General features: G+C 70.6%; 49 protein-coding genes, 2 tRNA genes and 1 pseudogene (1 of these 52 only partly in view). 15 read left to right on the top strand and 37 right to left on the bottom strand.

What is annotated here, in order from left to right; translation table 11 throughout:
• From ABJI51_RS05170 to ABJI51_RS05155, 4 genes are all read left to right on the top strand, one after another.
• On the top strand, positions 1-262 hold the 3' portion of the coding sequence (locus tag ABJI51_RS05170) for a VOC family protein (RefSeq protein ID WP_348947806.1). It extends 119 nt beyond the left edge of the window; the window shows 262 of its 381 coding nt (coding positions 120-381); the start codon falls outside the window, past its left edge; its stop codon occupies positions 260-262.
• Positions 263-294: 32 nt separating this feature from the next.
• Entirely contained in the window at positions 295-1059 is a 765-nt protein-coding gene (locus ABJI51_RS05165; RefSeq protein WP_348947804.1) for an MBL fold metallo-hydrolase, read from the top strand.
• Between the two features lie 85 nt (positions 1060-1144).
• On the top strand, positions 1145-1594 hold the full coding sequence (locus ABJI51_RS05160) for a MarR family winged helix-turn-helix transcriptional regulator (RefSeq protein WP_348947802.1): 450 nt from the start codon (positions 1145-1147) through the stop codon (positions 1592-1594).
• A 51-nt stretch (positions 1595-1645) separates the two neighbouring features.
• Positions 1646-2062: a PPOX class F420-dependent oxidoreductase gene (locus tag ABJI51_RS05155; RefSeq protein WP_348947801.1), complete on the top strand. Its 417-nt coding sequence runs from the start codon at positions 1646-1648 to the stop codon at positions 2060-2062.
• Between the two features lie 256 nt (positions 2063-2318).
• Here ABJI51_RS05155 and ABJI51_RS05150 read toward each other — a convergent pair whose 3' ends face one another.
• A complete protein-coding gene (locus ABJI51_RS05150) occupies positions 2319-3164 on the bottom strand; it encodes an NmrA family NAD(P)-binding protein (protein ID WP_348947799.1) in 846 nt (281 codons plus the stop codon).
• A gap of 63 nt (positions 3165-3227) precedes the next feature.
• Between ABJI51_RS05150 and ABJI51_RS05145 the strand changes: the two genes are divergently transcribed.
• Positions 3228-3569 (top strand): winged helix-turn-helix transcriptional regulator, encoded by a 342-nt coding sequence (locus ABJI51_RS05145; protein ID WP_348947798.1) that lies wholly within the window; start codon positions 3228-3230, stop codon positions 3567-3569.
• Here ABJI51_RS05145 and ABJI51_RS05140 read toward each other — a convergent pair.
• Entirely contained in the window at positions 3563-4354 is a 792-nt protein-coding gene (locus tag ABJI51_RS05140; RefSeq protein WP_348947796.1) for a carbonic anhydrase, read from the bottom strand. The genes ABJI51_RS05145 and ABJI51_RS05140 overlap by 7 nt on opposite strands.
• 628 nt (positions 4355-4982) lie before the next feature.
• Here ABJI51_RS05140 and ABJI51_RS05135 point away from each other — a divergent pair.
• Positions 4983-5288, top strand: a complete 306-nt coding sequence (locus ABJI51_RS05135; RefSeq protein ID WP_348947794.1) for a hypothetical protein — start codon at positions 4983-4985, stop codon at positions 5286-5288.
• An 86-nt stretch (positions 5289-5374) separates the two neighbouring features.
• On the opposite strand, the gene ABJI51_RS05130 is transcribed toward ABJI51_RS05135, so the two are convergent.
• The 11 genes from ABJI51_RS05130 to ABJI51_RS05070 all read right to left on the bottom strand — a co-directional run bounded on the left by ABJI51_RS05130 (position 5375) and on the right by ABJI51_RS05070 (position 22166).
• A complete protein-coding gene (locus ABJI51_RS05130) occupies positions 5375-5599 on the bottom strand; it encodes a hypothetical protein (RefSeq protein ID WP_348947792.1) in 225 nt (74 codons plus the stop codon).
• Positions 5600-5693: 94 nt separating this feature from the next.
• Complete coding sequence (locus tag ABJI51_RS05125; RefSeq protein ID WP_348947790.1) at positions 5694-6098, bottom strand: nuclear transport factor 2 family protein; 405 nt, start codon at positions 6096-6098, stop codon at positions 5694-5696.
• Between the two features lie 193 nt (positions 6099-6291).
• On the bottom strand, positions 6292-13314 hold the full coding sequence (locus tag ABJI51_RS05120; RefSeq protein ID WP_348947789.1) for an SDR family NAD(P)-dependent oxidoreductase: 7023 nt from the start codon (positions 13312-13314) through the stop codon (positions 6292-6294).
• Positions 13315-13361: 47 nt separating this feature from the next.
• Entirely contained in the window at positions 13362-13670 is a 309-nt protein-coding gene (locus tag ABJI51_RS05115) for a hypothetical protein (protein ID WP_348947787.1), read from the bottom strand.
• A gap of 1238 nt (positions 13671-14908) precedes the next feature.
• Positions 14909-15433 carry a hypothetical protein gene (locus tag ABJI51_RS05100; RefSeq protein WP_348947785.1) on the bottom strand — a complete coding sequence of 175 codons (525 nt, stop codon included), beginning with the start codon at positions 15431-15433 and terminating at the stop codon, positions 14909-14911.
• Between the two features lie 347 nt (positions 15434-15780).
• Complete coding sequence (locus tag ABJI51_RS05095; RefSeq protein ID WP_348947783.1) at positions 15781-18312, bottom strand: ATP-binding protein; 2532 nt, start codon at positions 18310-18312, stop codon at positions 15781-15783.
• Entirely contained in the window at positions 18312-18776 is a 465-nt protein-coding gene (locus ABJI51_RS05090; RefSeq protein WP_348947781.1) for a hypothetical protein, read from the bottom strand. The genes ABJI51_RS05095 and ABJI51_RS05090 overlap by 1 nt, the downstream gene beginning before the upstream one ends.
• A complete protein-coding gene (locus tag ABJI51_RS05085) occupies positions 18773-19012 on the bottom strand; it encodes a hypothetical protein (protein WP_348947779.1) in 240 nt (79 codons plus the stop codon). The genes ABJI51_RS05090 and ABJI51_RS05085 overlap by 4 nt, the downstream gene beginning before the upstream one ends.
• A gap of 16 nt (positions 19013-19028) precedes the next feature.
• Positions 19029-19964: a conjugal transfer protein gene (locus ABJI51_RS05080; protein ID WP_348947778.1), complete on the bottom strand. Its 936-nt coding sequence runs from the start codon at positions 19962-19964 to the stop codon at positions 19029-19031.
• A 50-nt stretch (positions 19965-20014) separates the two neighbouring features.
• A complete protein-coding gene (locus ABJI51_RS05075; protein WP_348947776.1) occupies positions 20015-20878 on the bottom strand; it encodes a hypothetical protein in 864 nt (287 codons plus the stop codon).
• Between the two features lie 532 nt (positions 20879-21410).
• A complete protein-coding gene (locus tag ABJI51_RS05070; RefSeq protein WP_348947775.1) occupies positions 21411-22166 on the bottom strand; it encodes a hypothetical protein in 756 nt (251 codons plus the stop codon).
• 12 nt (positions 22167-22178) lie between these two features.
• Between ABJI51_RS05070 and ABJI51_RS05065 the strand changes: the two are divergent.
• Positions 22179-22427 (top strand): annotated as a pseudogene (locus tag ABJI51_RS05065) (recombinase family protein); the annotation flags it as partial.
• Positions 22428-22502: 75 nt separating this feature from the next.
• Here ABJI51_RS05065 and ABJI51_RS05060 read toward each other — a convergent pair.
• The 4 genes from ABJI51_RS05060 to ABJI51_RS05045 form a co-directional block, all read right to left on the bottom strand.
• Positions 22503-23198, bottom strand: coding sequence for a hypothetical protein (locus ABJI51_RS05060; RefSeq protein ID WP_348947773.1), 696 nt, complete (start codon positions 23196-23198; stop codon positions 22503-22505).
• A gap of 108 nt (positions 23199-23306) precedes the next feature.
• A tRNA-Glu gene (locus tag ABJI51_RS05055) sits at positions 23307-23379 on the bottom strand.
• 101 nt (positions 23380-23480) lie between these two features.
• Positions 23481-23552: transfer RNA gene (locus ABJI51_RS05050), tRNA-Gln, on the bottom strand.
• Between the two features lie 50 nt (positions 23553-23602).
• A complete protein-coding gene (locus tag ABJI51_RS05045) occupies positions 23603-24337 on the bottom strand; it encodes an HAD family hydrolase (protein ID WP_348948683.1) in 735 nt (244 codons plus the stop codon).
• 514 nt (positions 24338-24851) lie between these two features.
• Here ABJI51_RS05045 and ABJI51_RS05040 point away from each other — a divergent pair.
• Entirely contained in the window at positions 24852-26090 is a 1239-nt protein-coding gene (locus tag ABJI51_RS05040; RefSeq protein WP_348947772.1) for an FAD-dependent oxidoreductase, read from the top strand.
• Between the two features lie 52 nt (positions 26091-26142).
• Here ABJI51_RS05040 and ABJI51_RS05035 read toward each other — a convergent pair whose 3' ends face one another.
• From ABJI51_RS05035 to ABJI51_RS05010, 6 genes are all read right to left on the bottom strand, one after another.
• Complete coding sequence (locus ABJI51_RS05035) at positions 26143-26913, bottom strand: fumarylacetoacetate hydrolase family protein (protein ID WP_348947771.1); 771 nt, start codon at positions 26911-26913, stop codon at positions 26143-26145.
• Positions 26914-26945: 32 nt separating this feature from the next.
• Positions 26946-28550, bottom strand: coding sequence for a citramalate synthase (cimA, locus tag ABJI51_RS05030; protein ID WP_348947770.1), 1605 nt, complete (start codon positions 28548-28550; stop codon positions 26946-26948).
• A gap of 479 nt (positions 28551-29029) precedes the next feature.
• The gene (locus ABJI51_RS05025; RefSeq protein ID WP_348947769.1) at positions 29030-30070 is read right to left on the bottom strand and encodes a 3-isopropylmalate dehydrogenase; all 1041 of its coding nucleotides are present in this window, start codon (positions 30068-30070) and stop codon (positions 29030-29032) included.
• 228 nt (positions 30071-30298) lie between these two features.
• Entirely contained in the window at positions 30299-33649 is a 3351-nt protein-coding gene (locus ABJI51_RS05020) for a S8 family peptidase (RefSeq protein WP_348947768.1), read from the bottom strand.
• Positions 33650-33880: 231 nt separating this feature from the next.
• Positions 33881-35479, bottom strand: a complete 1599-nt coding sequence (gene serA, locus ABJI51_RS05015; protein ID WP_348947767.1) for a phosphoglycerate dehydrogenase — start codon at positions 35477-35479, stop codon at positions 33881-33883.
• 126 nt (positions 35480-35605) lie between these two features.
• Positions 35606-36169 carry a TetR/AcrR family transcriptional regulator gene (locus ABJI51_RS05010; RefSeq protein WP_348947766.1) on the bottom strand — a complete coding sequence of 188 codons (564 nt, stop codon included), beginning with the start codon at positions 36167-36169 and terminating at the stop codon, positions 35606-35608.
• Between the two features lie 88 nt (positions 36170-36257).
• Here ABJI51_RS05010 and ABJI51_RS05005 point away from each other — a divergent pair, with 88 nt between their 5' ends.
• From ABJI51_RS05005 to ABJI51_RS04995, 3 genes are all read left to right on the top strand, one after another.
• The gene (locus tag ABJI51_RS05005) at positions 36258-37157 is read left to right on the top strand and encodes a TIGR03620 family F420-dependent LLM class oxidoreductase (protein ID WP_348947765.1); all 900 of its coding nucleotides are present in this window, start codon (positions 36258-36260) and stop codon (positions 37155-37157) included.
• The gene (locus ABJI51_RS05000; protein WP_348947764.1) at positions 37154-37966 is read left to right on the top strand and encodes a TIGR03620 family F420-dependent LLM class oxidoreductase; all 813 of its coding nucleotides are present in this window, start codon (positions 37154-37156) and stop codon (positions 37964-37966) included. The genes ABJI51_RS05005 and ABJI51_RS05000 overlap by 4 nt, the downstream gene beginning before the upstream one ends.
• Before the next feature lie 71 nt (positions 37967-38037).
• On the top strand, positions 38038-38907 hold the full coding sequence (locus ABJI51_RS04995; protein ID WP_348947763.1) for a nuclear transport factor 2 family protein: 870 nt from the start codon (positions 38038-38040) through the stop codon (positions 38905-38907).
• On the opposite strand, the gene ABJI51_RS04990 is transcribed toward ABJI51_RS04995, so the two are convergent.
• The 4 genes from ABJI51_RS04990 to ABJI51_RS04975 all read right to left on the bottom strand — a co-directional run bounded on the left by ABJI51_RS04990 (position 38904) and on the right by ABJI51_RS04975 (position 42674).
• Positions 38904-39161: a DUF397 domain-containing protein gene (locus ABJI51_RS04990; RefSeq protein ID WP_348947762.1), complete on the bottom strand. Its 258-nt coding sequence runs from the start codon at positions 39159-39161 to the stop codon at positions 38904-38906. The genes ABJI51_RS04995 and ABJI51_RS04990 overlap by 4 nt on opposite strands.
• Before the next feature lie 70 nt (positions 39162-39231).
• A complete protein-coding gene (gene ilvC / locus ABJI51_RS04985; RefSeq protein WP_072481185.1) occupies positions 39232-40245 on the bottom strand; it encodes a ketol-acid reductoisomerase in 1014 nt (337 codons plus the stop codon).
• A gap of 39 nt (positions 40246-40284) precedes the next feature.
• Positions 40285-40791 (bottom strand): acetolactate synthase small subunit, encoded by a 507-nt coding sequence (gene ilvN, locus ABJI51_RS04980; RefSeq protein ID WP_348947761.1) that lies wholly within the window; start codon positions 40789-40791, stop codon positions 40285-40287.
• 2 nt (positions 40792-40793) lie between these two features.
• Positions 40794-42674, bottom strand: coding sequence for an acetolactate synthase large subunit (locus ABJI51_RS04975; protein WP_348947760.1), 1881 nt, complete (start codon positions 42672-42674; stop codon positions 40794-40796).
• A gap of 348 nt (positions 42675-43022) precedes the next feature.
• Between ABJI51_RS04975 and ABJI51_RS04970 the strand changes: the two genes are divergently transcribed.
• A complete protein-coding gene (locus ABJI51_RS04970; RefSeq protein WP_348947759.1) occupies positions 43023-43472 on the top strand; it encodes a PH domain-containing protein in 450 nt (149 codons plus the stop codon).
• 47 nt (positions 43473-43519) lie between these two features.
• Positions 43520-45364, top strand: a complete 1845-nt coding sequence (gene ilvD, locus ABJI51_RS04965; protein ID WP_348947758.1) for a dihydroxy-acid dehydratase — start codon at positions 43520-43522, stop codon at positions 45362-45364.
• 369 nt (positions 45365-45733) lie between these two features.
• Here ilvD and ABJI51_RS04960 read toward each other — a convergent pair whose 3' ends face one another.
• Positions 45734-46309, bottom strand: a complete 576-nt coding sequence (locus ABJI51_RS04960; RefSeq protein WP_348947757.1) for a DoxX family protein — start codon at positions 46307-46309, stop codon at positions 45734-45736.
• 44 nt (positions 46310-46353) lie between these two features.
• A complete protein-coding gene (locus tag ABJI51_RS04955; protein ID WP_348947756.1) occupies positions 46354-47262 on the bottom strand; it encodes a 2-hydroxyacid dehydrogenase in 909 nt (302 codons plus the stop codon).
• A 65-nt stretch (positions 47263-47327) separates the two neighbouring features.
• On the opposite strand from ABJI51_RS04955, the gene ABJI51_RS04950 reads away from it, so the two are divergent.
• Entirely contained in the window at positions 47328-48536 is a 1209-nt protein-coding gene (locus tag ABJI51_RS04950) for a PQQ-dependent sugar dehydrogenase (RefSeq protein ID WP_348947755.1), read from the top strand.
• Between the two features lie 173 nt (positions 48537-48709).
• Here ABJI51_RS04950 and ABJI51_RS04945 read toward each other — a convergent pair whose 3' ends face one another.
• From ABJI51_RS04945 to gatC, 8 genes are all read right to left on the bottom strand, one after another.
• Positions 48710-49852, bottom strand: coding sequence for a Gfo/Idh/MocA family protein (locus ABJI51_RS04945; protein WP_348947754.1), 1143 nt, complete (start codon positions 49850-49852; stop codon positions 48710-48712).
• Complete coding sequence (locus ABJI51_RS04940) at positions 49852-50565, bottom strand: cupin domain-containing protein (RefSeq protein ID WP_348947753.1); 714 nt, start codon at positions 50563-50565, stop codon at positions 49852-49854. The genes ABJI51_RS04945 and ABJI51_RS04940 overlap by 1 nt, the downstream gene beginning before the upstream one ends.
• Positions 50566-50575: 10 nt before the next feature.
• Positions 50576-51493, bottom strand: coding sequence for a DUF6807 domain-containing protein (locus ABJI51_RS04935; protein ID WP_348947752.1), 918 nt, complete (start codon positions 51491-51493; stop codon positions 50576-50578).
• Entirely contained in the window at positions 51490-52584 is a 1095-nt protein-coding gene (locus ABJI51_RS04930; RefSeq protein WP_348947751.1) for a Gfo/Idh/MocA family protein, read from the bottom strand. The genes ABJI51_RS04935 and ABJI51_RS04930 overlap by 4 nt, the downstream gene beginning before the upstream one ends.
• 259 nt (positions 52585-52843) lie before the next feature.
• Positions 52844-53380 (bottom strand): hypothetical protein, encoded by a 537-nt coding sequence (locus ABJI51_RS04925; RefSeq protein ID WP_348947750.1) that lies wholly within the window; start codon positions 53378-53380, stop codon positions 52844-52846.
• A gap of 8 nt (positions 53381-53388) precedes the next feature.
• The gene (gene gatB, locus ABJI51_RS04920) at positions 53389-54894 is read right to left on the bottom strand and encodes an Asp-tRNA(Asn)/Glu-tRNA(Gln) amidotransferase subunit GatB (RefSeq protein ID WP_348947749.1); all 1506 of its coding nucleotides are present in this window, start codon (positions 54892-54894) and stop codon (positions 53389-53391) included.
• On the bottom strand, positions 54891-56408 hold the full coding sequence (gatA, locus tag ABJI51_RS04915) for an Asp-tRNA(Asn)/Glu-tRNA(Gln) amidotransferase subunit GatA (protein WP_348947748.1): 1518 nt from the start codon (positions 56406-56408) through the stop codon (positions 54891-54893). Before gatA ends, gatB begins: the two co-directional genes overlap by 4 nt.
• Positions 56405-56704, bottom strand: a complete 300-nt coding sequence (gene gatC, locus ABJI51_RS04910) for an Asp-tRNA(Asn)/Glu-tRNA(Gln) amidotransferase subunit GatC (protein ID WP_348947747.1) — start codon at positions 56702-56704, stop codon at positions 56405-56407. Before gatC ends, gatA begins: the two co-directional genes overlap by 4 nt.
• Before the next feature lie 236 nt (positions 56705-56940).
• Between gatC and ABJI51_RS04905 the strand changes: the two genes are divergently transcribed.
• Positions 56941-57594 (top strand): ACT domain-containing protein, encoded by a 654-nt coding sequence (locus tag ABJI51_RS04905; RefSeq protein WP_348948681.1) that lies wholly within the window; start codon positions 56941-56943, stop codon positions 57592-57594.
• Positions 57595-57671 lie beyond the last annotated feature (77 nt).

Genomic DNA, 57671 nt, shown 5'->3' with positions numbered 1-57671 from the left:
ACCAGGGGTGAACTACCACGCGATCGTCACGCCGGGCGCGCCGCAGCCCACCGGCGGCGTGTGGGAGTCGGACGGGAAGTTCTCCGACTACGCCATCTTCTACGTGCTCGTCCAGGACGTGGAAGCGACCGTCGAGCGCGCCGAGGAGCTCGGCGGCAAGGTCCTCATGCCGCCCGTGACCGACGCGGCCGGGCTCACCTTCGCCAGGCTCGAAGACAGCGCAGGCCACCACTTCGGCGTGTTCTCCGCACCCACGTCGTGACCACGCTTCCGCGCAGCAGAAAGGATTTCGGCATGGTCTCCGCCGGACAGGTCCAGGTTCACCGCTACGGCGGCCCCACGACGCTGATCGAGTACGGCGGTCTGCGGTTCGCCACCGACCCGACGTTCGATCCGCCGGGCGAGTACGACACGGGGATACCGGGGTTCACCCTGGTCAAGACCACCCCCTCGCCGGTCACCGCCGCGGACCTCGGCCGGGTCGACGCGGTTCTGCTCTCCCACGACGAGCACGACGACAACCTTGACACGTCGGGCCGGGCTTTTCTCGGCGAAGTGCCTGTCGTGTTCACCACCGTCAGCGGTGCCGGCCGGCTGGGTGGCAACGCCCGCGGGCTCGCGTTCTGGGAAGCGGCACAGCTCAAGCGTCCCGACGGCGGCACTGTGACCGTGACGGGTGTGCCCGCCCGGCACGGCCCCGAGGGCTGTGAAGCGATCTCCGGTGACGTCGTCGGCTTCGTCCTCACCGCCGACGACCTTCCGTCGGTCTACGTCAGCGGCGACAATGCCGCCCTCGAGCTCGTCGAGGAGATCGCCGGAAGGTTCGCCCCGGTGGACACCGCGATCCTCTTCCTCGGTGGCGCCCGGTTCGCCCAGTTCTTCGACAACGCGCTGATCACCCTGAACAGCGCCCAGGGCGCCGAGGCCGCAAAGATCCTCGGCGCACGCCGGGTCGTTCCCGCCCACTTCGACAGCTGGGCCCACTTCACCGAAGGCCGCGCGGACATCGAACAGGCGTTCACCGCGGCAGGACTGGCCGACCGCCTTCAGCTCGGCTGACGCGCCTCGGGCCGGGGAAGCGCCGGTCACCCGGTCCGCCCGCCGCCGCATCATCCCACCGGGAGGCGTTCCGAGGAGACTTGCCGTGGTCGATCTGAAGCTGCTGTACCAGGACCTGGTCCGGTTCGAGACAGAGCTCTGGAGCGCTGTCGACGCACGGCTGCGGGCGAACTGCGCTCTGCAGCTCACGTGGTTCGAGGTGATGCGCGTACTCGGCCGGCGCGGCGGATGCCGGGTGCTGGACATCGCCGGGGAGTTCGGCATCACGGCCGGAGGCACGAGCAAGGTCGTCGACCGCCTCGAGGCCGCCGGGTACTGCCGGCGGCGCGCCAATCCGGACGACCGGCGCTCCTCGATCATCCAACTCACCCCGACGGGACACCGCGTGGTCACCAAGGCCGAGAAGGTGTTCGAAGACGAGCTGGAGACCCGGGTCGGCTCAGTCCTGCCGGAGCGATCCCTCGAGCAGCTGGCGACGTCGCTCGCGGACCTGCGCGCCGCCCACCGGCTGAGCGCGCGCCAGGAGCCGTCGTGACGAAGCCGGCGGACAGACATCATTCAAGGAAAGCTGAGAATCATGCCCAAGATGTCCAGGTACCAAGCGATCGAGTTCCTCACCACCGGAACCCGCACGGGAAAGCTCGCCACCGCGTCGGCGTCCGGAGCCCCGAACGTGGCGCCGGTGTGGTTCACTGTGGACGGTGACGACGTGGTGTTCACCACCGGACGCACCAGCAGCAAGGGCCGCCACCTTCTCGCCAACCCTCGCGCGGCGCTCAGTGTCGACAGCGAGGAGTTCCCGTATTCGTTCGTGGTCGTCCGCGGACCAGTGCACGTGGACGACGAAGCCGACGACCTACTTGCCTGGAACACCCGGCTCGCCGAGCGATACGTGCCGCCCGGCCGCGCCGAAGAGTACGGCCGGCGCAACACGGGGACGGACATCATGCTGTGCCGGCTGCGGATGGAACACGTTTCCGCCTGGTCCGACATCGCCTCCTAGTGCCGCGCTTCCAAAATTGGTCGCCGGTCAAGGCAAGCATCCCAAGGTGGCGTTCGGTGCGTTGGATCGGCACTACGGCGCGAAGCGCCTCTGTTGAGGGCGGTGACGGAGGCGTGGGTGGAACACCGAAGACCGCCTCGGGGCACTCGATCCGGACGGCAAGCGAATCGCGACGGCGACCCCAAGACCGGTGCCGGCCGGCAAGTTGTCGACCGGCACCGGTCTTCGTGGTCACCGGCTGGTGACCTGTCCCCGCTCAGCGAAGTCCCATGTCGGCCAGCCATTCGCCGGCCGTCCGAGGTGTCACGCCGAGCAGCTTCTGGGCGGAACGCTCGGGTGCGATCACGCGGCCCGGAAGCTTCGCCATCGCCCGGTAGTTCGCCGCGAGACCGGCGGCAGTTCCTTCCCCGATCATCGGCGCGAGAGCACCGAAGTACTCCTCCGGCGCGGCGGCTTGGTAGGTGACCTCCCGGCCGAGCCTGCGCCCGAACGCCTTGGCCAGTTCGGCTCCGGTGATGGCCGGGTACTGACCGACCCCGACGACACCGGAGACGTCCGGACGTTCGAACAGTGTGACCGCGACGTCGGCGATGTCCAGATGCGACGCCCAGGAGACGCTGAAGGCGGCCGGCAGCGGATACCCCAGCACACCACGCTCGCGCACACCGTCCACGACATGCGGAAGCAGCAGGTTCTCGAAGAACAGTTCGGGCGCGATCACCGCGTAGGGCACACCGCTGTCCGCCAGTCCGCCGATCAGCGTCGAGACCGCGCTCTCATCGCCGTCCTCGATGGCATAACCGCTGGTCGAGAACACCACACGGCCGGGCCGGGCCGCGTGCACGGCGGCAACGATGCTGCGCGCATAGGTTCGGCGGTCCTCCTCCGTGCCCAGGGGCAGGTGGATGAACACGCCATCGGCGCCGGCGTAGGCGTGGGTCAGTCCTTCCTCGGAGGAGTAGCCGACGGTCATCACCCGCGCGCCGGGGACGTCTGCGTCCGCGTTGCGGGTCAGGGCGATCACGGGTTTGCCCGCGGCGGCGAGAGCGGAAACGACAGGGGCACCTTGAGCGCCGGTGGCGCCGTGGATCACGTAAGTCATGCACCCATTAGTGCATGGACTGCACCGATTACATCAACTGCACTATTGGGGTAAAATCACGATGTGACGAAAGACGCGTGCCTGCCGGACTGCGGTGTCGCCCGGTTCCTCGCCCTGCTGAACGGACCGTGGGCCACACTCATCGTGCGCGAGCTCCTGCCCGGCCCTCGCCGTTTCAGCGAACTACGCGAGGCCCTGCCCGGCATCAGCCCACACACCCTGACGAGCCGGCTGCGCCAGTTCGAGACCTACGGCATCGTCACCCGCACCGCCTACCCGGAGATTCCGCCGCGGGTCGAATACCGGCTCACGTCCCTCGGCGAAGGGCTTCGCGACGTCCTCGACGCCATGGCCACCTGGGCCATGTCCATCCCGGACCCTGTTCCTGCCGCCACTGTTCAGTAGAGAGTAACCTTGGCGGTCGCCAGGTCGTAGGACGCGCCCACGACGCGGAGCTTTCCCTCGGCGATCTTCTCCTTGAGCGAGGGTGTTTCCTGCAAGCCGGCCACGACACCGCGGATGTGCGCTTCCAAAGCGGCCGCGTAGGCGTCCCCGCCGCGCGTCTGCGCCTGCCGGGCACCAGGGACGAGGGCCGATACGAGTGCACCCAGCGGCCCGGGCGGCGTCTTGGCGGGCTCCTTCATCGCGGCCACCGCGGCCTTCACCGCCCCGCAGCCCTGATGGCCCAGAACCATGACCAGCGGCGTCTTCAGCTCCAGTACTCCGTACTCGATCGTCCCGACGGTGGGGTCGGAGAGGACGTTGCCGGCCGTGCGCGTGACGAAGATGTCGCCGAAGTCCTCGTCGAACACCGCCTCGACCGGCACCCGCGAGTCGGCGCACCCGAACACCTGGGCATAGGGTGCCTGACCGGTGGCGTGCCGGCGGATGTCGTCGAGAGTTTGCGCATGCAGCACCTTGTTGGCGAGCAGTCGCTGGTTGCCGTCCAGTAACCGCTTGAGGGCCCCTTCAGGGGTTGTCGGCAGTTCTCCGGGTGGCGCGGCGGGTACCGCGGCGCCCGGGTCACCGGCGGCGAGCACCTGACTGCTTCCCGTGTTCGCGGAGCAGGAACTCAAGGCAACCGCGGCCCCGCCGAGGACGAGTCCGTTGAGTGCGGCGCGCCGATTCCACTGCTTTTCCGGACGAGACCCGGGCAGGTCGTCGCGGTCGATTTTGTGCTGGATTTTCACGTGCCTTGCCTTTTCGAGCGACTCAGTCCCACGTTTGCGGCGAGACTACCGCCGCGTCGCACTTCCGGCCCGCTTCAGTGGCTCTCACGAAGGGAATCCCTCACCAACCATGCGTGCACACAATTGGGCCCCTTGCCGTGCCCGGGAGCCAACTTCGGACGCGCGACACCAGCAGCCTCTCCTAGAGCGACGACCGGATTTCCAGCAGCTCGGCTACCGACCTGGGGCCGCCGCCTGGTTGCCGACCCGGGTCCGGAGTCGAGAAAGGCCTGCCGACCAGGTGCTCCGCAGCCCACACGACGGCATACCAGCAGGCACGGAAGTAGTCGGCGGAGTTGCAGGACAGCGGGCACGCGGCGGCCACGAACTCCAGCGGTCGAACTGAGTCCTCGGACAGCGCGCGACACGACTCGATACGGTTCATCGGGTTTGTCTTTCATATCTTCCGGAAGGAACACGGGAAGACTACCTTGGTGACACCCTGAACCCCGTCTCACACGGAGAACATTCCTCAGTGGACGGACAGGAAATCCGCCCATCGGGGAAACATCTGCGAATCCAGTCGAAAAAGATTTCCGACGGTTATTCTCAAGACGTAACGTCCCTGACTGAAAAGGACATTCCTGTCATGAGTGCTATCGAGATCGCCGCCACCCGGCAAGTTCCCGCAGACGGTGGCGTGCTGGAGCCGCTGGACACGTTCCGCAGCGTCTCGCCGACCAGCTGCGCCACCACCGTCGAAGGCGCGGAGCTGACCGCGCAGCTCGCCCGCATGGCGGGCCTGCACCAAGCGGCCGCCCACTGGGCCGAGCGTGCGGTCGACCTGGTCCGCGGCTTCGGCGGCAACGCAGTCGTCGACACTGGCGTGGCCTGCGCCCCGTCGGGCAGCGTGTCGGTCACCGAGCTGATCGCGGCGCGCTCGGCGCACTGCTGAACCGCCTGCCTGCGAGCGGCCGAGGGCTGCCCGGTGGAGTCATCCGCCGGGCAGCCCTTTCCTCGTCTGCCGCCATGCCGGACGCGTCAGCCGTTCACCCTGACGTCCACGACACCACCTAGAGCTCCGTGGTTCTTCCGGCCCGCGAACGCTCGTTGATCGGTGGTGGTGGTCGTGGCCACGGACGGAATGACCGCGGGCGTGAGCGGCACCGGACTCACCACCCCCTGCCGGACCGGCCGATCGGCATCGTCACCACAGGCGGCGGCGAGCAGAGAAAGGCCCAGCAAGGCCAGTGCTGCACGACGCATGACCCCTCCCTGGCGCGACAGCTTCCCGGAAGCGACGGCCGCCTACGAGGTCATCCCTCGGCGCAACGCCGGGTGGCCCGCGGCAGGAGCCGGCTCAGGGAGCACCCCAGAACTCGTCTTCCGACTGGGGGTCGGACGAGAACAGCCACACCTCGGCAACCCGGCCGCCATCGATCCGCAGCAGGTCGACGCCGTGCTGCGACATCGCTGCCTCCGCACGCCTCCCGCTGAAGTGCACCGGAACGGCCACCAGTGCACCGTTGGCCATCGGCGAACCCGTCACCGACAGGTCGAAGGTCCCTTCGCTGACCGTCATCATGTCGCCGAGCAGTTTGCCGACCGACGCGGCCCCCCGATGGGTCCCGGAGAACTGGTGGCCACCCGGCTGGTGCCACACGATGTCGTCGGCGAACAGGCCGGCCACCCCGGCGAAGTCCTTGGCGGCAAGCGCGGCGAAGTACTTTTCGACCACGGCCACCGGTGAAGCGGATTCAGCCATGGGGCTCCCTCCAAAGTCCTTTCGCGGATGAACATCGCACAGGAAATCGAATCATTCCGAAACCCGGCCCGATCTTGCGGCGACGCTATCGCCGCCCCTTACTTGCGGCAACGTCCTCGGGGCCGCTGCGAAGGGAATCCCTCAGCAATGAAGCAGCCTCGCGACCACGCCGGATCGGACCGCGCGCGGGGTTTCACTGTTCGGCCACGAACTCGGTGATCCGGCGCCATAGATCGGTCCAGGGCTCACCGGCGAACTCGTTGTCGTGTCCGAGCCCTGCCACGGTCACCAGTTGCGCGGGTACGCCCGCGCGCTCGGCTCGCTCGGCGAGTTCTCGCGCGTAGCCGACGGGTGCCACCGTGTCGTCGTCACCGTGGATGAGCATCAGCGGGGCGGTGACCGCGTCGACCACGTGCAGCGGTTGCTTCGCCGGGTCGTCGAAATAGGCCCGCAGATCCGCCGGGTCGATCTCGGCGCCGTGCGGCAGCGTCAGGCCGGACGCGCCGCCCTGTGCCTGTCCGAAGTAGTGGGCCGGCTGGTAGAGGCCCATGATGAGGACGGCGCGATGCCACCACTCGGGATGGCGCGCCAACGCCAGCGTGGCGGTGTAGGCGCCCCGGCTGGTTCCCACGATGCTCAGCCGTCTCGGGTCGATCTCCGGCATCCCGCAGAGGTATCGGGCCGCCGCCGCCACGTCGTCGACGTCGCCGCCACCCATCTCGGCCCGCGCGGCATGGTCCGGGCCGTGGCCGGGCGTCCCGCGGTGGTCGACCGTGAAAACGGCGAATCCGGCCGCCAGCAAGGGGGCGTGTTCACCGATCTGCGCGTACCGGCCCTGCTCGTCCAGCGCGCCGCCCGTGCCCGACGTGCACACCACCACCGCGGGGAACGGCCCGGTCCCGCCCGGAAGGCTGAGGTGGCCGTAGACGGTCGTGCCGTCCGAGGAGACGAAGTCGTGCACGGTGATTCCGGCCGGCGAAAGCCCGGCGTCGGCGGACTCCCGCTCCAGCTCGTCCCCGAGCATGGCCGTCAGCCCGGTCAGCGTCAGATTCCGTTGCAGCCGGACGGCGGGTACCGCGATGCCGAGCTCGTTCTGCAGGAGGACGCGCAGCTCGACCCCGGCCAGCGAGTCGATGTCGACCGACTGGCCCGACCGGAGCTGCTCGTCGGACAAGCCTGTCACCCGTTCGATGAGCGGGGCCACCAGCGGTGGCAGCAGTTCGGCGCGTTCGCCGGGAGAGACGCTCCGGATCAGGTGTGGCACCGACTCGGTCTCATCGCCGTCCGCTGCCATGTCGGGCACCAGGCTCTGGTACCGGGGAAGCCTGCGCAGCTGGGGGTTGGCGTGTGTCCACTTGCGCCAGTCCATGCCCGCGACGGACCCTTCGACCGCGCGAGTGCGCAGCAAGGTCTCCAGCTCGGTCACCACCTGCGCCGGCGTGACGCCGGTGTGGCCGTTGATCCGCAGCACGTTCTCGACAGCGCTCACGTTGACCGACACTCCGACCTCTTCGATCATTCCCCAGCCCACGCTGAGGGCCGGCAGTCCGAGGGCGTGCCGGTAACGCGCGAGCGCGTTGAGGAACTCGTTGGCCGTGGAGTAGGCGCCGGCCACCGCGGAGCCGAGCTGCGAGGCGATCGACGAGAACAGCACGAAGAAGTCCAGCTCGTCCTGCTGAGTCTCCTCGTGCAGGTACCAGGCCCCGTCGGCTTTCGGCCCGGTGGCCTTGACCAGCCTGGTGGCGTCCATTTCCGAGAGCAGGGCGTCGTCGAAGTCGGCGGCCGTGTGGAAAATGCCGCGGAGTGGCGGCATCGAGGCTCTGGCCTGGGCCAGGACCTCCGTGACCCGCTCGCGGTCGGCCACGTCGGCCCGCTCGACACGGACCTCGACGCCCTCGGCGCACAGTTCGTCCACCGCCGCCTTGGCCTCGTCGGTCGCCGCGCCGCGCCGGCCCATGAGCACCAGGTGGCGGGCTCCGCGATCGGCGAGCCACCGGGCGACCGTCAGGCCCAGTCCGCCCAGGCCACCGGTGATCACGTAGGTGCCGTCGGCGGTGACCAGCGGGGCGGACACCGACCGGGCCGGTACTCGCACCGTCTCGCCGGCGACCCGGACCACGACCTTGCCGATGTGCTCGCTGCGCGCCATCGCCTGGAACGCGGCAGGCAGGTGCCCGGCCACCACCTCGGTGACCGGTAGCGGGGCGAACGCGCCTTGCTCGTAGAGGGCCGCCACTTCGCGCATGTACTCGCGGGCCGTTTCCGGCCGCAGGCGCATCATCTGGTCGTAGTCGAACGCGTGGAACGAAAGCCCCCGGTGGAAGGGGGACAACCGCAGGAGCCGATCGGCGGCGATGTCCGCCTTGCCGAGTTCGACGAACCGGCCGAACGGCCGCAGCAGGTCCAGGCTCCTGCGCAGGAATTCGTCCGACAACGAGTTGATCACGACGTCGACGCCCTCACCGGAGGTCATCGCCAGGATGTCGTCGGCGAACGAGGTGGACCGGGAGTCCGCCACTCCCGCCACTCCTTCGGCAAGCAGGAACGCTCTGCGGTCTTCGCTGCCCGCCGTCGCGTACACCTCGGCGCCCAGCCAACGCGCGATGCGAACCGCTGCCAGTCCGACACCGCCGGCGCCGGCGTGCACCAGCACCCGGTCGCCGGGCCGCACGCGGGCCAGCTCGGTCACGGCCTGGTAAGCGGTGACGGCCGGGAAGAGCGACGCCGCCTGAGCCGGGGACATGCCCGCGGGAGCACGGACCACCCGGACCGCGTCGACGGTGACGTGGGAGCGGAACAGGTCGCGGCCGTGCACGAAAACCTGGTCTCCGAGCTTCAAGCCGGAGACGGCCTCGCCGATCCGCACCACGGTGCCGGAGCACTCCATGCCCAGCGCGTCCTGCGAGTGACTCCCCGACATCGCCTCGGCCGTGAGCAGCCCGGTGACCTTGAGAACGTCCTTGAAGTTGAGACCGGCATGCGAGATTTCCACCTCGACCTCGGCCGGCCCGGGAGCCTCGCGGCCGGTCGCGGTGAAGCCGAGCCCGGACACGCCCGAGCCGTCGGCGACGAGACGGACCGGAGTCCGCCCGGCGGTGACGTCGATGTGGTGCAGGCCGGACCGGGCTTCGGCGTGCTCGAGCCTGCGAACGTGCCGGACGCCGTCGCGCAGTGCCACTTCCTCCAGCTCGTCGGAGGTCAGTTCGACGACGAGTGCGTCGATGCTCGCCGTCGAATCCAGGTCGATCAGCCGGCAGCGCAGGTCCGGGTACTCCGCGTTGACCACCCGGCCGAACCCCCACAGAGCGGCCGCGAACGGGTCGGTCGTCGCGTCGTCCGCGGAGACGCTCTGGGCGCCGGAGGTGACGATGAACAGCGGCGCGGCGGTCAGGTTCTGTACCAGCCGCAGCGGCTCAGCGACGGCGGAACAGGCCGGCGCGCCCGTGGTGGCGGGGCGGCCGGACCCGGCGTCGTCGAAGTAGACCACGCCGCGGCACGCGGGGTCGGCGGCACGCTCGGCCCAGTCGCCGTCCGGTGACAACACGTGGGCGACTTCGCCGCCTGCCTTGCGCAGGCCCTGGACCAGGCCGGCCGCCGCGGGTGATGATCCGATGACGACCCACGTGCCGTCGGCCGTGCCGCTTCGGGCCGGTTCCGGCCGCCAGGCGTGTTCGTAGTAGAGCTCCTCCGGGGCCGCCGGTTTCCCCGCGTGGTCGTCGCGGAGTGCCCGCGCCCGCATCCCGATCAGCTCAGCCACCACCTCGCCGTCGTCGGTGAAGAGCGTCACGTCGCAGTCGAGGTGCCCTGCCTCGGCGTCGAGCCGGCCGCGGCCGTGCACCCACAACCGCCGGCCGGGCACGCGGTGGAAACGCAGCTCCGCGAGCTGGGACGGGATGTAGGTACCGGAGGCGTTCTCGTCGGTCGCCACGGCACCGATCAGCATGCAGTGCAGTGCGGCATCGAGCACGGCGGGGTGCAGCCGGTATCCGGTCAGGTCGGCGGTGCCGGGATCGAGTTCGGCGTAAACCTCGCCGGTGGCCGCCCGGAACCACATCCTGCGGACAGCTCGGAAAGCCGGACCGTAACTCAGTTCGGTCCGGTCCATCCGCCGGTAGATCTCGTCGTGGTCGAGCTGCGGCCACGAGCGTGTCAGCTGCTCCAACGTCGCCGTCTGCCGCCGTGGCTGCCGCGGCCGGACCACGCCGGAGTGACGCCCCTGGGCGTGCAGCGTCCATTCCGCGTCGTCCTCGTCCCGGCTGTGCAGCGTGATGAGGCGTTGAGCTGGATCGTAGCTGCTTCGCAGTGTCGCGATAGGCTGCGGGACCAGCGTGAGGGGGCGGTGGAACACGACGTCCTCCAGCACGCACGGCTCTTCCTCGGGGAACAGGGCGAGCGCCGCCTCGAGGTAGCCGGAGCCGGGGAAAACCATCGTCTGCCCGATCCGGTGGTCGGCGAGGTAGGGGAACTCGGCCATCGACAGTTCGACGTCACGGACCGGGCTGGTGGCCACGACGGTGCGGCCGCGCAGCCGGAGACCGCCGTCGCCGAGCCTCGCCTCTCGTGATGCCGCCGACTCGACCCAGTGGTGCTCGCGCTGCCACGGATAGCGTGGGAGGTCGAGGTGTTCGCGCGGGCCCGGATGCACCCGGCGCCAATCCGGCTCGACGCCGGCTGTGTAGAGGACGCCCAGTGCTTCACAGAGTTCCCGGCGTTGCGGGCGTCCGCGTCGCTGCGCGGCGACCCGGACGGCGTCGACCCGTTGTTCGACCGTTGCCTCGTCGATGGACGAGGCCAGCACGGGATGAGGCCCGATTTCCATGATCACGCCGGGTGAGAGGGCCAGCAGCCGGCGCAGCGCGTCGGCGAAGCGGACCGGCTCGCGGACGTTGCGCCACCAGTATCCGGCGTCCATCCCGGTGCCGTCGACCCGATCACCGGTCACCGTGGAGAACAGCGGAATTCCTGCCGTGCGCGGCCGGATCCCGGCCAGTGCCGTGAGCAGCGGCTCGCGGATCTCGTCCATCTGGTGGCTGTGATAAGCCACCTCGACCCGCAGCGGCCGCACCGAGGCGCCCGCTTGGCGCAGAGTGGTGGTCACGCGCTCCAGCGCGTCCGGATCGCCCGCCACCGTCGTCGCGTTGGTGCTGTTGATCGCCGCGATGCTCACGCCCTCGACCAGGTGCGCCTGCACCACAGCGGCAGGCTGGTCGACAGCGGCCATGGCACCGCGACCGGCCAGGCGCGCCTGCAGGCTTGCCCGGTGGACGCTGATCGTCAGGGCGTCTTCCAGGGAATACACGCCCGCCACGTAGGCCGCGGCCACCTCGCCCACGCTGTGGCCGACGATGACCGTGGGCTCGATTCCCCAGTCCCGCCAGATCGCGGTGAGGCCGATCTGCACGACGAAGTTGGCCACCTGCGCGTACAAGGTCTCGGTCAGCCGGGACTCTTCTTCCGGACGAAGCAGCTCCTCCGCGATGGAAAGGCCGAAGCGGGCCAGCACCTTGTCACAGCCGGCAACGACCTCCGCAAACCGCGGGTCCTCTTGGAGCAGTTCGCGTCCCATGCCCCACCACTGCGGGCCCATGCCCGTGAAGACGAAAGCCAGTCCCTCACGCGGGTCGCGTCGCGGAGCGGTCTCGGCCGACCGGAGTTTCTCCACCGCCTCGACCGGGCCGTCGGCCACGACGAACATCCGAAGAGGATGGTGTTCGCGGTGCAGCGCGGCCGCCCGGCAGACCCGGTGCAGTGCCGGGGCGCCGGGTTTCTCCAGCATGGCCGCGTACGCGTCCGCGAGCGCCCGCAGCGCTTCGGGGCTGCGCGCCGACAACGTCAACAGCCGTGGCGACCCGTCGTCGTGGCTGGTATCCGCGGCCGGGGCTCCAAACGACTGTTCCAATACGGCATGGGCGTTGGTGCCGCCGACGCCGAAGGAGTTGACGCCTGCCCGGCGTGGCCCGCCGCACTCGGGGAACGGGGTGAGCTCGGTGGGCACGCGCAGCGGCAGCGTCTCGAACGGAATGCCGGGGTTCGGTCGTTCGAAGTGCAGGTTCGGCGGAACGACGCCGTGGTCCAGGCAGAGCGCGGCCTTGATCACGCCGGCCACACCGGCGGCGGCCTCGGTGTGGCCGAAGTTCGACTTGACCGAGCCGATCAGGTGGGTGCGGTCCGAAGAGCCGAGAACCTCGCCGATCGCCGAGGCTTCGACCGGGTCGCCGACCGCGGTCCCGGTCCCGTGTGCCTCGTAGTAGAGAACCGATGCGGGATCGACCCGCCCCGCGCGGCACGCTGCCCGGATCACCGCGCGCTGGGCTTCGGCGCTGGGCATCTGGACACCCGGCGTGCGGCCGTCCTGGTTGACCGCGGTGCCACGGACCACCGCACGGACGCGATCCCCGTCCCGCAGAGCGGCCGCCAGCGGCTTGAGGAGCACCAGCCCGGCGCCTTCGCCCCGGGCGTAGCCGTCGGCACGGTGGTCGAACGACTTGCAGCGGCTGTCCGGTGACAGGAACTGCCCCTTCGACAACAGAATCGTCGTCGTCGGGTTGCTCATCACGTTGACCCCACCGGCCACCGCCAGTTCGCACTCACCGCGCGAGAGCGCGACACAGGCCTGGTGGAACGCGACCAGCGACGACGAGCATGCGGTGTCGATGGTCAGCGACGGCCCGAGCCAGTCGAAGGTGTAGGACAACCGCGCGGCCAGCATGGTCATGCTCACCCCGGTCGGCGTCGAGGGCCCGATCAACCGGCGGTTGGATTCCGCCACCTGAAGAACCGCGGCGTCGAAGGTGAAGCCCCCGATGTAGGCCCCGACCCGGGTGCCGGCCGTGTGGCTCGGCGGAATCCCCGCGTCCTCCATCGCCTCCCACGTCACCTCCAGCAGCAACCGCTGCTGTGGGTCGAGCGAGGCCGCCTCCCGTGGCGAGATACCGAAGAAGGCGGCATCGAACCGGTCGATCGGAGCGCGCAGGAACCCGCCCTGCCGGACGGACATCCGGCCCGGCGTCACGGGGTCCGGGTCGTAGAAGGACTCGGTGCGCCACCGGTCCGCCGGGATGTCGATGATCGCGTCCGTGCCGGACGCCAGCAGCTTCCAGAAGCTCTCCGGATCTTCGACGCCACCCGGGAACCGGCAGCCGATGCCGATGATCGCGATGGGCTCGAGACGGCCGGAGTCCGTGGTCGTGGCATCCGAGTCGGGAGAACTGTTCATGGGTTTTCCGTTGCTTTCTGCTTCGAGTGGCCGGCCGGAGCGGCAGTTCAGAGGATGGTGGCGAGCAAGTCGCCGACCGACATGTCGGCGGCGGACGCCGCACCCATGGCTGAAGGGGCTTCGTCCCGGGCGAAACTTCCCCACCGCCCGGCCCGCACCGCGGCCGCGACCTGGTCGGCCCAGTGCGCGACCACCCGGCCGCTGAGGCCGGCTTGGCGAGCGAGTGCGTAGGCGACTCGGGCTTCGGCAACGCTGTAGCAGCCGACCGGAAGGCGGCTGCTCACGTCGTCCAGCGGTGCCAGCACGCCGCCGTGCGCGGGGACCTGCTGGTTGGCGACACGTTCGATCATGGTCATGGGAACCTCCACGGAACTCGGAACGGAAAGGAATCGGCGCAGTGCGACTGCTCTGCCGGAATGACTGTCGCCTGATCAGACCAGCACGTCCGGCTCCGCGTGTAGAGCGCCCGAACATTTTCGCAGCGCACACTCGTCGATCTCGGGTGAATTCGCCTCATGAGGGATTCCCTTCACGACAACTGCACAGGTGCCACTGAGGGATTCCCTTCTCGGATGCCACATGACATTGCCGGACGACCGACGCTGCGGATAGCCTGGCCACGCCGGGAATCGAGGTCGCTCACCTGACCGCATTCGAAGAGGCATCCTTCTGCGGTACTCAGTAAAGGAGCAATTGATGAAGAGGAAGATCGGTAGCGTCATCGGCGGCGCCGCAGCTCTTGCTGCCGCTTTCCTGCCGGCGTCCCCGCAGACACATCCGGCCGGCGCTCCGGACTCGATTCATGCTGCCGGATGTCCCATTCCGGCGATCCGAGTCTGTGCCCTGCCTGCACCCGGCGACCCTGGCGCGTGACGGGACCGGTGCCTTGCGCGGACGATCGCGGCCGGCGCCTTTGCCAAGGGGGTTGCTGACAACCGTTGACGTTGCCTCCTTAGCGGCGCCCGTCCGCCGGTCTTTCGCGTAGGAACCGCGACGGCCACCGGCTCGCCCGCGGCCAGACCGGCCCGGACGAACGAGACGGTACCGGCGAGGTACTCGTCGGCGTCGCCGTGGAACAACGCGGACCGCACGAACGGTTCGACCGGCATGCTCATGACGCTTCCGTTCTTCGAACGCGACCATCACCGATTCGGTGGGAAAAGCACCGTCAGCATCCTGCGCAGACCATCAGCGGCCGGACGAGCGTGAGCGGCGCCGGGGCGGGCCGGCGGCGGACCGCGGTGACCAGCATGGCGGTACCCCGGGCGTCGATGAACGACAGCTGGGACAGGTCCAGCCGCCAGGGTGCGCCGCTCCGGGTCGCCGATTCCAGCGCGGACCGCCAGGTTCCGCGAGTTCACAGGTCGACCTCTTCGATCACCCACAGCCCACGTTGACCTGGCAACGGCGCCAGCTGCACCTGGCTGCGATGCGCGTCAGTCACGCACCCCAGCCGACGGCGAGCAGGAGCACCCGGCAGTCCAGCCTCGGTGCGCGACGCCGCCGGGTTGGCGGTGCTCACCTGGAGCATGGGTATGCAGACCGGATCGGTTACCGTCTCGCCACGGCCGACCACGACTGAGCATTGATGGCGTCAGGTGTTCGCCTGGCAGGCAGCCCTGGAGAGCTGTACCGGGTCATAGCCGGTAACCGGTTTCGGTTGCCGGACCGGCCGTTCTGCACTGGCGATGTCGTAGGTTGCGACCGCGGCCGTGGTCACGTCGGCGGGCAGGTTGTCGGCGATGCAAGGGATCGCCATGACGACCACCCTGGCCGGAGCGCTGGCGCCGCCGGGACGGCCGGGTCGCAGGTTCTTCAGCAGGGACCCGTGGTAGCTCCAGGCGACGCTCTTGGCGCCGTCGGGCGTGGTCATGCCGGGGTTGTCGGCCGGGGTGCGGGTGTCGTTGTAGATCTGCTGGTAGGTGTTCTCGTCCTTGAAGCCCTGTCCTGGCGGCGTCCACACGGCGAATCCCATGTTGACCGCGTGATCGGCGGTGGCGGTGAACGTCTGGGTTTCCGGTGCGAACGGCTGCAGGGTGGCTTTGCCGGGGTAGCGGTAGGACGTGGAGCAGGTCCCGGCCGGTGCGAGGCCGAGGTTCTCGTACGGCGTTGCCGGCACGACGTTGGCGTCGGAAACGAACTGCGGTTCCGGGGTTTCGCCGGAGAGGTACCGGGCCAGGAAGGCGGTGAATCCGCCGTCTTGCTTGGCCAGCTGGAGCCATCGGCTGGTGACCCAGGTCTGGTGTTCGTTGGTGCCGGAGCTGTCCTGGATCGGGTCGCCGATGCAGTAGGCGGAGAACCCCAGCGAGCAGTCCTTGGCGAAGCGTCCGTTGGCCGGGTAGGAGCGCGCCGGTCCGCGGCGGCTGTTGTTGCCCAGCTCGCCGGTGGTGATCCCGACATAGGCGACGTTGAGCGTGTGCGCCCCGGCGCAGGCGGGCTTGGCGACGCCGACCCGGTCAACGCGCTTTAATGCGCTCCGCGCAGGATCGACGGCGTCGTCAGCACTGCTTCGGGCAGCGTCCGGTACGGCTGGCTGGTCACCTTGACCTTGCCGATCCGTCCGGAGTGGTCCCGCACCAGGAACTCCCCCGCGCGGGCGCGCCCATCGGCCAGCGGTGACAGTTCCTTGGTGACGACGTCGAGGTAGCGGGCGTCGCCGGGGTCGAGGCCAAGCCAGGCGAGGCCGGTGCGGGCGAGGCCTTCGTCGCGGTGCCGGCCGAGAAACCGCACGGCGATCAAGCCGCGCAGGACGTCGTCGCCGAGGTCTTTCGGGGCGTGGGAACCGAAAGCGGCGTCGGCGGCGTGTTTGCGGCCGTCCCGGACGAACTCCAACGCGATCTGCTGGCCCTCGGGGGTGCCGGTGACGTTGTAGGCCTCGTCGCAGATGAACTCGCCCCAGCGGTCGGTGGTGAAGCAGATTTCCTTGGCGATCGCGGCGATCAGCAGATGGAAGGCGCGGCCGAACAGCTTCCGCGGCGGGATCCGCGCGGCCATGCGCTCGTTGCTCATCTCCAGGCTGCTCGGGAGCGGGATTTCGTTGGTGCAGAAGACAACCATGTCCGCCCCGTACAGGTCGACCGGGTCCAGCCCGGCGTCGAAGATGGGCCGGGTGATCGGATCGCGGCGCAGCCGTTGCAGCCGGTCGGCCAGTGCCCGCGCGGCCGGATCGTTCTCGCCGTGGTCCTGCAGCGTGTCAACGAGCAGGTTGCTGGAGGCGTCCGGGCTGCCGCTGACGGCGTCGAGGCCGCGGCCGAGCGCGTCCCGCTCGGCGGAGTTGGATTCCAGGTCCAGCCACGCGGCGAAGAACGTCTCGGCGATCCCGGTGCTGGACCTGCTCGCAGACCGGAACACCCGCAGCGGATCGCAGGAATGCCGCAGCCGCAACGGTTCGGCGTGGTCGAGGGTGGGGTCGATGATGTCGACGATCTGCGCCTTACCGGGCAGCGCCGCGGCGACGGGTTCCCATTCACGGCTGCGGGTCCGGTCGATGACGATGACGCGGCCGTCGAGCATCAGCCGGACGACGGCGGCGACGTTCTTCAGGATCACCGACTTCCCGGCGCCGAGCTCGCCGATGACCGCGATGCCGCCCGAGGAGTCATGCGTCGGGCCGTAGGTCGGGTCGAGCAGGAACGGTGCGACGGCACCGCCGTCGAAGGTGAGTCCGAACAGCGCGCCGGTGGGGTCGCCGAAGTCGGTGGCCGAGACCGGCAGCAGCATCGCCGCGTCGCTAGCGAGCAGGTTCTGGCTGCACTCGCGCACCACCATCGGGGTGACGCTGCCGGGGAGCATCGCCTGGTACAGCTGGCGCTGCCCGCCCAGCGGACGTTCCCAGCGGTATTCGCCGCCGAGGAACGCCTGCCGCAGCGCCTTCGCGCGGGCGTCGCACTCCGCGGCAGTCGGGCCCCAGACGCAGGCGATGACGCCGACCTCGAGGTCGATCTCGGTGGAGCTGGCGCCGAGCCGGGCGTTCTTGTGCTGGATCTCCTCCTGCGCCGAAACCACGTCCGCGGGAACTCCGGCGGCGTCGCCGGCATGTTCGTCGTCCTGGCCCATCAGGTCCCGGGTGCGGCGCCGGTTCGCCGCGCGGGCGTCCTCGTTCGATCGGGCGGTGACCCGCAGCGCGTAGTCGACACCGAACCCGATCTCCGCCAGCCGGGCCAGGATCTCGTGGCCGGGGAAGGTGAACGCGCGCGGCATCTCCGCCAGCAGCAGATAGGCCTGGTAGCTGACGATCGGGCCGTCGTCGGACGGGGTGACGCACTTGAGGAACCGGCGCCCCAGCATCTCCAGCGGGGCCCAGCGGCGCTGGTCGGTCCGGCCGCCTTCATCGAACACGCACGAGCGGGTCATCGCCAGCTGCGCCCGGCCACTCCCCCGCCGCAGCGTGAGCCCGCTGTTGTGCACCGCCGTTCGTTCCAGCTGCGGTTCGCCGACACCGCGGACCGGTGCCCGGCACAGCCACCACAGCAGCTCGGCCTCGGTCGCCGGACGCAGCGGCAACGCGCCACCGAGCTCCTGCTGGACGATCCGGGCCCGCTCCCGCGCCCCGGCGATCGCCGCGGCGGTGGCCGGGCAGGCCGGGACGCCGAGCTGCTCGCCCAGCGCCGTAGCCGTCGCGCGGAGGAACGCCTGCGCCGAGTCCTTCCAGCCATGCCCGGTCAGCGGCGCGGCGATCCAGTAGCTGCGGCCGAGGACGTCGAGGGCATCGAGCTGGTCCCAGGCGTTGTGGACCGTCTCCGCCCAGTGCGGATTCGCATCCAGGTCGACGCCGTGCAGGCAGCGCTGGACGATGGCGTGCGGCTGAACCTGCTCGCACAGCGACGCGATCATCACCTCGCCGCGCAGCGACTTCATCAGCGTCACCGTCCGGTCGTACAGCTCGCGCAGCTGCCGCCCGGTCGAGCGGGCGCTCTCGTGCGGCAGCACCCGCCACACCGCCCAGGTCGAACCGTCGGCGCAGAACAGCAGGTTCCCGGCCACATCCGTCACGTCCACTACGGCTCCCTCCTGCGTGCCTGGGCCAGCACCAGCTGCAGTGGCGACACCACCGGCTCGCCGGCGTCGACCTCCGGGTGCACGTACAGCCAGCCGCAGCTCCGCGTGGGCCGTGGAGCCCGGTATGGGCGGCGGCCGAACGTGCCGGTGGCCGGGGCGAGCAGGTGCATGCCCAACCCGATCAGCCAGCCGAGCGGGGTACGCGACTCGATCCGGGCACGCCGGACGAACACCGCCGACAACGGCACGAACCACCGCGCCGGACCCAGCCAGTCCAGCAGCGGCAGCTTCCACACCACCACCAGCAAGATCAGGAACAACACGCCCTGGGTCAGGGTGTACGGACCGCCCGGCAGGTAGCCGCCGTCGCGGCCGGGCATCCGCCCGAACATCCGCGGAAACCGCCGCGACCGGGTGTAGGAGCGGCCGACCAGGACGTGACCGCGGCCGCGCGACGCAGTCAATGCGTGAACCAGGCGCCGAACATCCCGGCCACCCCGTCGAGGTTGAGCAGGATGCCCAGGAAGATCGCCGCGATCACCCCATACTTGATCGCCCGGGTGAAGTTCCCGCGGGTACCGATCAGCAACCCGATCCCGCCGACGACCGCCGCCAGCAGGATCAGCCGCCGCACCGACTGATCCCCCCAGGCCAGGTTCGCATCCAGCCAGGACCGCACGTCCGCAGCCAGCACCATCATCACGTTCTCCTCGGCCTCAGCGGCCCGCCAGCAGCGGCGCCGGATCGATGCGGTTGATCTCCCACCGGCCCGCCCGCGCCACCAGCGTCAGCGCATAGTCGACCGGCGTGCTCTGCCCCGTCGCGTCCACCGCCGCGGCATGCACCAGGACGTGGACGACGGTCCCGTCTAGCGGCCGGGCGGCCTGCCCCGGCTCGAACTTCTCGTGGGTCCGCAGCTCGACCAGCTGGACGGCGGCGAACGGCGCCGGCTGCGGTGGGGCAAGGCTTGCTCCGGGGCTGACGAACCGCTCCAGCTGCCCTTGCCCCGCCAGGTAGGCGCCGAGAAAACCGATCACTGACTGCCCGATCGGCCCGGCCGGCTCGCCGGGCTCGTCATACGCCAGCGCCGCGGCCGAGCCCGTGCGCGGGCAGGCCACCGGCGACGGCAACGCCGTGGCCGAGTAGGCGCCCTCGGTGCCGGCCATAGCGACCTGCGCGCACAGCAACCTCGCCGTGCGCGTGCCGTCCGGCTGCAGCACCAGGACGTCCGCGACCACCACGACCGACCACATCCCCGGCCCGGGCGAGACCGCCGAGACCACCGCCGTGTCGATCGGGACCTGCGTCCCGGTGGCCCGCTGCGGCTTCGCTCCCCTCGGGTAGAACGTCTCGAGCCCGGCGAGATCGTCTCGCGTGGCCGAGAGCCACGAACGCACGTACATCGCGGCCCACCCCTCCGGCGCTGCCGAGGACGCGAGTGCGCCGCCGTCCCGCAGCGGCGGCGCACCCGCAGGCTGAAGAACAACGAGACCAGCGATCGTCAGCACGGGACTGGCCAGCACAGCCAGCCACGCCGCCACCCGGGCCGCGCGGCGAGCCACGCCACGCATCGCCGGTTCCACGTCCGCATCCGGCAGCAGCGTGGCCACCGGATTCCGGCCGCCTGCCGCACGGCCACGACAACGGATCATGATCACCCCTCCCGCTGCCCGGAGGCACGCGGCCAGGAACGAGGTGTGATTCAGCCCGCCCACGGCAGGTCGCGGCCCGGGAACTCCGCCGCGGCCTCGGCCAGCTGCTCGAACGCCCGCTGACGGTGCCGGGTGATCGTCGGCTGGCTCAGCCCTATCAGCGCGCCGATCTGCCGATCCGTGGCCACCCCGTCCCGCCCGACCGGACCACCGAAGTACCGGGTGGTCAGGATCGTGGCGGCGTGACCATCGAGCCGTTCCTCCTCCACCGCCCAGGACAGCAGCCCCAGCAGCTCCTCCGAGGCACCCATCTCCTCTGGGACAGCTGCCAGAGGTCGGTGCACCTCGTCGTCGTCCATGCTCACGACGTCCGCCGAGGCCTGGCCGTGATCGACACCGAAGTCTCGCTGCGCCGCGCGCTGGGTCTCGCGCATCAGATTCGCCGCCACATGATGCCGGCGCCGCAGCGGATAGCAGCGAGACTGCTCCCACAGGTGCCCGATCACCGACGCCTGGATGTCTCGGCTGTCCTCGCTGGCCGAGACACCACCGCCGGTCACCCCACGCCGAGCACCGACACCCCCGGCAGCCGCCCGGGCAGCCCGGACAACCCGGCCGACGATGCCCGGGACCACCGGCAGCATCGCGTTCACCACAATCTCCGTCGCCACCACGCCAGCAGCACCCGCCCCCACCGCACGGGCAAGAAGAGCGTGCAGCACCGCGTCGTGCCGCGCATAGTCCCGCGTCGCCAGCACCGCGACCAGATCCCGATGGCACCTGACCTCCGACAACGCCGGATCTTCGGCGGCCCAATCGAGCAATGCCTGATCGAACCTCGCGACCGCACGAGGTTCCTTGAACTGCTTCTGCAGCAGGGTCAACGGACTGTTCTCTGTGGATCGGCTGGTCATGACGCCGGCTCCTTCGCTCCGGGAACAAGATCCGCGCCAGCGTCGGAACAGCTGCTCGCCCCCTTGCTGAGCCGGATGCTTGCCCCGGGCCAAGAGCAAGCCCACCTTCACTCTTCCGTGTGATCTTCGCGCCGCGATGCCGAGGTCTGAAGACGGCACGAGACCGGTCACGAGACTGCGAAGGAGCAAGTCTCGGTCGCCACGCCGGCGTGGTCTCGAGAATCAAGCGATCAACGGCAAGGCCATGTCTCCCCGTGAAGAGGTCACAGTCTCGTTCACATGCGGAGGTGCTCTCGTGGCTCAGCCCTCCACGCCCCAACCCCACGATCCGACGGCCGCCCAGCTCGAACGGCCGCTGCTTGCCGCCGCCGTCGAGAAGCCGCTAACGTCGGCCGACGACAGCGTCTGGCGACTCGGCACCGGTTGTGGCAGAACATATTCCGGCCGAGTCGAAGACATCTCCGGCGCAGAAGGCGCACGCGTCCGTTCCCGGCTGACGGCCATCACACACGACCTCCTCGGCTGGGCGCAGTCACGCCTCTGCGAAGAGTCGAAAGAGGACAGCTGACGCATGACCACGCAAGACTGGGCACCGCCCTCGGGCTTGTCCGACTACGCCGTCTCCCCGCTGGGCATGCCCCGCGCGCTGCTGAACGACGAGGTCCGCGTCGCGTTCCTCGCCCGCACCTCGACCGAAGACCAGCAGGACCCACGCCAGTCCATCCTGCGCCAGCTCACGAACAGCAAGAACGCCTTGCCCCCGTCCTGGGTCATCACGGCCCACTTCTTCGACGTCGAATCCGGCCGGCTCGAACTCGACAAGCGCGGCCAAGGCGAAGGGTACGAGCGCTTCGACATCCCAATTCCCCGCGCGGGCGGCATCGCCGACCTCCTCGACGAGGCGTCTCGTCCCAACCGCCGCTTCGACGTGGTGATCTGCGAGAACATCGCCCGCGTCGCCCGGCGCGCCTTCGAAGGCCTCTCGGTCGAGCGAGAACTGGAACGAGCCGACGTCCCGCTCTTCGCCTCCAACGAGCCGCTGACGCTCTCCGGCAGCCGCGCCCAACGCGTCCTGCAACGGCGGATCAACCAGTCCATCGCCGAGTACGAGGTCCTCAACACCCTGGAGCAGTCCTGGGGCGGGCTGTGCACCCACGTCCGAGACGGCTGGAACATCGGCCAGCCACCCTACGGATACCGGGCGGACATCGTCCCGCATCCGAGTCCCGTCAAAGCCGAGAAGGGCAAGACCAAGTCTCGGCTCGAACCGGACGGCCTCCGCGGCCAAGCCGTCACCCAGATGGCCAACTGGCGCTACTACGAAGGCCTCGGCTGCACGGCCATCGCCCACCGCCTGAACGCCGACCCCGAGAAGTACCCGCCGCCCGAGGCGCCCTGCAAAGCCCGCACACGGGGCGCGTGGACCAGAAGCGCCGTCTACAACATCCTCGGCAACCCCAAGTACACCGGCTACCAGGTCTTCAACCGGCGCGCCACCACGTCCAAGCGCGGCCGGATCAACGAGCCCTACAAGTGGGTGTGGTCACCGCAGCCAGTCCACGAGCCCTTGATCGAGAAGTGGATGTTCGACGCCATCAACCACAACCGCAGCGTCGGCCGTGGCTCACGCAACGGAGACACCCTGAACAGCCACCCCAAGACCGAGCGCAAGTACGTCCTCCGCGGCCGCGTGGTCCACAGCTGCGGCCGACGGATGCTCGGGGACATGAAGCACAAGAAGGTCGTCTACTACCTCTGTTGGCCCGGCAAGAACAACCAGGGGAAAGCCGACCTTCACCCTGGCCTGCCGACGTCGATCCGCGTGCGCGAGGACGAACTCCTGGAAGCCATCTGCCGGTTCTACGCCGACAGGCTCTTCGGCACCGAACGGCGAGCAATCCTCGAAGCAGAGCTGGGTGGCACCGACGACGCGGCTGCCCGCGAACGGGAAGCTGAGCGGAGCCGTCAGCAGAGGCTCCTGGCCACCATCGCCAGGCAACAGGACTCGATCATGCGGCAAGCCCGCGAAGGCGACCCGGACGACCCGTTCACCCAGGGACTCCGCCAGAGCTACAACGACCTCGAAAGCCAGAAGAAGACGGCACTGGCCGCAATCGCACAACTCGACACAGCTGAGCAAGCCACCGGACCGACGCCGGCTGACCTCAGCCGTCTCGACGCACTTCCCTACCTCGCGGTGAACCTGGCGAAGGCACCACGGGAGCTGCTGCACAAGCTGTTCGAGGTGACTCAGCTCAGCGTCAACGTCCACGGGAGCGGCGATGAGGTGACGATCACAGTTAAACTGCCGGTGGATCATCTTCCGAAGACGGCGCAAGCCGCAGAAAGGATCTCCGACGCCATGTCTGCCACTCAACCAAAAAGCTCGGCTGACCTGGGTCAACCGAGCTTGGGTGGTAGCTGTTTGTACCCCCGATGGGATTCGAACCCACGCTACCGGCGTGAGAGGCCGGCGTCCTAGGCCGCTAGACGACGGGGGCTAGGATCTTTCCCTGGTTTCCCAGGGGCTTTTCTGTTTTCCTTGCTGGAGAGAACTTACCAGAGGCGATTTCTCGCTCTGCAGGGGGGTCACTCTCCGCAGCTGGGGTACCAGGACTCGAACCTAGACTAACAGAGCCAGAATCTGTCGTGCTGCCAATTACACCATACCCCAGTGAGGTACTTCTCCGGCTTGGCCAGTTCAGCACCGCACGAGAAGAAATACTAGAGCACGCCGTTCCGGACCGTGAACGCGGGGGTGTCACTTCGGCGCTGGGCCGGGACGCCGATCGTCGCGTACTCCGAAACCAGCAGCTCAGGCAGCTCCGCGAGACCCGCCAGCGTGTGGACGCCCTCCGGGGCGCGCTCGCCGATGCCGTCGCGGTCGAGCCAGATCGCTCCCAGGCCCGCGTCGCGGGCGCCGATCGCGTCGGTGTCCAGCTTGTCGCCGACGTGGACCGCCTGGGACGGGGCGCAGCCCATGCCGAGGCAGACCGTGTGGAACATCACCGGATCGGGTTTGGCCACGCCCAGTTCGCCGGCGATGGCCACGTGGTCGAAGAACGGCGCCAGGCCGAGGTCGGCGATTTTCCGCCGCTGGTGTGCCCCTGAGGCGTTCGTCACCGCCGCCAGCATCAGGCCTGCCGCGCGCAGCCACTCCAGGCACGGGACCACGTCGTCGAACAGCTGCCACGAGTGGTCCAGCAGCTCTCTTCGGCGGCGCTCGAACGAGCTCACCTGCTCGGCGTCGGCGAGGATGCCGATCTCGGCGAGGAAGCAGTCCGTGCGGCGCTGGTGCATGGTCGCGTAGTCCAGCTCGCCCGCGACGACGAGCGCGACGTGCTCCTCGGTGATCAGGTCCCACAGCGGCCACAGGTCACCCCGGCCGGTGAGGATGTGGAGGCTGCGGCGGATCGCGGCGGTGCAGTCGATCAAGGTGTCGTCGATGTCCAGGCACACCAGCCGCAGCTCGGGCGGCGCCCAGGGCTCGGACGCCACCGCGGCGGGCGGGGCGGTTCGCGAAGGGGTCCGGGGTGCCAGGGCGAAATCCACCCAGTGAGGCTAGGGCAACCGCTGCGTTCGCGACGCTGCCAAAGAGGTGATTGCCGCTCCCCTGTTCCGGCGCACCGGCTCTACTCCCAGTTGGCGAACCGACCCCGTTCGGTTACCCGGCAGACGTGTCCACTTCTCCGCTGCACACCTCAAAGGACGCAAAGTCCTTGCCACACCAGCGAAATCCGGTCCGTCCACAAGGGCAGCCAGCCGCGGCGCACGGGCACGACAGGGGAACACGGGCGGTGAACGGTCGCATTTGGACAGTCTCCCGGCCATCGGGCGGTCCTCGGAACGCGGACGGGTTCCCTCGGCGCACGTAGCCCGATCAGCGTATCCGCCGCCGGACCGCTTGACTCCGGAGCCGCGCGGGTGCATCCTCGACTTATTCAACAAGCGATGAATAGGGGAGATGGTCGAGATGGCCGAACGCACGAGCTGCGTCGTCGTCGGTGGCGGGCCCGCCGGGATGGTCACGGGCCTCCTGCTGGCCAGGGCGGGGGTCGAGGTGACGGTGCTGGAGAAGCACGCCGACTTCCTGCGAGACTTCCGCGGCGACACAGTGCACCCGTCGACCCTCACGCTGCTCGACGAGCTGGGCCTCGGCGAGAAGTTCCACGCGCTGCCGCACAGCGAGCTGCGCGCGGCCGGGTTCCCGCAGGAGAACGGCGAAATGATGAACCTCGCCGACTTCACCCGCCTGCACGTGCCGCACCCCTACATCGCGATGGTGCCGCAATGGGACTTCCTGGACCTGCTCGCCGAAAGCGCCCGCAAGGAACCGACGTTCGTCCTGCGGCTGGAGACCGAGTGCACCGGCCTGGTCCGCGAGCGCGGCCGGGTCGAGGGCATCACCTACCGCACGGCGGGCGGCGAGACCGGGGAGATCCGCGCCGACCTGGTCATCGCCGCGGACGGCCGGTGGTCGCTCGCCCGGCGCGAAGCCGGGCTGGTGCCGCGCGAGTACGACTGCCCGTTCGACGTCTGGTGGTTCCGGCTCTCGCGGCACGACAGCGAGGACGGCAGCATGCTGCTGCCGAAGATGCGGGACCGCCGGTTCGCCGTGCCGCTCCCCCGCCCCGGCTTCTTCCAGGTCGCCTACCTCAGCCCGAAGGGCGACGACCTGCGCGCCCAGGGCATCGAGGCGTTCCGCCGCAACGTCACGCAGATCCTGCCCGAGTTCGCCGACCGCGTGCACGAGCTGAAGTCGATGGACGACGTCAAGATGCTCGACGTGCGGCTCAACCTGCTGCGCCGGTGGCACGTCGACGGGCTGCTCTGCATCGGCGACGCGGCGCACGCGATGTCGCCGATCGGCGGGGTCGGCATCAACCTGGCGGTGCAGGACGCGGTCGCGGCGGCGACGCTGCTGGCCGAGCCGCTGCGGCGCGGCCGTCCGGCGGAGGCGGACCTGGCGAAGGTGCGTGCCCGCCGGTTGGCGCCGACGATGCTGGTGCAGGGCCTGCAGCGGCTGCTGCACCGGACCGTGATGCGCCCGGTGATGGCGGGCAGGCGCAACGGCCCGCCGGCCGCGATGATCAAGCTCTTCGCGCGCTTCCCGCGGCTGTCGTACCTCCCGGCCCGGCTGCTGGGCCTGGGCCTGCGGCCCGAGCACGCCCCGGCCTTCGCGCGGCGGCCGATGGAGCCGGCGGGCCGCTGAACGCCGTGAAGGCCACCTCCAGTTCCTCGAGGTGGCCTTCACGCACTTCGGCTCAGATGTCCTCGACCGGGTTGGTCAGGGTGCCGATGCCTTCGATGGTGATCGAGACGCTCTGGCCGCCCTCGATCGGGCCGACGCCCTCCGGGGTGCCGGTGAGGATGATGTCGCCGGGCAGGAGCGTCATGACGCCGGAGACGAACTCGACCAGCTCGGGGATCTTGTGGACCAGGTCGGACGTGCGGGCGTCCTGCTTGAGCTCGCCGTCGACCTCGGCGGTCAGGGCCAGGTCGGCGGGGTCGATCGACGTCTCGATCCACGGCCCGAGCGGGCAGAAGGTGTCGAAGCCCTTGGCGCGGCCCCACTGGCCGTCGGACTTCTGCAGGTCGCGGGCGCTGACGTCGTTGGCGATCGTGTAGCCGAGGATGACGCTCGCGGCACGCGCCGCGGGGACGTTCTTCACCGGCTGCCCGATGACGACGGCCAGCTCGCCCTCGAAGTCGACGCGGCCGACGCCCGACGGGCGCCGGATGGGCGCGTTCGGGCCGATGACCGTCGTGGACGGCTTGAGGAACAGCATCGGGTCGGCGGGCACCTCGTGGCCGAACTCCGCCGCGTGCTTGGCGTAGTTGCGGCCGACGGCGATCACCTTCGACGGCAGGATCGGCGCGAGCAGCCGCACGTCGGCCAGTGGCCACCGCTTGCCGGTGAAGTTCGGCTGGCCGAAGGGGTGCTCGGCGATTTCGAGGACCTGGGCGTCGTCACCGTCGCCTTCGATCGAGGCGAACGCGACACCACCGGGATGAGCAATACGGGCTAGGCGCACGCAGCCAGTCTACGTGCGCCCTCGTCCCTCGCTCAGGCCACGGTGGTGCTCTTGTGCACGAGCGCGTCACACAGCGCCAGCCAGCTGGCCTCGACGATGTTGCCGTGCACGCCGACCGTGGTCCACTCGCGTTCGCCGTCGGTGCTCTCGACCAGGACGCGCGTCACCGCGTCGGTGCCGGGGTGGCCCTGGAGGATCCGGACCTTGTAGTCGGCCAGCTCCACACTGTCCAACCAGGACAGGTGCGGCGACAGCGCCTCCCGCAGGGCGGCGTCGAGGGCGTGCACCGGGCCGATGCCCTCGGCGGTGGCGATGACGCGCTGCCCGCCGACGTGCACCTTGACCGTCGCCTCGGCGCCGACCTCGCCGTCGGAGCGGTGGTCGAGGACCACGCGGTAGGACTCCAGCGCGAACGGGGCCTCCACCGGGTCGTCGGCCTCCTGGCGCAACAGCAGTTCCAGGGAGGCGTCGGCGGCCTCGAAGGACCAGCCTTCCGCCTCGAGGCGCTTGACCTTCGTGATGGCGCTCGTGAGCGCCTCGGGCCGGCCGGCCAGGTCGACCCCGAGCTCACGTCCCTTGAGCTCGAGGCTGGCCCGGCCGGCCATCTCGGTGACCAGTACCCGCATGTCGTTGCCGACCGAAGAGGGATCGATGTGGTTGTACAGCAACGGATCCACCTTGATCGCGCTCGCGTGCAGTCCCGCCTTGTGGGCGAAGGCCGACGCCCCTACGTAGGCCTGGTGGGTGTAGGGGGCGATGTTCGCGATTTCGGCAAGGGCATGGGAGACCCGGGTGAGCTCGGCGGCGCCTCCGGTCGGGAGGACGTCGAGGCCGAGCTTGGTCACGAGGTTCCCGGTCACGGCGAACAGGTCGGCGTTGCCCGCCCGTTCCCCGTAACCGTTGGCGGTGCACTGGACGTGCGTCGCGCCGGCCTGCACCGCGGCGACGGAGTTCGCCACGGCGCAGGAAGTGTCGTCCTGGCAGTGGATGCCGAGCCGGAACCCGGTCTTTTCCTTGATGTTCCGTACGGTCTCGGCAAGACCGAGCGGAAGCTGGCCCCCGTTGGTGTCACAGAGCACGAGAACGTCGGCCCCCGCATGGGCGGCGGCGTCGAGGACCTTGAGCGAGGTTTCGGGCGAATACGCGTAGCCGTCGAAGAAGTGCTCGGCGTCGAGGAAGACGCGGCGCCCCTCCTTGACGAGGAACCCGACGGTGTCGCGAACCATGGCGCAGGCCTCGTCGACGTCGACGCGCAGGGCCCGCTCGATGTGCCGGAGGTCCGATTTCGCGACCAGGGTGACAACGGGAGCTTCACTGTCGAGCAGCGCCCGCACCTGCGGATCGGCATCGGCGGTGGTGCCGGCCTTCCGGGTCGCCCCGAAGGCGACGAGCACGGCGTGGTGCAGCTTCAGCTCGCCCTTCGCGGCCCGGGCGAAGAATTCGGTGTCCTTCGGCAGGGCCCCCGGCCAGCCACCTTCGATGAACCCGACGCCCAGCTCGTCCAGCAGCCGCGCAACGGCCAGCTTGTCCTGGACGGAGTAGGTGATGCCTTCCCGCTGCGCACCATCCCGCAGGGTGGTGTCGTAGAGGTGAAAGGCATCGCCCAGCGGCGTATCGGCGGGCTCCTGGCGGGTCACGGGCTTCTCCTAGCGTTTCGGGGCAACAAAAAAACCTCCCGCAGGGTGCGAGAGGTTGCGCGCCGGGGGCTCTTGTGGAGCTAGCGTCCGGCGCGCTCGGCGATAATGATCGCGAAGGTGGTGGTCACGGTCGCATCATGCCACAGCGCCGGCGGGTGAGTCCAGAAGCTGGGCCAAGCTCCCACTATCCGGGAATCCAGCGGGAGGACGGGCCCCGCCCGTCCCTGGGGGCTGACCCCGGTCCAGTTTATCGCCGAGGTCCGACAGAACCGGTTGGAAAGCCTTTCGGCGGCCCGGTTGTCCACATTGCGGCCGGGCTGTGGACAACTCCGGGCGCTGCGGTCCGGCGTGCGGCCGGACCCGTGCAGCCGGACCACCGGTGTGGCCGGACCCGCGCGGCCCGACCCGTGCAGCCGGCCCCGTGCGGCCGGACACGAAAAAGCCCCGCACCAAAGCGCGGGGCAATTCCGAACCGAAACTCAGCCGGCAGTACGAACGTTCGAGGAAACCAAAGCAGCCAGCCGGTCCCCAATCGCCTGCGTAGCCCCCGGCGAAGACTGATCCCGCGTAGCGAGATCGAAGGCCACCGAGGCCTCGATCCGCCGGGCTGCCTCCTTCTGCCCGAGGTGGTCCAGCAGCAGCGCCACCGACAGCACCGCGGCCGTCGGGTCGGCCAGGCCCTGGCCCGCGATGTCCGGTGCCGAACCGTGGACCGGCTCGAACATGCTCGGGTTGCGGCGGGTGATGTCCAGGTTGCCGCTGGCCGCCAGGCCGATTCCGCCCGTCACCGCCGCCGCGAGGTCGGTGATGATGTCGCCGAACAGGTTGTCCGTCACGATCACGTCGAACCGGGACGGGTCCGTCACCAGGTGGATCGTCGCCGCGTCCACGTGGGAGTACGCGACCGTCACCTCCGGGTGCTCCAGCGAAACCTCTTCGACGATCCGCGACCACAGCGAACCCGCGTATTCCAGCACGTTCGTCTTGTGCACCAGCGTCAGGTGCTTGCGCGGGCGGGCCTCGGCGCGGGCGAACGCGTCCGCGACCACGCGGCGGATGCCGAACGCCGTGTTGACGCTGACCTCCGTCGCGATCTCGTGCTCGGTGTCCTTGCGCAGCAACCCGCCCGTGCCCGCGTACGGGCCTTCGGTGCCTTCGCGCACGACGACCATGTCGACGTCGCCCGCGTCGGCCAGCGGTCCCCGGACACCCGGGTACAGCCGCGCCGGGCGCAGGTTGACGTGGTGGTCCATCTCGAACCGCAGGCGCAGCAGCAGGCCGCGCTCGAGGATGCCGCTCGGCACCGTCGGGTCGCCGACCGCGCCCAGCAGGATCGCGTCGTGCTGGCGGAGTTCGCCGAGGACCGACTCCGGGAGCAGCTCGCCGGTCGAGTGCCATCGGGCGGCGCCGAGGTCGTAGTTCGTGATCTCCGCCGTCGGTACTACCTCGCCGAGCACCTTCAGCGCCTCGGAGACCACTTCGGGCCCGATCCCGTCTCCTGGGATCACCGCGAGCCGCATCCACACACCTCCGTCGACCGGACCACCGGCCGCACCGATGGCCCACCGCAACAAAACGCCAGCAGCCGGAAGGTTACCGGCCGTAGACAAACGGCCGTAGCCGCACCACCCTTATGCCGCATCCTCCCGCAGGGTGAGACACCCGATCGGGTGAATTAGGACGGGGCGTCCCCGGCGGGAACCCGCCGGAGACGCCCCTGGTCCTGCGCAAATCGATCTTGCCGGGGACTAGCGGGAACCCGCCCCGATCGGCTGACGCCCGGAACCCGCCTGGGCGTCCACCTTGACCACGTTCGCCCGGTTGCCCGCGGCGTTGTGGTGCTCGATGGCGAGCAGCCCCATGGCGTTGTCCGCCGCGGCCGACGCCGCGTTGCGCGTCACGACCAGCGCCGTGCCCGGCTTCGCGACGTAGCCCAGCGCGGCGTCGCCGCCACCCTGGACCGTGTAGCCCGGCGCGAGCACGTCGAACGACAGCGGCGTGCCGACGTAGTCGACCAGCCCGTTCGTCGAGCCCGGCGCGACGTAGAACCCGCTGACGCCCACCGTGTACGAAATGCGGTGGCTGTCGGCGTTGGCGTCGATCCCCAGCGCCGCCACGGAAACCGGCAGCGTGATCACGTTCGTGTCGAACACGTTCGTGTCGACGTCGCCGAGCTGGCCGTTGACCGCCTGGACGTCCACGGTCGGGTAGCCCGGCTTCAGCGCGACCGTGGTGGCCAGCAGCACGTCGGTCGACGTCGCCTTGGTCACGTAGGTCTCGAAGTCCGGCTGCCCGTCCCCGGTCGTGTCGATGTCGACGAACGGCGAGGTGTTGCTGCCGATGTTCGCCCAGTCGCCCCAGGTGGTGAGCCCGAACGCGAGCAGCGCGTTCTCCGGCTCGCCCTGCGCCTTCGCCAGCGGCGCGGTGGACGCCGCGCCGATGTAGCGGAGGTCGCCGCCCTTGGCCGTCTTGTTCAGCGTGCAGTCGGTGACCACGTCCGCGTCGCACTCGGGCAGCTGCGGGGACTCCGCCTGCAGCTCGAGCACGCTGATCAGCGAGCGGTACCGCTGCGCGCCGCTGCCCTGGTCGACGCCCTTGCCGGTCAGGTTCAGCACGGCCTGGGTGGCGTCCGGGGCGAACTTCACCGACGGCGGCGTCGAAATGCTCGAAACCGGCTTCGGCGCGGCGTAGACCGAAACCCGCAGCGGCACCTTCGTCCCGCTCTTCGGCGTGAAGGCGACGCGGCCCGAGGCGTCGGCGACGAACTGCCGGGCCAGGCCGGCCTGGGTGGCCTGCATGGTCGGGTCCATGACCTTGCGCAGCGCCTTCGGGTCGGTGATCTTCAGCGTCACCTTCACCTTCGCGGTGCCGCGCGGGGTCAGCTTCACCGTGGACTTGTCCACTGTGTACTCGACGCCCGGCAGCGCGTTGACCGCCTGGTACGCCACCGAGTACTCGGCCGGCGTGACACCCTTGTTCACCAGCTTGATCGTCTTCGCCAGCGTCACCGGGCCGCCCGCCTCGACGGTGCCGAAGCTGACGGTGACCGCGCCCGGGTCGTCGGCCACGTAGGCCAGCACCTGGTTGTCCAGCGCCGCCTTCGCGTCGATCCGGCCGCTGCCGACGCGCTGCGGCGCGTAGGTGTGCCCGGCGCCGTCGGTCACGTCGTGGCCCGCGGTGTCGATGACCGCCGCCTTGACCTCCTCGACCGACCAGTCCGGGTGCGCCTGGCGGATCAGCGCGGTGATGCCCGAGGTGTGCGGGGCGGCCATCGACGTGCCGGACAGCACGGTGCGGCCGTTGCCGCTGCCGCGGAACGCCGAGGTGATCGTGTCACCGGGCGCGGCGACGTCCGGCTTGACGGCCGGGCCGCGGGTGCCGCGCGAGGTGAACGAGCTCGGGGTGTCCACGATCGTCTTGTCGTAGGTCTGGATCGACGCGCGGCCGGTGCCGAACAGCCGGACCTGCAGCGTGCCCGCGGTCAGCGCCGGGCGCAGCGACGCCGCCGCGGCCCCGGTGAACTGGAACATCGGGACGGCCGCGTTGCCCGCGATGCCGGCGCTGAAGTGCTCCAAAGTGGACGAAAGGAGCGCGCCCTTCGCCCCGGCGGCCTGCGCGTTGTTGGCGCGGGCGGCCGATCCGCAGGCACGGGTGGAGTCGTTGTCGTCCCACTCCAGCCAGACGATCTTGCCCGCGGCCTTCGCCTTGTCCTCGGCGGAGTACGGCGCGCAGCCCGCGGCGTTGGCCGCCGACAGCGCGACCACCGGCGCGGTCACGTCCAGCGTGTCGTACCCGGCGTAGTTCTGGCTGTACTGCCCGGTTTTCTTCCCCGCGACCGTGGCCGGAGCCTTGACCTCGGCGGCGTCGCGCAGGATGCCCGCGTCGCGCGTGCTGGCCACGGTGAGCGCTTCCGGGGTGTTGCCGGGGGACCCGGCGATGTCGTTGATGTCGCCGCCGTTGCCCGCCGAGATCACCGGCAGCACGTTGTTCGCGGCGAGCTTGCGCACGAACAGCGAGTCCGGGTCGTCCGGCGCGCCGAAGTCCGAGCCCAGCGACAGGTTGACGATGTCGAGGTGGTCGGTGAAGTCGCCGTCGCCGTCCGGGTCCAGCGCCCAGTCCAGCGCCTGCGAGGTGACGTTCGTCGACCCCGTGCAGCCGAACACCTTGATGGCGTAGAGCAGCGACTTCGGCGCCGTGCCCGGGCCGATCTGCATCGCGTCGACCTTCTTGGCGTCCAGCTTGGCGTAGTCGCCCTTGAAGGTCTTGCCGTCGGCGGTGACACCGAAGCCGCCGATGGTGCCGGCGACGTGCGTGCCGTGCTCGCCGCAGGCCAGCGGGTTGGGGTCGGGCTTCGGGGTGGCCTTGGCGGGGGTCGCGGCGTCGTAGTCGTCGCCGACGAGGTCGGTGCCGCCGACGACCTTGGCGCTCGGGAAGAGCGGGGTCGGCTTGGTGCGGTCGACGCCGGCGTAGGCGGCCTGCGTGCCGGGACCGCCGAAGTCGGCGTGGGTGTAGTCGATGCCGTCGTCGATGACGCCGACGCGGATGCCGTCGCCGAAGCGGCCGGTCTGCTGCCACGCGGCGAGGGTGTTGGTCAGCTGCGCGGCGCTGGCGTTGGTGCGGGTCTTCGGCACGACCGTGCGCACCGCGACGACGTCGGCCCGCTTCGCGACGTCACGCAGCTTCGCGGCGTCGGCGGTGACGACCACGCCGGGAACGGCGTTGGCGGTCTGCGTGACCACCTGCGGCTTGGCGTCGGCCGCGCGCAGCTGCCCGACGACGGAGTCCACCGCGGCGGCGGTGTCGGCCTTGGCGGCGCGGGCGGCCTGCTTCGCCCGCTCCTTGCCCTGCGGCTGGGCGGTGGCGAACGCGTCGACGGCGGGCTTCTTCGCCAGCTCGACGAACGCGGTGACGCGGCCCTGCGCGGCGCCGAGGCGCGGCGAGATCTTGCCCTGCAGCTTCGCGTCGTCGATCTTCGCGGGCGAGACGCCGTCGGCGAGCGGAGCGTCTGCCGCGTGCGCAGCCGGCGTCCCCAGCGCGGCGGCCAGTACCACGGCGAAGGCCGCCGTCGTGGCGCGCGCGGGTAAGCGGGATCTGCTCATGAGTCGGCCCCTTACTCGAGGTCTGGACCCGAACCTGCCTGCCGCTCCGGAAACCCCCGACGGTGAAGCGCGGCGCAGCGCCGTGCCCTCGACGACGCGTGGTTCGACCTCGCGGGGTGAACCTAATGCCCGAAAAGGCCTACTTCCGTAGGCAAAGGAGTCCGTTATGCGAATGTGATTGCACGCGAAGGCCCCCTCGACGGCGGTCGAGGGGGCCTTCGATGCGTTACGTCAGTTGAAATCCACCGCGCGGATCGTGTGCGCCCCGACCGAAGCGCCGATCGGCTCCAGCAGGTGCGCGTCGATGTGGCGGTCGACGCGCAGCAGCATCACCGCGTCGGAACCGTCGGTGGTCTGGCTGATCTGCGCGGCCTCGATGTTGATGCCCGCCTCGCCGAGCAGCGTGCCGACGCGGCCCATCACGCCGGGGCGGTCCGGGTACTCGACCAGCAGCACGGTGCCCTCGGCCCGCAGGTCGAAGCCGCGGCCGTTGACCTCGACCAGCTTCTCGACCTCGTCCTTGCCGGTGACGGAACCGGACACGGTCAGCACCGCGCCGTCGGCGTGCACCGCGCGCACCGTGACCAGGCTGCGGAACTTCGGGCTCTCCGGCTCGGTCTCCAGCTCGACCTGCACGCCCAGCTTCTCCGCCAGCTGCGGCGCGTTGACGAAGGTGACCTGGTCCTCGACCACGCCGGTGAACACCCCGCGCAGCGCGGCCAGCTGCAGCACCGAGGTGTCCTCGCTGGTCAGCTCGCCCTTGACCTGCACGGTGACCGACGTCGGCGACGTCGGGTTGAGCGCGGTCAGCAGCTGGCCCAGCTTCTGGGTCAGCGACAGGTACGGGCGGACGTGCTCGCCGACCGCGCCGCCGCCGGTGACGTTCACCGCGTCCGGCACGAAGTCGCCGCGCAGGGCCAGCAGCACCGACTTCGCGACGTCGGTGCCCGCGCGGTCCTGCGCCTCGGCGGTCGAGGCGCCCAGGTGCGGCGTCACGACGACGTTCTCCAGCTCGAACAGCGGGCTGGAGGTGGTCGGCTCCGACTCGAAGACGTCGATGCCGGCGCCGCCGACGTGGCCCGAGCGCAGCGCGTCGGCCAGGTCCTGCTCGACGATCAGGCCGCCGCGGGCGGCGTTGACGACGATGACGCCCGGCTTGGTCTTCTTCAGCGCCGCGGCGTCGATGAGGCCCTTGGTCTCCGGCGTCTTCGGCAGGTGGATGGAGATGGCGTCGGCGCGGCCGAGCAGCTCGTCGAGGGTGACCAGCTCGATGCCCAGCTGCGCGGCGCGCGCGGCCGAGACGTAGGGGTCGTAGGCGATGATCTTGGTGTCGAAGGCGGCGAGGCGCTGGGCGAACAGCTGCCCGATCTTGCCGAGGCCGACCACACCGATGGTCTTGCCCTGCAGTTCGACGCCGGAGAACGCGCTGCGCTTCCACTCGCCGCCGCGCAGGCTCTGGTCGGCGGCCGGGACGCGGCGCGCGACCGACAGCAGCAGGGCGACGGCGTGCTCGGCGGCGGAGACGATGTTCGACGTCGGCGCGTTGACGACCAGGACACCGCGCTCGGTCGCGGCGGGCACCTCGACGTTGTCCAGCCCGACACCGGCGCGGGCGACGACCTTGAGCTGCGAGGTGGCCGCGAAGACCTCGGCGTTCACCTGGGTGGCGGAGCGGACCAGGAGCGCGTCGGCGCTCTTCACCGCCTCCAGCAGCGCGGACCGGTCCGTGCCGTCGACGTGCCGGACCTCCACCTCGTCACCGAAGACGCTCAGCACGGAGGGGGCGAGCTTCTCCGCGATGAGGACGACGGGCTTGCTGGGCTTGCTCACGATGCGGCTCCCACTATCTGGTCAATTCCCGGACGCTCTGTGTCGACAAGACGGCCTCAGCACGCCGTTGTGCCCCGGTCGAGGCGGAGTTTAACCCGCTGGCGGGCCCCCTGGCTTCCCGCGGTGTTAACTCGCCCGTAATCCCTCGAAAACAAGAGCGAGCAGGCGCTGCATGCCCCCTTCGCCGGGCAGGTGCCTGCCCGCCCAGGATGCCGCGTGCAGCAACAGAAGCAGCTCTTCCGCCGTGACGTCCCCGCGGAGTTCGCCGGCGGCTTTCGCGCGTTCCACCAAGTGGGAACCGGCCTCGCGCATCGCGTGGCAGGAAGCGTACAAGCGGGACGATTCGTCGTTGAGCGCGTCGGCGGTCAGTTCCACCAGGCCGCGGAAGGTGCCGGTGGCGTCCCCCAGCCCGGCGAGCCAGTTCTGCAGCGCGGCGAGCGGCTCGGCGTCGGCGAGCAGCTCGCGGGCGCGCTCGGCCTGGGCGTCGAACCGGGCCCGCAGGAGCGTCTCGAGCAGCGCGTCACGGGTCGGGAAGTGCCGGTAGAGCGTGCCGATGCCGACGCCGGCGCGGCGCGCGATGTCTTCCAGCGACGCCTCGACGCCGTGTTCGGCGAAGGCGCGCTGCGCCTCTTCGAGGAGGCGCTCGTAGTTGCGGCGGGCGTCCGCGCGCATCGGTTTGACGTCGGTCATCGCGCTCCCGACCTTACCCGCTAGCCAATCGGAGGCAGCCTCCGTATATTAACCGGAGGCAGCCTCAACTTACTGGAGGGACGCGAGGATGACCTTGCTCGAAGACACCCGCGCACGGCTCGGCGCGATCGGCGCCTGGCTGCCGAGCGCGCCACTGGCCCCACCGCCGGACGTCGAACGCGCAGCGACCCGGCGGCTCGCCGGGCTGGGCTATCGCTCGGTCTGGAGCGGCGAAGGACCCGGGACCCGCGAGGTGTTCGCGCACTTCGGCGATCTGCTCGCCTCGGTGCCGGACGTCGTGCTCGGCGCCGGCATCGCCAACGTCTGGCTGCGGCCCGGCCGGACCGCCCGGAGGGGCGGGGCGACGCTGGCCCACGCCCACCCGGGCCGGTTCGTGCTCGGCGTCGGCGTCGGGCACGCCTTCCAGGCGGCGGCACACGGCGAGCAGTACCGGCCGGTGGACCGGATGCGCGCCTATCTGTCCGAAATGGACGCCGACGCGGCGGAAAACCCGTCCCCCGTGCCGTTTCCGCGCGTACTGGCCGCGGTCGGGCCGCAGATGCTGGCCCTGTCCCGCGACCACGCCGACGGCGCGCACCCGTTCGCCCAGCCGGTCTCGCACACGGCGTACGCCCGCGAGATCCTGGGCCCCGGCAAGCTCCTGATCCCGCAGCAGACCTTCCTGCTCGGCACGCGGGAGGACGCCCGGCAAAGCGTGCGGCGGCGCGTGGCACAGTCGCGGGAACACCGGGTCCGGGCGTATCTCGCGGGCTGGAAACGGCTCGGCTACACCGAAGCCGACATCGACGGCCCGAGCGACCGGCTGGTCGACGACCTGGTGCTCTGGGGCGACGCGAAGACCATCGCGAAACGCCTGGACGAGGTCCTCGACGCGGGCGCGGACCACGTGCTGCTGACGCCGTCGGCACCGACCTTCGAGTCCACTGTGGACGCACTGGCCGAGCTGGCCCCGGCGGCGGTCCGGTGAGCGTCGGGATCTGGCGGTTCTTCGACGGCGCCCCCATCGGTGTCCTCCGCGAAACGGCCGCCGAGGTTGAGGAACTGGGTTTCGCCGCGATCTGGTTCGGCGAGTTCGGCGGACGCGAGGCGTTCACGCAGGCTTCACTGCTGCTCGCGGCGACGTCCCGGCTGACGGTCGCCACCGGCGTCGCCCGGTTCGACCAGCGTTCCCCGCTCGCCGCGGAAGGCGCCGTCCGGGCACTGGGCGAGGCCTACCCCGGCCGGTTCGTCGCGGGCCTCGGCGGGCACCGGCCCGGCGCGCGGCCGCTGGCAGCGCTGCGCGAATACCTGGACGGCATGGACGCGGCCGAGCTGCCGGGACTGCCGCAGCCGTCCCCGCGCCCGCTCCGCGTGCTCGCGGCGCTGGGGCCAAGGCTGCTGGATCTGGCGGCCGAACGCGCCGACGGCGCCCACCCGTACTTCGTCCCGCCGGAACACACGGCGCTGGCCCGCGAACGGCTCGGCCCTGGCAAGTACCTCGCGGTCGAGCAGGCGGTGGTGCTCGACCCCGCGCCCGAGGCGGCCCGCGAGCACGTCGGCCTGTACGTCCGGCAGGCACCGCACCACCAGGCGAACCTGCGCCGCCTCGGCTTCACCGACGCGGACCTGGCAGGCGGCGGTAGCGACCGGCTGGTCGACGCCATCGTCGCGACCGGCGAGCAGGCGGCGGCCGACCGGATCCGCGCCCACCTCGACGCGGGCGCCGACCACGTCTGCGTCCAGGTCCTGGCCCGCAAACCGGACTCGTACCGCAGGCTGGCCGACCTCCTCCGCTAGACAACCGGAGTCTGTAGTCCGTATCGTCGTAGGCGGACTACAGACTCCGTTTCGTCTTCTGGGAGGCCCCCTTGACCACACCCCGCGACGTGTTCGCCGCCCTGTCCGACGGCATCAGCGAAGGACGGTTCGGCGAGCTTTCCGCGCTCTACGCCGAGGACGCCGTCGTCGAACACCCCCAGGCCGTGCCGCGGCCGACGCGCCTGACCGGCCGCGCGGCGGTCCATGAGCGCTTCACCGGCGTCCTCGCCGGGGCGCTGCGGCTCAAGCGCAAGAACGTGGTCGTCCACGAGACCACGGACCCCGAAGTGATCGTCGCCGAATACGGCTACGACGCCGAGTCGGTGGCGACCGGCCGGACCATCGAGACCGCCAACATCCAGGTGCTGCGCATCCGCGACGGCCTCATCGTCCATTCCCGCGACTACCACGACTACCTGCGGCTGGCCGTGATCCGCGACAGCGTCGGCCAGGTGGCAGCGGGGTACGAACAGGCGCCGCCGCGCGAACTGTCCCCCGTCACGCCGAAGAGCGGCGACACGGTCTTCGAGCGGCTCGTGCACGGCGCCGCCGCCGGGCACTGGGACGACCTGCCGGAGCTGTACGCGGAAGAAACCCACGTCACGCACCCGTTCCTGCCGGGCTCCGGCGTCCTGCGGACGCGCGACGAACTGCGGGAGCACTTCGCGGCGGGGAAGGCGCGGAACTTCCGCTTCGATGTCGCGGACCTGGTCACCTACCAGGGCACGGACCCGGAGGTGCTGATCGGCGAGTTCGCCTACCAGGGCGTGCACGACGGCCGCCCGGTGCGGATCGCCAACATCTTCGCGATGCGGATCCGCGACGGCCTCATCGTCGAATCCCGCGACTACGGCGACCACCTCGGCGTCGCCGGCGACCTCGGCAGGATCCCCGAGCTGGCCGCGAAACTGACCGCCTAGGCCTCGCCGAGGTCGTCGAACTCGCCGTCTTCGACGCCCTTGCGGAACGCCTCCCACTCGGACGGCGTGAACACGAGGATCGTGCCGTCGACGTCCGGCGACCGGCGCAGCGCGACATAGGTGACGCCGTCGGTGTGCTCGATGAACGCGTACTCGGCGACCTCGTCGAGCGTGACGCCCTCCGGCTCGGCCCGGATCCACTCCGCCCGCGAGAAGTCCAGGTGGTGCCGGATGTGCGCCTTGTCGTCGGTCATGCGGCCAGCGTAACGAGACGCCGAAGGGGACGCCCGCTGCCAGCGAGCGTCCCCTTCGGGCGCGGGAAAATCAGGCGGTCTCGGTGATCGGCCGGTCCACCCACGACATGAGCGAACGCAGCTTCTTGCCGGTCTCCTCGATCGGGTGCTGGTTGCCCTGCTCCTCGAGCTTGGTGAAGTTCGGCCGCCCGGCCTCGTCCTCGGCGACCCATTCGCGGGCGAACGTGCCGTCCTGGATCTCGCCGAGGATCTTCTTCATCTCCTCCTTGACCGCCGGCGAGATGACACGCGGGCCGCGGGTCAGGTCGCCGTACTCGGCGGTGTCGGAGATCGAGTAGCGCTGGCGCGCGATGCCGCCCTCGTACATGAGGTCGACGATCAGCTTCAGCTCGTGCAGCACCTCGAAGTAGGCGATCTCCGGGGCGTAGCCGGCCTCGGTGAGCACCTCGAAACCGGTCTGCACCAGCGCGGACGCGCCACCGCAGAGCACGGCCTGCTCGCCGAAGAGGTCGGTCTCGGTCTCTTCCTTGAACGTCGTCTTGATGACGCCGGCGCGGGCGCCACCGATCGCGGCGGCGTAGGAGAGGGCGAGCGCCTGGGCGTTGCCGGAGGCGTCCTGCTCCACGGCGATGAGCGCCGGGACGCCCTTGCCGTCGACGAACTGGCGGCGGACCAGGTGGCCCGGGCCCTTCGGGGCGACCATCGCGACGTCGACGTTCGACGGCGGCTTGATCAGGTCGTAGCGGATGTTGAAGCCGTGCCCGAAGAAGAGCGCGTCGCCGTCCTTGAGGTTCGGCGCGATGTCCTGCTCGTAGATGAAGCGCTGCTTGGTGTCCGGCGCCAGGATCATGATCAGGTCGGCCTCGGCCGACGCCTCGGCCGGGGTGAGCACGCGCAGGCCCTGCTCCTCGGCCTTCGCCCGCGACTTGGACCCCTCGGGCAGGCCGATGCGGACGTCGACGCCGGAGTCGCGCAGGCTCAGCGAGTGGGCGTGGCCCTGGCTGCCGTAGCCGATGACAGCGACCTTGCGCCCCTGGATGATCGAGAGGTCGGCGTCGTCGTCGTAGAAGATTTCCACTGCCATGGGGGTTACTGCTTCCTTTCCTGACTTACAAAGACTTCGCTAGCGGGGCGAGGTTGCGGTGATCGAGCGGGCGCCGCGGCCCACCGCGACCATGCCGGACTGCACCAGCTCGCGGATGCCATAGGGCTCCAGCATGCGCAAAAGGGCACTGATCTTGTCCGACGTCCCGGTCGCCTCGACGGTGAGCGCCTCCGGGGACACGTCCACCACCTTCGCACGGAAGAGCTGGACGGTTTCGAGGACCTGGCTGCGCACGGTGTTGTCGGCGCGGACCTTGACCAGCAGCAGTTCGCGCTGCACGGCGGTCGACTGCTCCAGCTCGACGATCTTGATCACGTTGACCAGCTTGTTGAGCTGCTTCGTCACCTGTTCGAGCGGTAGCTCTTCCACGGCGACCACGATCGTCATGCGGGACACCTCGGGGTTTTCCGTGGGCCCGACGGCGAGGGACTCGATGTTGAACCCGCGGCGGGAGAACAGCCCCGACACGCGCGCGAGCACACCGGGCTTGTTCTCGACCAGGACACTCAGCGTGTGGACGCTCATCTTCAGCGCTCACCTTCCGCGGAAGCCTCGGCCTGCTCGGCCGAAACCTCGTCGTCGTCGAACAGCGGCCGGATGCCCCGGACCGCCATGATCTCGTCGTTGCCGGTGCCCGCCGCGACCATCGGCCACACCTGGGCATCCTTCCCCACGACGAAGTCGATCACGACGGGACGGTCGTTGATCTCCATCGCGCGGCGGATGGTGGCGTCGACGTCCTCCTTCGTCTCGCACCGCAGGCCGGCGCAGCCGAGCGCCTCGGCCAGCAGGACGAAGTCGGGGATGCGGTGCTTGTGCGTGCCGAGGTCGGTGTTGGAGTACCGCTCGGCGTAGAAGAGGTTCTGCCACTGCCGGACCATGCCGAGGTTGCCGTTGTTGATCACGGCGACCTTGATCGGCGCGCCCTCGATGGCGCAGGTGGCCAGCTCCTGGTTGGTCATCTGGAAGCAGCCGTCGCCGTCGATGGCCCAGACCTGCTTGTCCGGGACGCCGAACTGCGCGCCCATCGCGGCGGGCACCGCGAAGCCCATGGTGCCGAGCCCGCCGGAGTTGATCCAGGTGCGCGGGTTCTCGTACTTGACGAACTGCGCGGCCCACATCTGGTGCTGCCCGACGCCGGCGGCGTAGACCGCGTCCGGGCCGACGATCTCGCCGATCCGCTCGATGACGTACTGCGGCGACAGCGACCCGTCGTCGGGCCACTCGTAGCCTGCCGGGTAGGTCTTGCGCCAGCCGTCGGCCTGGGTCCACCAGTCGGCGAGGTCGGGACGGCCGCTGTGGTCGAACTCCGCCTGCACGGCGGTGATCAGCTCGCCGATGATCTCCTTGCAGTCGCCCACGATCGGGACGTCGGCCTTGCGGTTCTTGGAGATCTCGGCGGGGTCGATGTCGGCGTGCACGACCGCGGCGTCCGGCGCGAACGACGACAGCTGCCCGGTGACCCGGTCGTCGAACCGGGCGCCGAGCGCGATCAGCAGGTCGGCGCGCTGCATGGCGGCGACCGCGGCGACCGAGCCGTGCATGCCCGGCATGCCCAGGTGCTGCGGGTGCGAGTCGGGGAACGCGCCACGCGCCATCAGCGTGGTGACGACGGGGATGTTGGTCAGCTCGGCGAGCCGGCGCAGCTGCTCGTGCGCCTCGGCCTTGATGACACCGCCCCCGACGTACAGCACCGGGCGGCGCGACTTCGCGATGAGCTTCGCGGCTTCGCGGACCTGCTTGCCGTGCGGCCGCAGCGTCGGGCGGTAGCCCGGGAGCCGCAGGTCGGTCGGCCAGGAGAACGAGGTCATCTCCTGCAGCACGTCCTTGGGGATGTCCACCAGGACCGGGCCGGGACGGCCGGTGCTCGCCAGGTGGAACGCCTCGGCGATCGTCCGCGGGATGTCCGCGGGGTCGGTGACGAGGAAGTTGTGCTTGGTGATCGGCATGGTGATGCCGCAGATGTCGGCTTCCTGGAACGCGTCGGTGCCGATCAGCGCCCGGGTCTGCTGGCCGGTGATGGCCACGACCGGGACGGAGTCCATGTTCGCGTCGGCGAGCGGGGTGACCAGGTTGGTCGCGCCCGGGCCGGAGGTGGCCATGCAGACGCCGACCTTGCCGGTGGCCTGCGCGTAGCCGGTGGCCGCGTGGCCGGCGCCCTGCTCGTGGCGGACCAGGATGTGGCGGACCTTCGTCGAGTCCAGCAGCGGGTCGTAGGCGGGCAGGATGGTGCCGCCCGGGATGCCGAAGACCACCTCGGCGCCGACCGCCTCGAGCGAGCGCACGAGCGACTGGGCGCCGGTGACGCGCACCGGCGTTCCCGCCGGGGGCGCCGGCTTCGGACGTGCTCCGGGCGTACCGGGCGTCGGCCCGGGCTTCGCGTCGCTGCGCGACGTGGCACTGGTCATCGGTTCTGCCTCGTGGGTCTCGGTGTCACTCGTTCGGGTCGGTCTTGTGCGGTGGGGCCGGGAATCGCTTCCCTCGGGCAACAAAAAACCCTCGCCGACCGTAAGGTCGCACGAGGGTTCGCGCGTCGACGCAGCGGAAAGTCTTCCCTAAGCGTCGACGCGCTTGGGAAGTACGAGGCCGGTCAGCGGTGTCACGGCGTTGACGCTAGCCCGAACGCCGCGCGGGTGTCAACTCTGCGGGACGGTGAGTCCGCATGCTGGACAGGTCCGCGGCGCATGTCCGCGGTGCATGTCACTGCCGTCCGACCCGGTTCCGGCCGGGCCCGCGGCGCGGTGCACCATTTCCGCGTGGCCGAAAAACAGCAGGACGAAGGCCGGAAGGCCGTCTTCCGCATCCCCCGCACGTCCTTCATGGCGATCGCGCTCCTGACCATCTGCGTGACGCCGATCGCCCTCGGCGAGATCCCGTACCTGCAGTGGCTCTACGTCTTCCCGATCGCGCTCGCGGTGTTCGTGATCCGCACCCGCACCGTCGCGACGCGCGAAGGCCTCGCGGTCCGCACGATGTTCGGCAAGCGCGACATCCCATGGTCGGCACTGAAGGGACTGGCGATCACGAAGAAGGCCCGCGTGCAGGCGGTGCTGAAGGACGACACGAAGGTGCCGCTGCCGACGGTCCGGACCCGGCACCTGCCGGTGCTGTCGCTGGTCAGCGAGGGTCTCGTCGCGGACCCGAGCGGCCTGCTGGACAACGAGGACCTCAAGCCCGGCGCTCCCAAGGGGTCACCGGCAGAGTAAATTGGTAGGACCAGTTTCGCCGGCCACCCTTTGACCTGGGAGTTCCCGTGCCGCCTCTCCGTTCCCGGACCACCACTCACGGCCGCAACGCGGCGGGCGCGCGCTCGCTGTGGCGCGCCACCGGCATGACCGACAGCGACTTCGGCAAGCCGATCGTGGCGATCGCCAACTCCTACACCCAGTTCGTGCCGGGCCACGTCCACCTGAAGGACCTCGGCGAGATCGTCGCCGAGGCGGTCAAGGAAGCCGGCGGCGTCGCGCGCGAGTTCCACACGATCGCCGTCGACGACGGCATCGCCATGGGCCACTCCGGCATGCTCTACTCGCTGCCCTCGCGCGAGATCATCGCCGACTCGGTGGAGTACATGGTCAACGCGCACCAGGCCGACGCGCTGGTGTGCATCTCCAACTGCGACAAGATCACCCCGGGCATGCTCAACGCGGCGATGCGGCTGAACATCCCGGTCGTGTTCGTCTCGGGCGGTCCGATGGAGGCGGGCAAGGCGGTCGTCCTCGACGGCGTCGCGCACCCGTCGTCGGACCTGATCACCACGATCGCGGCGTCGGCGAACGCGGCGGTCGACGAGGAGGGTCTGGCGGCCGTCGAGCGGTCGGCCTGCCCGACGTGCGGTTCCTGTTCCGGCATGTTCACCGCCAACTCGATGAACTGCCTCACCGAGGCACTTGGCCTGTCCCTGCCGGGCAACGGCTCCACGCTGGCGACGCACGCGGCGCGGCGGGCGCTGTTCGAGGAGGCCGGCCGCACGGTCGTCGAGCTGTGCCGCCGCTGGTACGAGCAGGACGACGCCTCGGCCCTGCCGCGCTCGATCGCGACGAAGGCGGCGTTCGAGAACGCGATGGCCCTCGACATGGCGATGGGCGGCTCGACGAACACGGTGCTGCACATCCTCGCCGCGGCCCAGGAGGGCGAGGTCGACTTCACGATCGCCGACATCGACGCGATCGGCCGCCGCGTGCCGTGCCTGTCCAAGGTGGCGCCGAACTCCGACTACCACATGGAGGACGTCCACCGGGCGGGCGGCATCCCGGCAATCCTCGGCGAGCTGCACCGCGGCGGCCTGCTGAACACCGGCGTGCACTCGGTCCACTCCCCCGACCTCGAGTCGTGGCTGGCGAAGTGGGACATCCGCGCCGCTTCGCCGTCCCCCGAGGCGATCGAGCTGTTCCACGCGGCCCCGGGCGGCGTCCGCACGACGGAGGCGTTCTCGACGTCGAACCGCTGGTCGTCCCTGGACACCGACGCGGCAGGGGGCTGCATCCGCGACGTCGAGCACGCGTACACGAAGGACGGCGGCCTGGCGATCCTGCGCGGCAACCTGGCGGAGAACGGCGCGGTGATCAAGTCCGCGGGCATCGACGAGGACCTGTGGCACTTCGAGGGCCCGGCGCGGGTGCTGGAGAGCCAGGAGGAGGCGGTGTCGGCGATCCTCAAGAAGGAGATCCAGCCGGGCGAGGTCCTGGTGATCCGCTACGAAGGTCCGGCAGGCGGCCCTGGCATGCAGGAGATGCTGCACCCGACGGCATTCCTGAAGGGCTCGGGCCTGGGCAAGAAGTGCGCCCTGATCACGGACGGCCGCTTCTCGGGCGGCTCGTCGGGCATTTCGGTGGGCCACATCTCCCCGGAGGCGGCAGCAGGCGGCCTGATCGGCCTGGTCGAGAACGGCGACCGCATCCTGCTGGACGTCCACGAGCGCCGCCTGGAGCTGCTGGTCGACGAAGCGGTGCTGGCCGAGCGCCGGGCGAAGATGGAGGCGTCCGAGAGGCCATGGCAGCCCAAGGACCGCCACCGCCCAGTGACGGCGGCCCTGCGCGCGTACGCCCGGATGGCCACCTCGGCCGACACGGGAGCGGTCCGCGACGTGAACAAGTAGATTCGCGGTTCGCCGGCCGGGCGCCTCGCGCCCGGCTCCCCACGGTGGCCGGCTGGGCGCCCTGCGCCCCGCCGCCCGCGGTTCAACGGCTGGGGCACCCCGAGCCCGGCTGTCCGCGATTGCTGGCTGGGCGCCCTGCCGCGGCTGTCCGCGGTCGCCGGCCGAGCGCCCTCCTGCCCAGCCGACAACGCCGAAGGCCGCCCCGATCCGGGGCGGCCTTCACAGCATCCGGCACCCCCGCCGCTCGGGGGACCCCCGATTTCAACGTTACTCGCAAGCACCGACAATTCCGGTCCGGCAAACCGGAGTTGTCCACAGGCGGGGTCCCCAAAGCCGAGTTGTCCCCAGGCCGCGAGCCACGCCACATCCCTACCGTGTCAAAACAATGACCACGACCGCGGCGGCCGCGGCCAGCAGCAGCGACACCAGCCCCAACGGCAGCGGCCGCTTCCGCCACGGCGTGTTGCGCTCCAGCGAGATCGGCCCGGCTCCGGTGAACAGCAGGCTCAGCGCCGTCGCCGCGAGCAGCAGCTCGAACTCGAAACCCTGCCCCTGTCCCTCGAAGAACCCGCCGTGGAACTTCGCGTACACGGCGTTGGCCGCCACCCCGAGCAGGCCCGCCGCGGCCAGCGGCGTGAACAGCCCGACGATCACCAGCAGCCCGCCGCCGACCTCGACGACGCCGGTGATCCACGACAGCAGCGTCGTCTGCTTGTGGTAGCCGAACGTCTCCAGCAGCCGCGCGAATCCGCCGATGCCCGGCCCGCCGAACAGCCCGAACAGGTGCTGCAGGCCGTGCGCGCCCATGGTCGCGCCGAGTGCCAGCCGCAGGATCAGCAGCCCCAGTCCGAGCCCGCCCTGCCGCGGGCTGTCGTCCGCCCCGTCGTCCTCGACCCCGGACAGCAGGCTGGTGGGCTGCTGCGAAAAATCGTCTCCACTGCTCACGCGCGAAGGTTAGGGGATCGGCCCCGGCCTGGCGAGCCGCCGCGCTAGTACTCCCCGTGCACCAGGTTGTCCGGCAGTTCCCCGCCCGCGTACCGCGCGATCTCCGCCGCGGCGACGGCGTACGAGCGGCTCCGGCCCCCGCGCACGGCCCCGCCGACGTGCGGGGTCAGCAGCAGCCCGGGCGCCGTCCACAGCGGGTGCCCGGCGGGCGGCGGCTCGGGATCGGTGACGTCGAGAGCGGCCCGCAGCCGGCCCGTGGTCAGTTCGGCGACAAGGGCGTCGGTGACGACGATGGCGCCGCGCGCGGCGTTGACCAGCACCGCGCCGTCGCGCATCTCCGCCAGGAACGCCGCGTCGACCATGCCGCGGGTGCGCGAGGTCAGCGGCACGGTCAGCACGACGACGTCGTGCAGGCCGAGCAGCCCGGGCAGCTCGCGGACGCCGTGCACGCCCTCCCGCGCGGTCATCCCGACCATCGTGCAGCGCGCGTCGAACGGTTCGAGCCGTCGCCGCAGGTGCTGCCCGAGGTCGCCGGCGCCGACGATCAGTACCCGCTTGCCCTGCAGCGTGTCGGCCGTCTGCCGCTCCCACCGGCCTTCGCGCTGCGCCGTCGCGAAGACGTCCAGCTTCCGGTACAGCGACAGCAGCACCGCGACGACCCACTCGGCGGTGCTCCCGCCGTGCGCGCCGCGGCAGGTGGAGAGCAGGACGCCGTCGGGCACCTTGCCGACCCAGTCCTCCGCGCCTGCGGAGAGCAGCTGGATCAGCTTCAGGTTCGGCACGGTCCGCCACAGCTGCTCGCCCGGCGGGTGCTTGCCGGGGATGAGCACCTCGGCCTTCGCGGCCTCGGGCGGCACCGGCTCGCCCCACTGGTAGCGCACGGGCAGCACCCGCGGGACCTCGGCGAGCACGGTCACGCCTTCGTCGTCGGGCACGAGCACGGTCAGCGTCATGATCTCCAACGTAATCCAGGAGTGCTCACCCATGGTTCACGCGGCGGGTCCTAGGCTGGGGGATCATGCGCACTCGGTACCGGTCGGCCCTGCTGGCGATCCTGGCCTGCGGCGTCCTGCTGCCCGCCGGGTGTGCGCGGTTCGACGACACCGCGGCGGGCCAGACGTTCAGCCCCGCTCCCGTGCCCAGCCCCGAGTCACCGCCGGAGGTCCACGGCCCCGGCGCGGAGTCCGGCGGCGACGGCACGCAGGTGCTGCCGGGCCCGTCGGCGGCGCCGGTGCCGCCCCCGCAGGGCTGCAAGGACTTCGACCCGGCGGTGATCGCCACCTGCCTCGACACGGTCGCCGCGGTGGCCGGCCTGCCGGGCGACGGCTCGACGCCGAGCGCCCTGGCGGGCGAGCGCAAGAGCGGCCGCGTCCGGCTGGTGACGGCGGGCAAGGACGCCACGGACTTCGCGAAGCTCGACGTCCAGGCGGCCGGCGACGGCGGCCTCACCGGTCTGGCGCTGTCGCCGTCGTACGTCGAAGACCAGCTGGTGTTCGCCTACATCACGACGGCGACGGACAACCGCGTCGTGCGGTTCGCGAAGGGCCAGCCGCCCAAGCCGGTCCTGACGGGCATCCCCAAGGGCGCGACCGGCAACCGCGGCACGATCGCGGCCGACAACCGTGGCGCCCTCCTGGTCGCGACCGGCGACGCGGGCAACCCGGGCGCCGCGGCCGACCCGACCTCGCTCGCGGGGAAGGTGCTGCGGATCGACACGTCCGGCAAGGCCGCGGCGGGCAACCCGAACGGCGCGCTGGCGGTGACGGCGGGCCTGCACGCCCCGGGCGGGTTGTGCGCTTCCGCCGACGGCGGCCGCGTCTGGGTCACCGACCGCCTCGCCGACAAGGACGCCCTCTACCGCGTCCAGGCCGGTCAGCCGCTGACGACGCCGGCATGGACGTGGCCGGACAAGCCGGGCGTCGCGGGCTGCGCGGACTTCATCGACGCCAACGGCCTGCTGTCGATCGGCGCATCACTGGCGGGCAACCTGCAGAACCTGCCGGTGACCCCGGAGGGCGCGGTCAGCGGCAAGCCGACGGTCAGCCTCGACGGCAAGAGCGGCAAGCCCCCGCTGACGTACGGAAGGCTCGCGGGAATGAGCATGATCAACCCGCAGCTGGCGGTGGCGGGCACGGTCAACAAGGACGGCGGAGCCCCGGTGTCGAGCGACGACCGAGTCGTCCTGATCACCCCGGCCACCTCCGGCGGCGGCAACAGCAAGGACTGACCCGCCCCGGGGGCGACGCTGGCCCGACCCGACCGGCGTGGTCGTTCCCGGACCACGACCGCCGCTCGCCCCACTCCCGTGCATCCCAGCCGCACCACACGCTCAAGCCCGCCGGCCGTGGTCACTCCCCGACCACGCCCCCAGCCCGGCCGAGGCGCCCGACCGGCGACCACTCAGCTCAGCGGCTTCAGCTCCACCCGGCGCCCTTCCGCCGACGACGTCAGCCCGGCCTCGGCCAGCTGCAGCCCCCGCGCGGCCGAGAAGAAGTCGTAGCGGTGTTGCCGTCCGGCGACCACGTCCCGGACGAACTCCTCCCACTGCGCCTTGAAGCCGTTGTCGAACTCGGCGTTGTCCGGCACCTCCTGCCACTGGTCGCGGAACGGCTCGGTCGCCGGCAGGTCCGGGTTCCACACCGGCTTCGGCGTCGCCGAGCGGTGCTGGACGCGGCAGCGCCGCAGCCCGGCGACCGCGCTGCCCTCGGTGCCGTCGACCTGGAACTCGACCAGCTCGTCCCGGAAGACCCGGGTGGACCACGACGAGTTGATCTGCGCGATGACGCCCGACTCCAGCTCGAAGATGCCGTATGCGGCGTCGTCGGCCGTCGCCGCGTACGCCTCGCCCTGCTCGTCCCAGCGACGAGGGATGTGCGTCACCGCCTTCGCCGTCACCGCCGAGACGCGGCCGAAGAGGTTCTCCAGCACGTAGTTCCAGTGGCAGAACATGTCGAGCACGATCCCGCCGCCGTCTTCGGCGCGGTAGTTCCAGCTCGGGCGCTGCGCCTCCTGCCAGTCGCCCTCGAAGACCCAGTAGCCGAACTCGCCCCGCACCGACAGGATCCGGCCGAAGAACCCGCCGTCGACCAGCCGCCGCAGCTTCCGCAGCCCGGGCAGGAACAGCTTGTCGTGCACGACGCCGTGGCAGATCCCGGCGTCCCGCGCGAGCCCGGCCAGCTCCAGCGCCGCGGGCAGCGTCTCGGCGAGGGGCTTCTCGGCGTAGACGTGCTTGCCCGCGGCGATCGCCGCCCGCACCGACGGCTCCCGCGCCGACGTCAGCTGCGCGTCGAAGTAGATCTGGACGTCGTCCAGCGCGGAGCCGGGGTCGGTGGTCCACGCCGTCAGGTCGTGCCGGTCGGCGAGGTCCTTGAGTTTCGCGGCGTTGCGCCCGGCGAGGATCGGCTCGAGCTGCACGCGGCTGCCGTCCGGCAGGGTGACCCCGCCCTGTTCGCGGATCGCCAGGACCGACCGGAGCAGGTGCTGCCGGTAGCCCATCCGGCCCGTCACCCCGTTGAGCAGCACTCCGATGCTGGACTGGTTCATCACTGCCGGCCTTCCTGGTCGATGTCGTATTCCGTGCGACGCCCGCACATGCCGTAGCCGTCCGGGTTCGCGGGCGTCGCGACCCGCACGCCGGACTGTTCGAGGTGGCTCCCGTCACCGTCGGCGAGTGCCTTGAGGTGGTCACCGGTCAGCTCGGCGGCCTTCAGCGCCCCGGCTCGCCAGCGCGCGACCCAGTCGCCGATTTTCGGCGACACGAGCGCGACGGCCGCCCGATGGAACGCCCGCAGCGGCTCCGGGTCGCCGTCGCGCAGCGCCTCCCGCAACGGCAGGTACCCCCGGACGGCCAGGTCACGCCGCCGCCGGGCGGCGTCGTCGCTTTTCGGCAACGCGGCGGCCTCGGCGTAGGCAGCCGGGTCGGCGAGGACGTCGGGCGGGAAGGTGAACACGGCGTCGCCGGCCTCCGGCAGCCCGCTGTTCTGCATGAGGACCGTGACGCGCAGGCCGTCCTCCTGCACCATCCGGTGCACGGTGCCGGGCGCGAACCACGCGACCACGCCGGCCTCCAGCGGCGTCTCGGCGTAGCCGCCGACGCTCAGGGTCTGGACGGCACCGCGCCCGCCGGTGACGACGTAGGCCTCGGTGCAGGCGAGGTGCAGGTGCGGGCTGCCGCCGCAGACGCCGTCCTCGGCCGCCCAGTCGTAGGCGCGCAGGTGCGAGAGACCGATGCCGCCCGGGAGCGGGAAGTCGTGCATGGCGGTGTCCTCAGAATTCGTGGTTCCCGAGGTACCGCGTGACGCGGTCGCGGTCCCAGGCCCCGTCGGCGACGACGATCCGGTAGCGGTAGGCGAAGCTCTCGCCCGGCGGCAGGACGAACTCCTCGAAGAACGCCCACGAGAAGGCCACCATGGGCTGGTCGCCTGCCCGGACGAACCAGTGCGACTCGTGGATCGCCTTGTCGTTCTCCGGCGCGTGGGCGAAAAGCAGCGTCGAATGCGCGTCGACGCCGTCGTGCTCGCCGACGAACGCCAGCCACGGCGCCTGCTTGCCCATCATGTCCCCGCCCCCGAAGTCACCCGGCCCGAGGACGGTCCCGCCGCCGAAGTCGCGCGGCCCCCGCCAGTGCAGCCCGGTGTACCCGGCCATCTCCCGGCCCGCGGTGGTCGGGCTGCCGAACTCCAGCGGGGTGCCGCGGACGTTGGTCAGCTCGATCGCCCAGTCGAGCGCCCAGGCGCCCTCGTCCGGCTCGACGGAGTGGACGGCGATGTCGCGCCGTTCCCGCGCCCACTCGTCGCCGCCGTTGGCGACCCAGGTGAGCTGTTCGGTGAAGCTCAGCCGGTCGCGCGCGACGGCGAAGTCGGAGAACTCGTCGTGGCGCATCGAGCCGATGCGGTCGGGCAGCTCGCGGTACCAGTCGCCGGGGACGTAGGTGTGGCCGCCCCAGAAGTTCTGGCCGGACAGGTGGCTCGCCGTCATCTGCAGGCCCTTGTGCCACCGGTGGTCGGACGGCCGGTACCCGCTGACCAGGCGCCCGCCGAGGGTGCGCAGCGGGTGGACGTAGGGCTTGCGCGCCTCGTAGGCCACCGGGTCGGGCTTGTACACATAGGACAGCAGCTGGACGCCGCCCGCCTCGACGGCCACGTGCTCGCCGTGCCGGTGGGTCACGGTGATTTCGGCGCTCACGCCGGCACCCCCGTCCGCGCCCCGGCCATGGACCGGTAGAAGGCGTCGTCCGGCCCGATCTCCCCGCGGCGCACGCCGAGCCCGGTGGACGCGGACTTGTAGAGCGCGGCGACGAACTCCAGCACCCGCCGCCCGTCGTCCCCGCTGCACGGCGGCCGCCGCCCTTCCCGGTAGGCGGCGAGGACCGGCGCAAAGGCGGCGGCGTGGGAACTGCCGAAGTCATCCGGCGGCGTGTGCCAGCGCACGACCTCGGCCTCGGCGACGTGCGGCGCGGGGGTGTAGCGCCAGTCCTTGATGCCGTACCCGTAGAGGTGGGTGAGCTCGGCGGTGGCGTTCTCGCAGTCGATCCGGATCCGGCTCACCTCGTCCGGCGACAGGACGCTGTTGACGACGGTCCCGAGCGCCCCCGACTCGAATCGGACGAGCGCGGTGGAGACGTCCTCGGTCTCGACGTCGTGCACGAGCCGCGCGGTCATCGCCTGCACTTCGGCCCACTCGCCGAGCAGGTGGAGCAGCAGATCCATCTGGTGGATGCCGTGGCCCATGGCCGGCCCGCCGCCCTCGGTCTCCCAGCGCCCCCGCCACGGGACGGCGTAGTAGGCGGCGTCGCGGTACCACGTGGTCTGGCAGTGCGCGACGAGCGGACGCCCGAGGTCCCCGGCGGCGAGCAGGCTCCGGAAGTGGGCGGCAGCGGAGCCCGACCGCTGCTGGTAGACGAAGGAGACGTAGGGCCCGCCGTCCCCCTCGGCGGCGGTCATCTCGTCGTATTCGGCAAGCGAGCGGCAGGGCGGCTTCTCGCACCAGACCCAGGCACCGCTTTCGAGGACCGCGCGGGTCTGCTCGACATGCAGGCCCGGCGGCGTGCAGATCGAGACGAGGTCGGGCGCCTGCTCGGCGAGCAGGCTGCCGAGGTCGCGATAGGGCTGAGCGTGCTCGGTGGTGGCGCAGAATGCGACGGCCCGGCTCTCGTCGACGTCGGCAGCGGCCACGATGTCGACGTCGTCGCGGTGGGCCTGGTAGGCGGCCCGGTGGCTCTCCGCGATCGCGCCGGTTCCGACGACCGCGACTCTCAGGCGCTTTCCGTCACCCAACCCGGGCGCTCCTTCCTCCGTGACCGTGCCCACACCGCTGTCCGCCCCGCCAGGACGCGAGGCCCGCGGCGGCGCCGCGCCCCTCCGACCGTTCCAGAAAGCGCTTTCTCACGCAACGGGCGACGTCGATGTCAACGTTGTCAGCGTAGGCGCCCGACCGGAACGGACGACTCGTCGTCCCGGCCCGAAGGCCCAGGTTCCCGGAGACCGACATCGCACGACAGCACCGCGTCCACCGGCACGTCGCGGACGACGACGATCAGCGGCTCTTGCTCCGAGGCCCAAGTTTGCGCGGCTGCCGGCTTTCGGCCCGCACCGCCCGGATGTCCAGGAAAGCGGCCACGACGGACCCGACCGCGGCGACCAGCCCGAGAAACCGCCCGAAGCCGGGACTGACGGCGATCCCGGCGGCGTCGAAGATGCCGCGCTGGTCGGCGTCGAACTCCCAGTCGAGGGTGACCCAACCCAGCACCATCAGCAGCAGCGACGCCGCGGCGACCACCAGCCACAGGTGCGGCAGCCCGCTGACCCGCAGCTTCCGGTGCCGCCCGAAAACGGCAACGACCACCCCGGCCAGCAGCAGCGTCAGCGGCGGGCACCAGGCGAAGAAGCTCGAGTGCCACGCGTCGCGGACGACGTCGCTGTGCGGCAAGGTCGAGAGGATGTCCTCGATGTCCGGTTTGTTGGCGCTCAGCGTGGTCCACGGCAGGAACGTCGAACCCAGCGCGAGCAGCCCGGCCGCCAGGCCGAGCCACTCGCGCCAGGTGACGCTCTTGACGGAGAACGGCTGTGTCATGAAAACGGTCAGGAACCGACGCGCTCGATGATCAGCTCGCGGACGCGCTTGGCATCGGCCTGCCCCTTGGTCGCCTTCATGACCGCGCCGACGATCGCACCCGCCGCGGCGACCTTGCCGCCGCGGATCTTGTCCGCGACGTCCGGCTGCGCCGCCAGGGCCTCGTCGATCGCCGCGAGCAGGGCCGAGTCGTCCGAGACGACCTTCAGCCCGCGCTTCTCGACGACCTCGCGCGGCTCGCCCTCGCCGGCGAGCACGCCGTGGACGACCTCCTTGGCGAGCTTGTTCGTCAGCTCACCGGACGACACCAGCGCGATGACCTCGGCCACCTGCTCCGGCGTGATCGGCAGGTCGGTCAGCTCGACCTCGCGCGAGTTCGCCTCCTGCGCCAGGGTGTTGACCCACCAGCTGCGCGCCTCGTCCGGCGTGGCGCCGGCCTCGACGGTGGCCGCGACGAGGTCGACGGCGCCGACGTTCAGCAGGTCGCGCAGGGCTTCGTCGGAAAGCGACCACTCCGCCTGGATCCGCTTCCGCCGCTCCGACGGCATCTCCGGCAGCGTGCCGCGCAGCTCCTCGACCCACTCGCGCGACGGCGCGATCGGGACCAGGTCGGGCTCCGGGAAGTAGCGGTAGTCCTCGGCGGTCTCCTTCGTCCGGCCGGACGACGTGGTGCCGTCGGCCTCCTGGAAGTGCCGGGTCTCCTGCTTGATCGTCCCGCCCTCGGCCAGGATCGCCGCCTGCCGCGTCATCTCGTAGCGGACCGCCCGCTCGACGCTGCGCAGCGAGTTGACGTTCTTCGTCTCGGTCCGGGTGCCGAACTCCGTCGCGTCCTTCGCCATCAGCGAGACGTTCGCGTCGCAGCGCAGCGAGCCCTGGTCCATGCGGACGTCGGACACGTCGAGCGCGCGAAGCAGGTCACGCAGGGCCGACACGTACGCGCGCGCGACCTCGGGTGCCCGCTCGCCGGTGCCGGTGATCGGCTTGGTGACGATCTCGATCAGCGGCACGCCGGCCCGGTTGTAGTCGAGCAGCGAGTGCTCGGCGCCGTGGATCCGGCCGGTGGCGCCGCCGACGTGCAGCGACTTGCCGGTGTCCTCCTCCATGTGCGCGCGCTCGATCTCCACGCGCACGACCTCGCCGTCGTCGAGGGTGACGTCGAGGTAGCCGTTGAAGGCGATCGGCTCGTCGTACTGCGAGGTCTGGAAATTCTTCGGCATGTCCGGGTAGAAGTAGTTCTTCCGGGCGAACCGGCACCACTCGGCGATCTCGCAGTTCAGGGCGAGACCGATCCGGATCGCGCCCTCGACGGCCTTGCCGTTGACGACCGGCAGCGCACCGGGCAGGCCGAGGCAGGTCGGGCAGACCTTCGTGTTCGGCTCGCCGCCGAACTCGTTCGGGCAGCCGCAGAACATCTTCGTGTTCGTGTTCAGCTCGACGTGCACCTCGAGCCCGAGCACCGGGTCGAACCGCTCGACGACGTCGGCGTAGTCCATCAACTCGGCCACGGCAGTCACTTCGTTCCTCCCAGCTCCGGGACCTTGTGGACGAGCGAGCCACCGGCGGCGGCGTCGCGGGCGGCCTCGTAGGCGGCGCCGACCCGGTAGAGCCGGTCGTCGGCCAGCGCCGGGGCCATGATCTGCAGGCCGACCGGCAGCCCGTCCTCGTCGGACAGCCCGCTCGGCACGCTCATCGCGGCGTTGCCTGCCAGGTTCGACGGGATCGTGCACAGGTCGGCGAGGTACATCGCCATCGGGTCGTCGACCCGCTCGCCGATCTTGAACGCCGTGGTCGGCGTCGTCGGCGAAACGAGGACGTCGACCTGCTCGAAGGCGGCGTCGAAGTCCCGCGTGATCAGCGTGCGCACCTTCTGCGCCGAGCCGTAGTAGGCGTCGTAGTAGCCGGACGACAACGCGTAGGTGCCCAGCATGATCCGGCGCTTGACTTCGGCACCGAAGCCCTTCTCGCGGGTCAGCGACATGACCTCTTCGGCGCTGCGCGTGCCGTCGTCGGCGACGCGCAGGCCGTAGCGCATGGCGTCGAACCGGGCGAGGTTCGACGAGCACTCGCTCGGCGCGATCAGGTAGTACGCGGGCAGCGCGTAGACGAAATGCGGGCACGAGACCTCGACGACCTCGGCGCCGAGCGCCCGCAGCTGCTCGACCGCGGCCTGGAACGACCGCAGCACGCCCGCCTGGTAGCCGTCGCCGCCGAACTCCTTTACGACGCCGACCTTGACGCCCTTCAGGTCACCGTTCGCGCCCTGGCGGGCCGCGGCGACGACGGGCGGCACCGGCGCGTCGATCGACGTGGAGTCCCGCGGGTCGTACCCGGCGATGACCTCGTGCAGCAGCGCGGCGTCGAGGACCGTCCGGGCGCAGGGCCCGGCCTGGTCGAGCGACGACGAAAACGCAACGAGCCCGTACCGCGACACCCCGCCGTAGGTCGGCTTCACCCCGACGGTGCCGGTGACGGCACCGGGCTGGCGGATCGACCCGCCGGTGTCGGTGCCGATGGCGATGGCCGCCTCGAACGCCGCGATCGACGCCGACGAGCCACCCCCCGACCCACCCGGGATGCGGGCGTGGTCCCACGGGTTGTGCGTCGGGCCGAACGCCGAGTTCTCCGTCGACGACCCCATGGCGAACTCGTCCATGTTGGTCTTGCCGAGGATGACGACACCGGCCTCGCGCAGCTTGCGCGTCACCGTCGCGTCGTACGGCGGGATCCAGCCTTCGAGCGTCTTCGAACCACAGGTCGTCGGCATGCCCTCGGTGGTCAGGACGTCCTTCAGCGCGAGCGGCACCCCGGCCAGCGGCGACGCGGGCGCCTGACCGGCGGCGATGCCCTCGTCGACGGCCTTGGCCGCGGCGAGCGCGCCCTCGGTGTCGACGTGCAGGAACGCGTGGATGTGGTCGTCGACCTCGGCGATCCGGTCCAGGTGGGCCTGGGTGACCTCGACCGCGGACACCTCACGCGTGTGGATCTTCTCCGCCAGCTCCGCGGCGGACAGCTTGACGATCTCGGTCACTGCTCTTCCCCCAGAATCCGCGGCACCCGGAAGCGGCCTTCTTCGGCGGCCGGCGCCCCGGCCAGCGCCTGCTGCTGCGAGAGCCCGGGGACGACGACGTCCTGTCGGAAGACGTTCGTCAGCGGCACGGCGTGCGACGTGGGCGGCACGTCGTCGGCGGCGACCTCGCTCACCTTGGCCACCGAGTCCAGGATCTGGTCGAGCTGGCCGGCGAAGACGTCGAGCTCGTCGTCGGTCACGGCCAGCCTGGCCAGCTTGGCGAGGTGCGCGACCTCGTCTCGGGAAATGTTGGGCACGCGGGTGACTCCCGGGTTGTGCTGTGCGGGTTGTCTCGGAAGCTGCAAGTCTATGGTGGCGGCGCGGGCGGACTCGACTGGGTTACGCCCGGCGCAGGCCGGGTGCCGTCCGGCGACGCCGGCATCCCGCCCGGCGGACAGCGGGTCCCGCGGGCCGGATGGGTCTGTCACAATCGGCGACCGGCATCGAGCGTCCCACGGCAAGGCTGGGACGCCAGAGGTGAGAGGGGCGCGTGGTGTCGTTCCTGATCCGGGTCCTCCTTCCGGACAGCCCGGGGACCCTCGGCGCGGTCGCCACGGCGCTCGGCACGGTAGGCGCCGACATCCTCAGCGTGGACGTCGTCGAGCGCGGCAGCGGAGTGGCGGTCGACGACCTGGTCGTCGAGCTCCCGTCGGGCCGCCTGCCGGACGCGCTGATCACGGCGGCGGAAAGCGTCGAGGGAGTCGAGGTGGACGCCGTCCGCCCGTACGCGGGCGTCCTGGACACCCACCGCGAGCTCGAACTCGTCGAGGAGATCGCCGCCCAGCCGAAGTCCGGGCTCGACCTCCTCGCCGAGGGCGTCCCCCGCATCGTGCGCGCCGGCTGGGCGATGATCGTCGAGCACGCCGAAACGGGCGCGGTCCGGCTGGCATCCTCGAGCGCGGCCCCGGAGACCCCGATCACGGACTTCCCCTGGCTGCCGCTCGAACGCGCGACGGTCCTCGACAGCGAAGAGGCCTGGATCCCGGAGACGTGGAAGGAGCTCGGCACCGAGCTGGCAGCCACGCCGCTGGGCAAGCCGGGCAAGGCCCTGCTCGTCGCCCGCCCGGGCGGGCCGAACTTCCGCGCCGCCGAGGTCGCCCGCCTGGCCCACCTCGCCGGCATCGTCGCGGTCGTCCTCGACGGCTAGCACCGTTGTCGACAAAGAGACGACGCCCCGCGCGTTTTGGACCCGTCCCCCGGCAGAAGTCCCCCCGGGAGGCGCTC

Origin of the sequence: Amycolatopsis melonis (assembly GCF_040064235.1) — a bacterium.
GTDB lineage: Bacteria > Actinomycetota > Actinomycetes > Mycobacteriales > Pseudonocardiaceae > Amycolatopsis > Amycolatopsis melonis.
The sequence above is the reverse complement of the archived record's forward strand: the minus strand, read 5'-3'. Positions and strand labels throughout refer to the sequence as shown.

What these genes read in the sequence shown, in the direction of transcription:
- ABJI51_RS05125 (WP_348947790.1), bottom strand. Translation starts at nt 6,098, where the DNA reads ATGGCTGAATCCGCTTCACCGGTGGCCGTGGTCGAAAAGTACTTCGCC.
- ABJI51_RS05080 (WP_348947778.1), bottom strand. Translation starts at nt 19,964, where the DNA reads ATGATCCGTTGTCGTGGCCGTGCGGCAGGCGGCCGGAATCCGGTGGCC.
- ilvN (WP_348947761.1), bottom strand. Translation starts at nt 40,791, where the DNA reads ATGAGCGTCCACACGCTGAGTGTCCTGGTCGAGAACAAGCCCGGTGTG.
- ilvC (WP_072481185.1), bottom strand. Translation starts at nt 40,245, where the DNA reads ATGGCAGTGGAAATCTTCTACGACGACGACGCCGACCTCTCGATCATC.
- ABJI51_RS05155 (WP_348947801.1), top strand. Translation starts at nt 1,646, where the DNA reads ATGTCCAGGTACCAAGCGATCGAGTTCCTCACCACCGGAACCCGCACG.
- ABJI51_RS05025 (WP_348947769.1), bottom strand. Translation starts at nt 30,070, where the DNA reads ATGCGGCTCGCGGTGATCCCAGGAGACGGGATCGGGCCCGAAGTGGTC.
- ABJI51_RS04955 (WP_348947756.1), bottom strand. Translation starts at nt 47,262, where the DNA reads ATGACGCTGACCGTGCTCGTGCCCGACGACGAAGGCGTGACCGTGCTC.
- ABJI51_RS04975 (WP_348947760.1), bottom strand. Translation starts at nt 42,674, where the DNA reads ATGACCAGTGCCACGTCGCGCAGCGACGCGAAGCCCGGGCCGACGCCC.
- ABJI51_RS05130 (WP_348947792.1), bottom strand. Translation starts at nt 5,599, where the DNA reads ATGCGTCGTGCAGCACTGGCCTTGCTGGGCCTTTCTCTGCTCGCCGCC.
- ABJI51_RS04950 (WP_348947755.1), top strand. Translation starts at nt 47,328, where the DNA reads ATGCGCACTCGGTACCGGTCGGCCCTGCTGGCGATCCTGGCCTGCGGC.
- ABJI51_RS05150 (WP_348947799.1), bottom strand. Translation starts at nt 3,164, where the DNA reads ATGACTTACGTGATCCACGGCGCCACCGGCGCTCAAGGTGCCCCTGTC.
- ABJI51_RS05135 (WP_348947794.1), top strand. Translation starts at nt 4,983, where the DNA reads ATGAGTGCTATCGAGATCGCCGCCACCCGGCAAGTTCCCGCAGACGGT.
- ABJI51_RS05020 (WP_348947768.1), bottom strand. Translation starts at nt 33,649, where the DNA reads ATGAGCAGATCCCGCTTACCCGCGCGCGCCACGACGGCGGCCTTCGCC.
- ABJI51_RS05075 (WP_348947776.1), bottom strand. Translation starts at nt 20,878, where the DNA reads ATGACCAGCCGATCCACAGAGAACAGTCCGTTGACCCTGCTGCAGAAG.
- ABJI51_RS04925 (WP_348947750.1), bottom strand. Translation starts at nt 53,380, where the DNA reads ATGACACAGCCGTTCTCCGTCAAGAGCGTCACCTGGCGCGAGTGGCTC.
- ABJI51_RS05005 (WP_348947765.1), top strand. Translation starts at nt 36,258, where the DNA reads ATGACCTTGCTCGAAGACACCCGCGCACGGCTCGGCGCGATCGGCGCC.
- ABJI51_RS05085 (WP_348947779.1), bottom strand. Translation starts at nt 19,012, where the DNA reads ATGATGGTGCTGGCTGCGGACGTGCGGTCCTGGCTGGATGCGAACCTG.
- ABJI51_RS05120 (WP_348947789.1), bottom strand. Translation starts at nt 13,314, where the DNA reads ATGAACAGTTCTCCCGACTCGGATGCCACGACCACGGACTCCGGCCGT.
- ABJI51_RS05010 (WP_348947766.1), bottom strand. Translation starts at nt 36,169, where the DNA reads ATGACCGACGTCAAACCGATGCGCGCGGACGCCCGCCGCAACTACGAG.
- ABJI51_RS05060 (WP_348947773.1), bottom strand. Translation starts at nt 23,198, where the DNA reads ATGATCCACCGGCAGTTTAACTGTGATCGTCACCTCATCGCCGCTCCC.
- ABJI51_RS04940 (WP_348947753.1), bottom strand. Translation starts at nt 50,565, where the DNA reads ATGCACGACTTCCCGCTCCCGGGCGGCATCGGTCTCTCGCACCTGCGC.
- ABJI51_RS05115 (WP_348947787.1), bottom strand. Translation starts at nt 13,670, where the DNA reads ATGACCATGATCGAACGTGTCGCCAACCAGCAGGTCCCCGCGCACGGC.
- ABJI51_RS04945 (WP_348947754.1), bottom strand. Translation starts at nt 49,852, where the DNA reads ATGAACCAGTCCAGCATCGGAGTGCTGCTCAACGGGGTGACGGGCCGG.
- ABJI51_RS04990 (WP_348947762.1), bottom strand. Translation starts at nt 39,161, where the DNA reads ATGACCGACGACAAGGCGCACATCCGGCACCACCTGGACTTCTCGCGG.
- ABJI51_RS05165 (WP_348947804.1), top strand. Translation starts at nt 295, where the DNA reads ATGGTCTCCGCCGGACAGGTCCAGGTTCACCGCTACGGCGGCCCCACG.
- ABJI51_RS05040 (WP_348947772.1), top strand. Translation starts at nt 24,852, where the DNA reads ATGGCCGAACGCACGAGCTGCGTCGTCGTCGGTGGCGGGCCCGCCGGG.